Consider the following 49,604-nt stretch of genomic DNA (forward strand, 5'->3'; position numbering starts at 1 on the left):
TGAGCCCGTAGAGGACTTTCACCTCCTAGATCAACGCCATGCTCGGCGCACAAATAGAACAAGCCCGGCGATTGCCGGGCTTGTTTGTATGTGCTCTATTATTTGTAAATGCTCTATTGGGACTGAGACTGTGCAAGTCGAATGCTCACCAAACTCGCCACCATGATAGCTAAGTAAAAGCTGCCGATAATGGATTCCATAAACACAAAGAATTGAGCAATAGGCAGAGCTGGTGATATGTCGCCGTAACCAACCGTAGTCAAGGTGATAAAGCTAAAGTACATCGCATTAAACAAGTTCGTCAGCCAGACTTGCTCTTCTAACCCGTTAAAGGCATTAGGAAAGATCTCTAAAATTAACAAGTAGATGGTCGACCAAGCAAACCCTAGCAACAAGTAAATACAGATGGAGCCGATGATGTGATTGGGTGTCACCGTTTTGGCTTTCATCACCTGCTTCAACGCCGAGTAAATGTGTGAAAACAAGAACACAGCCAACGCCGATAGCGTCACTATCGACAGGTTATAGCCTTCCAAAAATGAAAACACGCCAGACACGAGCGCCGTAATCAATAAAAGCCCATACCAAGAGCGATACAAGGCTCGCTCTTTATGAATACCGGCAATTGAACTCGCCAACGTAATAATGATAAGAAATAGGATTGTTTTCTGGCCTTGCGGATAAAACTGCTGCATCACCGCGCAACCAAGAAACAACACCAACAGTGCATAGAATAAGAAATAGAAGTTGTCGTCTTTAGAGACTGGCTTCATCTATTTTCCCTCGACCTCTGCAGGTTTTTTCTCAGTTTCTTGTTGGTTTTTCTCTTCAAGTCCAAGCCACGCCATCATCAGCTCATAGCTTAAACTCAGTATCACAGCACCGACAAACAGACCGACGATGCCTGACATCGCCATTCCGCCCAGTGCACCCAATAGAATTACCAACATTGGAATGTGAGAGCCACGGCTCAGCAATACTGGCTTTAAGATAGCGTCACTGCCGCTCACCAAAATACACCACACTAAGAACAAGCTCGCCGCCAGTGTCGATTCAACGCTGAACATGTAGATGATCGCCGGTAATAGAGCGAGAATCGGTGGAAGTTGGATTATCGCAATGAGCAGCACAGCTAGCGCCCAAAACGCAGCTGCTGGAACGCCTGCAATCACCAAACCGATTGCCGACATCATGGATTGAATCACAGCCACACCAATCACACCTTGCACAACGCTTCGCACGGTCGATTTAGAGAGCTCTACCAACTCTTCACCTTTACCGCCCGTTAAACGCGCCACTAAGTGAGTCACGCCGGTTTTGCATTTATCGGCATTACTCATGAATGCACCCGCAATGATGGTAGAGATGATGAACTGAATAAAGCCGCCACCTAACGAGCCAAGAACAGAAGCCGCTTTCGTCGCAAACTGTTTAAGTTCATCCGCATACTTTATGAAAGTGCCTTCAATATTGTTGGAGGCGGCAACCAAGGTTGAATAAACCTTCTCACCTATGAATGGAATATCTTGTAAGGACTCTTTCGGTTTAGGCAATGACAATGTGCCATCTTGAAGCCCTGTCATCAGGTCAGTCGCGCTGGTGTAGATACCAGAAGAAAGCGCCGCCAAAGGAATAAATAGAAGAATCACACCAATAAAGCTCAGCAATGCACTGGCTTTACCTTTCGACATCCCGGTTTTATTTGAAATTGCGACCGCCACTGGATACAACGCAGTCGCAATGATCGCACCCCATATCACCAGAAGAATGAATGGGCGCAAAATCGAAAAACACCAATACACGAGCATGGCAATCGCTGCGATCTTGATGGCAGCGTCTATCGCCTGTTTTGAAAAATCATCGGTTAACTTCATGAGACGTCCTTGTTAGACAAAATTAAGACTGATTTTGTAGAAACTTCCAATTCCGTGTTTCTAGGAATAGAGAAGCCAAAATCATATATATGCCAATTAACACTAATTGGAATATGCGTATAAGAGTGTTGCTATCGATGTCACCGGAGCTCATCAACGTGCTACCAACCAGTACGAGCAACGTACTAAATGCAGTGGCGAAAATAGGTGCTTTTTCGGGAACCGTGTAGATCTTGGTAGCCATAAGAATGGCAATAAGTCCTATAAACAAAGAATAGAAGACAATGTTGGGTACTATAGAAAGAATTGAAAAAGCAGCAATCGCCAGCAATCCCCCGATACCGTTACTTATCACCAGAAAAGCGCTCAACTTTATCGACTTCTCTGACGTAATCATCAACGATAACAACGCAATGAACATCATTGTCAGTAAAGCTTCAGATATTTGAAAAATAAAGAAAAAACACACCACAGGATAGGAGATAATCATCGCCTTAAAGGCCGCATACCAACGCTGTTTCTTTTCGAGTGGCGCAGCAGCGAAGCCTGAGAACGCCGATTTTGGCTCAGGGAAAAACACATGCACTAACGCAAAAAGCATGACTGAAACCACACCAGAGGTCGCTAAGCCAGAGGCCAGCATGACTGAAACGCCGGGGTTATCAATCGCCATGAATGGCAACATCAAAACCGCAATCAACAGTATGGTGGCAAACAGGTTCCATTTTGGGTCGACAAACAAGTAGTAACCCCACAGCATCATTAACCCCACTAAAATCAGCAATGGGATTGGATAATGGGTAATTCCTCGCGACAGTAATAAACCTAACCCCATTGTCACCACAACGGCCAAGAGCAATTCGTAGACCGTTTCTTTATGGAGATTTGGTTTATCAATTAAGAACTTAGCTGTGAACACTGGCGCCACAAACGCAAGCGGCCAGTTTATCCACGCCGCCAAGAAAACAGCCAACGTGACCCCGACCGTAAATCGCAGGATCCGTTGCTTTGTTTGTTGGTCAGGAATCGGCTTATCGGACATAAGACAATACGCTAATCAAACGAATCCATACTTTGCCTATCGCGTTGAATACAAAGTTATCGCCGCTATAAACAATCACATCCGCTTGACCACCCACTCGGAGCATGCCTGTCACTTCTTCATTATCAAATTCAATGGTTATGGGAAGCATCTGTGTTTGGCGCAACCAACCCGTTTGTTGGCTAGCTTGAGCAAGCTTACCTGCTTGGTCATTTTGCCCCCAATCAACACCCCAATCGATACTACTTACGCGCCCTTTTACCACTTTGCCCGGTGCGAAATCTAACGCCACTTCAACTTCATCACCGACCGTTACATTACCTAGGCTGTTCTCTCGATAATAAGCTTCAATCCAAATATCTTCGGTTGAAACAAAGGTCATGATTGCTTGCCCTGCTGATGCATAGAAACCTTCAGACAGGCTAAAGTTAGAGACACCACCTTGTGTCGGCGCAGTAATCACGGTGCGTTCTAGATTCAATTGAGCTTGTTCAAGTGCCAGCAACGCCGCTTTCACTTGGCTATTTTCTTCGCCTTCTTTACCCATTTGTTTCTTAGCACGGTCAAGGTCAGCTTCTGCATTCACAACCGCCGCACTAGAGGTCGCTAATGCTGCTCGCGCTTTATCTGCATCTGATTTAGAAACGACACCTTTATCGGCCATCTCTAAAACACGCTTAGCTTGCAGTTTGGTATTTTGTCTTTCAACAATGGCTGAGGTGAGTTTCGCTTGTGCTGAAGCAATGCTCGCGGTTTGAGCGCCGACATTTTGGCCTGCAATCTCTAAATTTTGCTCGGCTTGTTGTACGGCTATTTGGTAATCAGACTCATCTAAAATGGCTAGCTTATCGCCTTGATTAACCAGTTGGTTAGGTTGAACAAGAATATCGAGCACTTTACCCGACACCTCAGGTTTGATTGGAACGATATAACCTTTGACACGAGCATTATCAGTAATAGGGATGATGCGGTCTGAAATGATACTGAAGATCAACATGAACGCTACGAACAACAATAAGTAGTTGGTGACCTTTCTTACTTTGTCTTTTCCATTTTCTTGCTGGCCAACTTCTTCCTTGGCTTCTTGCGCATTCCCGTTGACTTCTGACATGGGACTCCCTTCTAGATAACTAACATCAACAAAATTAATACTTTAAAAATAAGCCCGGTGATGGAAAACTCAAGTAAATAGGGTTAGATTTAGTAAACAAAACGTTGCAAATGATATGCACGTCTAATAGTGCGACAATATATACAGGATTGTATTCCAATGAGCTCTAGTCACTACCAAGTCCCGGTAATTCAAACGAACTACGCCAAAATTCTGGTTCAGGTTTTTTCTGACTATGGTCTCGACCTCCACCTTTTGCTCAAAGATTCTGGTTTACCGCCCGATCTCATTGAATCAGAAAGCGACTTTGTGCCATCAGAATCGATTAAACGTTTGATTTATCTGACATCCGCCCAACTTGGCGTATCTCGGTTCACCGATATTCTTGGACTCGCATTTCGACGTCGAATCATCCCAAATGTCTTGCATCAATTTACCGAATTCGAAACCATTGGCGATGCACTAAAACAGATCAATTCAATCTTTGCCTATGATTCACCAGGCAGCAAAGTCGAGTTTATCCAAGAACACGGTCAGAACTGGTTTTGCCGGACAGCCCCGGAAGACAACTCCCCTATGTTTCAATGGGGCGAAGCTTTCGCTGTTATTTATATCATCGAGTTAATAACCATTTTATCGCAATCACCATGGTTACCGACTAAAGTTCGCTTGCAAGGGCATGACATCGATGTCGTCAAAACACTGGTATCAAGTAACTGCCAACTGTTTGTTGATCATTCGTCGACTGCTGTGCAGATTCCTGATGAGATCTTACAACTCCCAATCCGTCTTACGTCTAAAGACCTCAGTACAAAACCGACACTTATTGAGTGGCATACCAGCTTTACCGATAGTATTTATGAGCTTCTAAAACCGTACATGAAAGAACAAGACCTCTCTCTTGAAGAGGCGGCAGAGCTGCTCAACTTTTCAGTGCGAACGTTCCAACGCAAACTCAAGAATGAAAACACCACTTATCGAAAGATCAAAGAGAACCTGATGTTTTCTGTAGCTTGCGAGCTGATGGAAGAAGGCCACACGCTGACCTACATTTCTAGCCAACTCGGTTACACCAACATCTCTCATTTTTCTCGTGCATTTAAGCGTGTGTCTGGCCTTACGCCGAAGATTTACCAACGCTCAATCTCGGCTTAGGCTTCGCTCGATTGATTAACCAAGCACGGCCTACATCTAACCAAGGGCAATTGGAGTAGCACAGCCTGGGCTAGAGCTACACACTCTATTTCGCCCGTTACCTTTAGCGCGGTAAAGTGCCTTATCTGCACTGCGATAGGTCGCTTCGGCTTGCGCCTGTATTTCAGACACACCACTGCTCACGGTCAGGTTCAATGTTGTCCCTTTGGTAATCACTTCTTTCAGTCGATACATCGCCTCAAACGCTTCTGCCAAATTGGTTTCAGGCATCAAGATAGCGAACTCTTCTCCGCCTACTCGCGCGACGATATCAGTGTCTCGGCTGTTGTTTCTCAACAGTTCAGCGACCTCTTTCAGCGCTGAATCACCTTGGTCATGACCGTGATTATCATTGATAGCCTTGAAGTGATCTAAATCGATCAACGCCAAACAGGAATGTGTGTAACCATAACGCTCTGCCAGGTTAGAATAATGTTTTAAGTCGTTATCAAAGCGGCGTCGATTCCAGCACCCTGTCAGTGAATCCGTTTCCACCAGCATTCTTAATCGACGCTCCAATATCTTGCGTCGGCTAATATCCGTAAAGGTCACCACGTACTTGTTATTGTGCGGCAGAATTTCAGTTAGCTTTTCCACCACAACGTTTACGGTAAACTGCTCACCAAGTCGACTGACGCCACTCAACTCACCTTTCCATCTCTGGTTTTCCTTCAGTGAGCGAGTAATGGTCGTGATTAGGCTGCTGTTATTCATAAAACAGAGATCAGAAATCGGACGAGATTCGACTTGGTCAAAGGCATAACCTGAAACCCGAGAGAATTGTTGATTCACTTGTATGACCCTCAATTGACTATCGAGGACAATAAAACCTGCGACACCATCAATGATCGCTTCCGACAAGTTATTCTTGCTTTGAGCCATTTCATGTCGATAAAGGCGTGCGGTAATAAGAGTGCTAAGTAAAAACAACGCACACACCGAAAAAAACATGGCTGGCGTAGAAGCAATACTCAGCAACCACAAGCTAAATGCCATATTGAGGACAAGTGCAGACACCACGTATAGCGGCATTTTTCGGTCATAACTTAACTTGTTCATAGTTTGCTCTGGTGATGGGCGAATGACTATGATGGCTAAGTTTTAATTAAGATATTTACCATTTTACGACACATACAAATTCAAATTATATGAGTACCATTAAGATCAACAACTTATGCTAATTATTGAGTAAGAATAGCAAGCTACCGCCACTGAGTGAGCTGCCATAATTGAAGTTAATTCCAATCCCGAAGTTGTCAAAAAAGTAAGAATCGTAAGGCACATCAAATACTAATCCGGCCCCGAATTCATAGTAATAGTGCGTATCTAAAGGAGCCGTCAAATCACCCGCAACATCGATTCTTGTTAAGTTATAGTGGATTTGAGGGTTATTAAGCGACCAAGCATCGAGCGCTACATTTTGCCTAAACTCTAGTTCATTAATGAATCGCATCCCTTCTGGGTTACCGATATCGCCATCGTTCGCTTCGCCCCAGCCTGTTCCATAAAAGTAACGAACTCTGGAAGACACATTCCAACTGCCCCACTCCTTTGGTTGCAAGTATTGAAGTTTGACTGAAGGTTCTGCAACAAGCGCCCATGCTGATGTATTCAACGCGTAGCCGTCTAGCTGAGATTGAAATGCTTGAGAGTAGCTGTTGTTGTATTCGTATTTATTGCGGTAATAGAGCAAGTGAGTGCCTAAGCCATAGGCGATAGACCAATGCTGGTTTAAATGGTTTTGTCCTCCGAAAAAGCCATACAGGCCCAATACCGAGTCTTCATTTGGGTTAACACGACGGTCAGGAGTCACATCTGATGAAATCTCAATATCCTGTTCAGAAAGCGCATAAGACCCTCGCACAGACCAAATAAGGTCAAAGTCAGGGTCATCCGTTTTAATCACGGAAGAGTAAGGGATGGAGCCCACACTCACTTGGCTTCGAGTATCGATGGTTTTATCGGATCCAAAACCACTGTCGTTTAAGTTGATAAACGAATTAGGATCAAAATCCACAAAGCCAATTGAAATGGCATCGCTGTCAGTCAGCGCAATTGACACAGAAAATATCTTCTCTAACCGGTTCTGAATCAATTCATTGGATGCATAGGCCGAGGAAGAACTGAGGCCCATTAAGAGCAGAATAATAGAACGGGGATAGTGCGATAGGGGTGAAAGCATTAAGTTGACTCCATTCAAACTTATGCTTCAAGTGTAATTGGTAACTTAACTAATTCAATCAGAGAGTTAACGGTGTGTTTGATACTGCTCTCAGTTCCAACTGCAAGAGCGTTGCTAAATCGATGGCCCCCCAAAGTTCTTCTACGTCTTGGATTCTAAAATGAATAATCATATGCGCCTCTGTCTAAATTGGAGTCTTATCTTGGATCATTCTGAAACCGGGAACTTACCATAATACGCCATACCCAGTGAATGACTGTTTACAACTCTGATAGGCGAAGTGATTGTTCATAAGAACTAATTAACGCTGGATGACACGCAGGAAAGCAAAAAGTGAGCCACCATGGGCTCACTTTTTAGGTCTAAACAAGATAATAAGTAGCGGAATTAGATAAAGACTCTCGCTCTAATACTAAACACCCAAGCGCTACTTTCATTTGAAAACGCAGGATCTTTTATATACTGGATGTCAGGCGTGACTTGGAAATGATCACCAAACTGCATGTTGTAGTAGATCTCTGCTGTCCACTGCTCTGTACTACCGCTTATAGCTTTCGCATCAGCTGCAAAAGAATCACCATTCACTTCCGCCCAGTTTAGCGCTACACCAAGGTTGTTGGTCGGTTTTCCTAATCCAAAGTACCCCATACCAACAGAAATAGACTTATCGTAAAGGGCAACATCCCCTTCAGAGAAACCACCTCGCACAAACGGCATCACTTGATCAGTCATGAACTGGCTCCATGAGAAGTTAACGCCCGAGCCACCTTCCGCAGCAAGGCTATTACTATGACGAGTATCGTCACCAAAGTCCCAGAAAGTCACATGGAAGTTATCGGTGTAGATCTGCTCTTGCGAAGCCGTCCAGCCTAACTCCAGTGTGGTGAAGTAAGAGGCATCGCTGCCAAAAGCGGTATCAAAGCCATCAAAAATGTCATCTGATTTACCCTTTGCGTCCGCGATACCACCGACCACATAAAAATTCTCACCCAACATATGACCAGCAGAAAGCGCAAGTACACCATCATCAGGTAAGCCCATCGCACCAGAGCCTGTCGAGAATGCCAAATTAGTAAAGCCAGACCATGGGCTTGCTAGAGCGTAAACATCCGCATAGTTAGTTACATCCTGCCAACCGACAACAATAGTGCCTTTGCCATCGTTAATTTTTTGCTTCCAATTTAAGTCCGTAACACGAAACCCTTGGTCACTGTATGCAGGGCCAATTGAACCGACATAGCCAAGTGGGCCGAATGAATAGTCTTTTGGCGCAGTATCACCATAGGCATGTCTATGTTCCACCTTCCAAACTAAGCTACCTGAGTTCTGTGTGTCCTTTCCGTATAGATGCCATGAACCGTATAATCGAGCCACACCCGACGATGCATCAACGCTATCGCCGCCAACCCCATCTCCTGAGGTCAGCCCCAAAGCAAAGTAATCTGCACCAAATGTAAAACCATCCTCAGCTAATGACTCCCTCCAAGATTTCTTTTGTGCTTTCTGCTCTGCAATTGTATTTTCAACAGAATCTGGGCCTTCAAAGTTAGCGCCGTAAACAACGCCGCTCATTGGGCTAGCCGCCATCACAATTGCGATACTTACTTTAGAAAATCTTGAGTTCATCATGTCACCAGTGCTTTTTAAGTTAGTTTTATTTTAGTTATTACTCACATTGAAAATTGTCATTTGATGACAACCATTAATTTTCTTTTTCATAATAGTCTTCGATCATCGAAGCTTTCATTTCATAACCCATGGTGAGGTTACTTTTACCATCGACTAGGAAGACCTCTTCAGTCACTTTGTTGGAGCTAAAGTCACCTTCTACCCACACTGGATACTGAACGTTCTGTACCTGAAAGCCTTCAGGAAAAGACACGCGCACAATCTGGTTTGCAGGAGGCGGTGGCATGTGGATGCACGCACCCGCCACTGGCACTAACAGAAACTCTGTTGCTGTCATTCCCTCTGAGAATTCCAGTGGAACGATGAAACCGGGAACTCGTACTTTCTTGCCATCAAACTCTGTCGTAATAGCTTCGGCGTTTGCTTTCATGGTTTGCATGTATTCATCACGCAGTGCGATCATTTCGTCTGCGTCCACGCCTTGCTCTTTTAGCGTTTGTTTAAATAATAAAGCCTGTTGTTGAGCTTGCTCTTCCTCTGATGCACTCATTGCTATCACACCTTGTAATAGACGCATTTGTTGATCGGTGAGATCCGGCATTTCTACTTTCATTTCGTGAGACTCTGAGTTCAGATCTTGCCACTCAAGATTCATCGCTGTTTCAGCAAAAGTAGGTAAAGCAACGGCCGTAAGTGATGCCACCGACAGGATAAGAGAAAGCATTTTTTGCATATAGAACACCTTGAAGAGGGATGACCTACCCAAATAGGTCACCCATTAAAGCTTAATTTTTAACTGAGTTGTCGAACTGAATTACAGCGTGTTTTTGTAGACTTTGCCGTCTTTCATGATGACTTTGATGGTATCGATTTCAGGGCTGCGCGGCTCTGCATCAAACCATTTTTCGTTTGCCCCAATCACTGACAAGTCTTCAAGTGGGTTGCCTTCAACAATAATGATATCGGCGTATGCGCCCGCTTCAATCACGCCTAACTTACCCTCTGGGTATGGGTCCATCACGCCAGATAACTTAACGATCTCACCGTTTACCGATGTCATCCCTTTCAAAGTGAAGAAGTTGCCTAACTCTTTACCCGCAAGGAAGATCGTATGGTCAGTTTGTTTGATACAAGAAACCACGTCACCAACACAGTCTGTGTGGAAACCCCATTTCGGTTGGTACTTGTTTACATTCGAGATGTAGTCTTTGAATGCTTTGGTTGCCGACTCCGCTTTACGCTTAGAGGCTGGGTTCGAGTTAATCGCTTCGATCTGTGTCAGGTAAGGTGAAAACGCGGTCATGTTAGTTGTGATGTAGGCGTCTTTATCTTCCATCTTGTCGGCGATATCGCCATCGAACATGAAACCGTGCTCGATCGTTTTAACACCCGCATCCAAGTTACGCATGATCGCTTTTTTGCTGTAAGCGTGAGACATCACGTAAGAGCCATACGCATCAGCAATTTCAACGGCGGCTTCAATTTCTTCCGCAGACATCGCATTCAGCTGCCAAGGGTCAAATGATGATGCCACACCACCTGATGACATGATCTTAATTTGCGTATTGCCTTGCTTGAAGTTTTGGCGAGCAGCCGCTTTGATTTCGGTAATACCGTCGGCATTAAAGCTGACGCTATTTCGCGCCATACTGGTCGATGAACCAAAGAAGTGTTGGTTAGCCGTGGTTAGGTTACTGAAATCGGCATGCGAACCCGTCGGGCCAATAAATGCGCCTGATGTGTAAAGTCGTGGGCCCGGCAACATGCCTGAATCGATAGTCTTACGTAAGCCAGTATTCAAGCCACCAGCATCACGCCACGTGGTGAAACCCGATTGAAACGCGGCGTTCGCGTTGACTGTCGCTCGCGCGGCTAACTCTTCGATCGTTCGGTTGTTTTCGTGGTCGCTTAGGTTACCGCCGTTAAGCAATAAGTGTCCGTGGCCTTCGATTAAACCTGGCATTAACGTTTTGCCTTCGCCGTCAATCACTACAGCGTCACCAGCCTCTATCGGGCTCGCAGAGATTTGTTTGATAAGATTGTCTTCGACTAATACATGATGGTCTTCGTACAATTTGTTTTCAGTACCATTGAACACATCGACGTTAGTAAATAGCGTTGATGCTGCATTTGCAGAAAGAGCAAATGAACACGAAAGAGCAACAACAGAGAGCTTTAAGCCTGCATTTTTCATTTTTACACCTTGATTCCGTTTGTTAGTGGCGTCCACTTCCCATAACGATTCCGTAACTACTAATGAGTGTCATGAGGTTTCAAAGATGTTTTTATTGGTCGCGAAACTCGCTAAAAAAAACAACTCATCCACATTCAATAACTTAGTAGTGATATTGCCAGTATTCAAGGTTGATAAATGGCCATTTGGTGACAATAAATAATTCTGCGTGCAGGCTCCTGTTTTTACTTACTGGTTTTAGCTGTGCTCTTTTCGGTACTGTCTTGGCGTCATGTTCATCTGTCGTTTGAACGCTCGGGTAAAGTGGGAAGAATCGGAATAGCCCATTTTCGCACCTACTTGCGTGATCGATAGATCTGACTGCTTAAGCAATTCTAAAACCTGCTCAAGAACCATCTCTTCAATCAAGGTTTTGTAGACCACCCCTTCACTTTCCAATCGACGCTGGATCGTTCTGACATGAATATTCAGAATCTCAGAAGCTAAGCTAATTGGCAGTTTACCCATCGTGAGATAAGGTTTAATAACAAGCTTAAAAGCGCTCAAGAATGAGCTAGGTAAAGGCTTAGTGAGATCTGGTACTTGAGCAATTTGGGGTAAAACAATCGGTGCAAGCATGATATCTTCAGGGATCTCAAAGGCAGTGACCGGCCTATGCGTATAAAACTGAGCACTGCCCATTTGTGGTAGAGATTGAAAGCATTCGAGATCGCCATTCTGAATGCCAACCTCAGACGGCTTCCAACGCCCTTGCGTTAATACTAAAAGTAGCTCGTTGATGAAAATGACAGAGAACAGCTCAGCGAACTTAAACCAAGGCGCGTTAGTAAACGGCTTCTCGCGAACCAACCACCACTTGCCTCCTGATTGCTTGGTATAGACATTCGCACCATTGGATACTAGCTTCAGCTGCTCACCAAATTGGTCTAGCGCGCTTTTCAATGAATCCTGCTGACTTAGCTTAGCCACAAACCTTGGTACATAGGTTTGCTTGCAAAAACTCCACATAAACAGCGAAAACTCTTCTCTCGACGCAGATTCCCCCATAATCTTGACCACGTTCTTAACCGTTGTCTCAGGGAGATAATCGTAATGGTCATTACTGGTGAGAATATCATTAGGGATTTGGGCACTGCGTAGTAAGGTGTAGATTTCACCATCAATATGTTTGAACAGTTCCGCGAACAGCTCGACTTCCTTCTTATCTACCACTGTCATTATCTGAGAGGTATCTGGCATCCTTTCCTCTTAATCTGTTCTTTCAAGCACTCAAATTATCACCTTATTTAAGATAGCAGAACAAACGATGGGTTACCTAGGCCTACTAACCGAATATCTCCGTCAAAATAACGAATAAACAAACGGTTAGTGGCCAAGCTCGTGTATACTGACTTGGTAGATTACTGAACGGCTAGCTCCCCTCTGCGTACCCAGAATGCTCGAACATGGTCATAAATCAGATTAAACACAAACGCGTAAATGGTAATAAAAATGGTCACGCCGATGTCCATCAAAAATGCCGGCCAAATCCCCACATCAAGTAAGTAAGCCATCACTGGGATCGTCGCCACCAGCAAGCCTGCCTCAAATAGCACAACATGAAAAACACGTAACTTGAGTGAACGCTTTGATTTTTCACCCGTGAAGTAGCGATCAAAAATGCGGTTGAAACAGTAGTTCCAAATCATCGCGATGGTCGCAACAACTATCATGGTTTCTGATAAGGCATTCACATCGTGATCAGTAAATATCGCTAAACCTATAATTGACAGTGTGACGGCCAATACTTCAAACAACACCGAGTGGAAAACTCTCTCTAACGTACTCATACATTCCTATAGCAATTTATAACATGGTGGACTTACCGAAATTATGTCACCGAAAACAATAAGAGAAAGTTAACAGCCATCACGTTTAGTGATAGCTTAAGTATAAGTACCCCATTTTGTATTGAGCGAGAGATAACATGTACAGTTTTGAGCAACTAAAAGTCTTCGTCACGGTGTGTGAAAGTGGCTCTTTCTCTGCCGCCGCTCGCAAACTGAAACGAGCTCAGTCTGGGGTAAGCCAATCGATAGCCAACCTCGAAATTGCCATTGACCAAGAGCTGTTTAACCGAGAGAAAAACATCCCCGTTTTAACCAGCAAAGGTAAAGCGTTATTGCCTGTGGCTAAGTCCATTCTTGACCAGCAAAAGTACTTCGATCAAAAAGTAGAATCGCTGACCCAAGAAGATGAGCACGAACTGATCATTGCGGTTGATGAAAGCATCATAGATAAGAACTTCATTAAGATAATCAGCTCACTCGCCGATCAATTTCCAATCACACACTTCGATATCATTACCACCTCAACCTTTGATGTTGAAGACCTAGTAAGACGAGGAAATGCACAGATTGGCATCATCTACGCGGATGGCGAACTGAAGGTCGATATGGATTTCTTTTTGCTGGGCCAAGCGCGTTTCCTAACTGTTAGCTCTGCCACTCACGAACTGAGTCGCATGTCCGTTGTACAAGACTCAGACCTAAAGCGCTATCGCCAATGTGTGCATCGCAGCTCAAAGCAGCGCGAACTGTGGTTCACCTATGGTATTAGCTCGATGCGTTGGTATGCGAACAACCACAAGAACATTGTTGATCTCGTTGAACAAAACGTGGGTTGGGCAAATGTGCCCGAGATGATGGTGATGGAAGGCATTCAAAAAGGCGATATTGTGGCGTTACCTGCCTCACACGAGCATGGTGGTTGGATTACTCCAGTAGGTTGTTTAGTTTCTCGCAGCCACATCAATGGCCCAGTTCTCACCAGCCTTATTGAGCAGCTTAAGGGGCACTCACTGCAGTACAATCAATGGCAAGCCAACTAGCCTCCCCTGTTTACAAATCATCTCTATTTTCAAAACATCGTCAATTCAGAGATTCAATATCGGCATGGAACACACCACCGCTACCTCATTTCTGCTTATCTTGCCGATAAATATCTTTGTCGTGTGGATAAAACACCCTAGTTGATGTCCCAAAGTGACATAACTACTATGCGATCCCAACGGGTTTGTCTTTTCAAACGAATATAGACAGGCCCAAATCGCTCTTTAACACCACTGACCCAACTTCAAATCTCCCAGATAAGCGCTCAGCCTTGCCGTTGCTTATATCGGTTTCAAATAGATCACTTTTTGAATATTAATTCGCACCCAATTTATGAGCGCTATTTGAGTGCTTTTTTATATCTAAATGAACCTTTTGGAAGATTTGTCGTGAACGTTTTAAGAAATATTTGCCCTGAGAAAATGGGTAAAGAGCGTAACAAACGCGAGTATGATTTACGCGTACTTAATTGTGTCAGTGAAAGCGAATATGAATCGCGTATGGCGGTTTGGAATAGCCTAGCGTTAACTGCTACTCCGTCTGCTTCGGAAACAAAGGGCTTCATCGATGAGTCTTTCAACAAGCTTCAACAAGACCTAAAAGAAGCTAGCCGTGAGTTATCGATTAACTACACGGACTTCATCGCAATGGCGCATGAAGAGATCAACTACATTAAGGTGTTTGTGGCTGATAAAACAGCACAATACGGTTGGTACGCTGCGATCGTTCTTATGGTCATCGGCACGGTTGCTCTGTGTATTCAGTAAGTTAGACCACAAATTTTACTGGCTACTGCATCGAGCGCTTTAATGCGCTCTAACTAGAAAACAAATGACGAGTCTCATTTGTTTTCTAGTCTCTACCCCTTCACTCGCCCATTAGGGACAGCAAATCCTGCGTCGCTTGTTTTGGGCTTTCAGCGTGACATATCGCTGAGACCAAGGCTAATCCATGAATACCTGTGTTAACCAACTGCGGAATGTTCGACTCGTTGATTCCACCGATACCCACAATCGGAAGCTTGGTCGTTTCTAACGCCATTTGAATACCTTCGTAACCCCAGTGTTTCTTGAGGTTTGTCTTGGTCGGTGTCGCAAACAGCGCACTAAGGCCAATGTAATCAATCGGCAAACTATCTGCTTGTTGTAGCTGCTGTTCAGTTTCAATTGATAACCCAAGAATCTTGTCTGAACCAATCAGCTTACGTGCTAACTCTGCAGGCATATCCGATTGCCCCAGATGCAAACCATCGGCATCAACGGCTAATGCCACATCGACTCGATCATTAATGATCAGCGGCACACCCGTTCCAGCTAAAACCGATTTAACGGCCTCTGCACGCTCAATGAACGCTCTTACGTCCCCATGTTTTTCTCTTACTTGAACCATAGTGACGCCACCAGCAACCGCTTGTTCAACCACGAATTTAAGCGTTTCTAGATCTTGTTGGTCGTCAGTCACCAGATAAAGTTTATAAGGGTTCATCGCGTACCTTTGAAGTCAATTTCTAAAATTGGTTTTCTGCCATTTTACCGACAAATCACATCCTATGCATGGAAGTTAGCACTTAATTCCTTATGTTAGGCGGTTGAATTCAAATACGCAACTCGTTGAAAGCATGTCGAAAAACCCGATTTTTCTAACAAAAGCGTTACTTATTACACAAACTATTCGCTTTAGCATGCCCAGAATGCTGTTTTATGAAATACTCCCCTATGAAGGAATCAGGTAAATATAGGGATAGTTATGCGTCACCTTTCTATAGCGCTCAAGATCAAGCTGGGTTATGCCATCTGCTTGCTCTTTTTCGTCATTTCAGGCCTTGTGAGTTACAAAGGTATTCAAACCTTGTCGAACGGCTTTAGCCAGTACAGTGAACTCAGCCACAAGGCGACATTGTCAGGCAACATTCAAGTGCACTTTCTTCAGATGCGTTTAGCTTCTGAACGTTACTTAGAGTCATTGGATGATCAATACGAAGCGAATTATCAATCGAGCAAACTTGCGATTGATGAACTGCTGAACAACTTAATCCAAACCACCACCAATACTGATAGCTTGTCGAGCCTGCAATTAGTGCAAGACAGCGTTGCAGCTTTTGATGCGGCTTATGGATCAATGAAACAGAGCCAACTGCTCATTGACCAGTTAGTGAACGTGGAGATGGTCACACGAGAAACTAACGCACTAAAAGCCGCGCAGAGCTTGTTGTATGAGTCTTACAACAACAACGATCCAAACGCGAGCTTATATGCGGGCATGTTGATGGAGAACTTCCTCGCCGCCAAGATCACTGTACTGAGTTACTCGAACAACAACGACCTCAAAACCTACGAAGCCGGTAAAGACATCTTTGAATATGCTCTGCCAGGTATCGAGGGCGATATTGAGTCTCTTAAATCATCTCCTTATCAAAGTGAATTGATTGAAGATTTCTCTAACCAACGGGAAGCGTACGCGAAGGGCTTTGAGCAAGTTCATCAACAGATGATTGAGAACACGCAAAGAACTGCTACCCTCGCCTCTATTGGTGACAGCTTAGCGATTTCGGTAGCTGATGCTCAGAGCATTCTAGAACAACAGAAACAAGCATTAACACCAGAACTGCAAGCCAGCGAAAAGCGCTCGATTCAAATCATCATATTGCTGACGGGTGTGGCTTTAGTTATTGGCATGACGAGCGCCGTGTTGGTGACTCGCTCTATTACTAAAGGCATCGCACAAGTTAAACAGATCACCAACGAGCTTTCTCAGGGCAACCTGAATGTGGAAGTGAACATTGAGAGCAAAAATGAGATTGGCGAACTGCTGACTAATATGGAGATCACCATTGAATCTCTGCGCGATATTGTTGGCCAAGTGAACCGTTCTAGCGTGCGTATTGGTGAGATGTCGGAGTCACTCAATCAAGTGACCAATAACAGCTCGACCAACGCAACACAATTGAATAGCGAGATGATAAATATCTCTTTTGCCGTTGATCAATTGGCTTCCAGCACATCAGAAATTGCTGCAAGTGCTAACCACGCGTCTCAAGTTGCTAACCAAGCAACCGAGAATGTGGCGATGGGACTCAAAGAAGTAGACAAAACACTGCATGAAATTGGCAGCGCCGATGAAAGCATGCAGGTCAGCAGCCAGAAAGTGACTGACCTACACAAAGAGTCGATGAACATTGGTGCCATTCTTGAAGTAATCAAAGGCGTTTCTGAGCAGACCAACCTGTTGGCATTGAATGCGGCTATTGAAGCTGCGCGCGCAGGTGAACAAGGTCGCGGATTTGCAGTAGTAGCCGATGAAGTAAGAACGCTCGCTAAACGTACCCAAGACTCTGCTAGCCAGATTGATGAGCTCATCACCTCACTACAACGTGGCGCTAAAGATGCGTTAGAGTCTATCAAAGAGAGCCACAGCACGGTTTCAGACGCTTCAACGCAGGCGCAGCAAGCTTCTCAGAATTTACATGTGATTAATCAACACATCCAAGACCTGAACCAAGCCAACAGCCAAATCGCAGTGTCAGTTGATGAGCAGGATCGTCTCACTAAATCACTCGGTGAGAACGCGCAAGGTGCAAACACCATCGCGCAAAGTAACCAAGAATCAGTCAGCAGCATTTCAGGTGCAGCCAGCGACTTAACTGAGGTTGCTCACCACCTAGAGAGCCAAGTGAATCGATTTAGAACCTAGCCAGCCAGTCTATACACAGCTGGCACAGTTCCAAAGCAATAATAAAAAGCCCCCAGCACATAAGTGTCGGGGGCTTTTCTTTATCTAAAGAGATTTAAGTTAGGCTTGTGGCTTAGAGTTCGGTTAACCCTACTGAATCTTCAAGCGTTGAATCAGAGTCTCTTCGTCTAACTGATACAACTCATCAAGCAAGTTCATCTGCAAGCTACCTGGGCCGCGAGAGTTTTCAGCCGCGATTTCACCAACCACGCCTAATACCGCTGCTGCAGCTAAACCACTATCATCACCAACAGCCGCGAAAGCACCCGTCAATGCAGTTAAAGTACACCCCATACCCGTCACATACGGCATCATTTGGTGTCCATTGTTTAACGTCACCACGCTGTCTTTGGTGACAACGTAATCTGTCTCACCAGATATCACCACATTTGCACCGTATTCAGCCACTAAGCACTGTGCAGCACCTAACGCAGCATCACTGCTATCAAGCGCATCAACGCCTTTGCTCTGCGCTTGTTCGCCCGCTAACGCGATAATCTCAGACGCGTTACCACGAATGATCAACTTATCGGCTAAGCGTGCAATTTCACGAGAAGTCTCGGTACGCAACGTACTTGCCCCACAACCCACAGGGTCAAGAACCACAACCTTGTTGTTCGCGTTCGCTTGCTCAACAGCAAAACACATTCTTGGCGTCCAAACACTGTCGAGCGTGCCGATGTTAATCACCAAAGCACCAGAGAAAGACATCATCTCTGCCAGTTCTTGTTGCGAGTGCGCCATAATAGGCGAAGCGCCAATCGCCAATAACGCGTTGGCCGTGTTGTTCATCACTACATAGTTAGTGATGTTCACAACCAGTGGTTTTTGCTCTCGTACTGCGCGTAGCGATTGAATAATTTGTTCAGTAAGCATGGGTAAATCCTTATTCGTGAAAGTCGCTTTTAAGCCGCTGTTGAATCATCAAGAGCGTTCAGCCCTTGCTGCCAAAAAGCCACTTCCATACGCGTTGCCGTTTTGAAGATATGAACGATGTTCTGACCGCGTTCGCTGTTGATATCAATTTCAGCAAGCAACTGATTGAAGTATTCCGCGCCCGTTGCTACGCCAGACTGGAACTCTTCACTGCCATACAGTTGCAGCCAGCTTGAGTATGGGTTGCCTTCCAAAACAGTATCACTGCTTTCTAACAGCGCTTTACCAATCACGGCATAACCGATTGAACACGGAGCCAGTGCCGCATATAAGTCGACAAGATCACCCGTCATACCCGCATCTAGAACGTAGCGCGTGTAGGCAACAGTGCCGAAATCTTCAGGCTCGTTTTCTAAATCAGATTCGGTTAAACCCCACTGACCACAGTAAGTCACGTGGTGAGAGATTTCAGAATCCAATAGAGCATGAACACTTGGCAATGCACGGCGCATATCAGCCAGTGTTTTTGCCTTGTAAATCGCCAACGCATAAGCACGGGCATACTGCTTCAGGAACAGAAAATCTTGCTTCAAATAATGCAGAAAACATGTTTGAGCGAGCGTGCCGTTTGCCAGCGTTTTAACAAAATAATGCTCAGTGTAGTCTTGCCAATCTTGCTGACAGGCTTGGATTAAGTCTTGGTATTTCATGAGATTCCTTAGTCAAAAGTCGGTACGTAATCAGCGGCTTTTGGTAGTGATTTGATGATGCCTTTGTCGAACATGAACTGTGCGTAATCGTCGTAACGCTTCATATCTACAGCAGAAGGGCGAAGTGCAAAGCGAGTCAATGTGTCGTTCCATGCGCGTTGGTTAAGCTCGTTATTCAACGTATCTGGTGAATACGCCACAAACTCACTCCATGACTCTTGTGGGTGGTTCACAATGTAAGTCGTTGCTTGTTCCAATGCTTTGTTGAAGGCTTTGATTGCTTCGTCGTCGTGTTTCTTTGCGTTCGCAACAAAGATAAGCTCGTCGTAAGCGGGCACACCGTGCTCTTCAGGGAAGAATGCCTTAGCTTTAAAACCTTCAAGTGCTAATTGGTTAGTTTCAAAGTTACGCAAGCCACCCCAGATGGCATCTACCTTACCCGATGCCAATGAAGATGAAAGTGCCCAACCGACATTGATGGTTTGCACATCTGTAAAAGCAACGTTTTCTTGCGCTAACATAGTACCGATAGTCGCTTCTTCGTTGCCAGCAATCGCAATACCGATTTTTTTACCTTTAAGATCCGCTAGCGAATCGTTCTTGCCGTTATCTAAAACCATGAGCGTGTTCAGTGGCGTTGCGATAAGAGTTGATGCGCGAACTAGAGGCAAGCCTGCTGCCACATCCATAGTTAGGCTTGGTTGGTAGGTTACGGCTAAATCGACCTTACCTGCTGCGACAAGTTTCGCTGGAGTGCTTGGGTCAGCTGGCTCTTGGATTTCAACCTCTAGGCCTTGGTCAGCAAAGTAACCACGCTCTTGAGCAATCACAATTGGGCCATGGTTCGGGTTCACAAACCAATCCAACATCAATGTCAGTTTCTTTTGTTCAGAACCCGCCAATGCATGACCTGAAACTAGCGAAGCAAGCAGTGCTACTGCACCTACCAATTTGGTGTTTTTCATAGTTAACCTTTCCTTTTGAATATTATTATTGTGTTTGTCGATCTAATTTTTAACGAGGTGTTGTTTAGATAAATAGCCTTGAGCGAAGCTTTATTAAACAAAGAGTTATTGAGCTAGCCATCACTGGTTCTCCCAAGGGATAGCTTTTTTGAGTAATTTATCTGTAACGAAGTAGAGCGAGATAGACAGCACCGCCAAGATGAACAAGGCAGCAAACATCTCATCGATGATCATGCGCGCGTTGGCCTGCAGCATTAAGTAACCCAGCCCCTCACTCGAACCAACCCACTCGCCGACAACCGCTCCAATTGGCGCAATCACCACAGCCACACGAATGCCAGACGCTAAGGTTGGCAGTGCGGCAGGAAGTTGGATATGACGTAGCAATTGCCACTTCGATGCACCCATCGTCTTGGCAAGATCGAGATAACCTGTCGGTGTATTGCGTAGACCGTCGTAACAACAAGTGGTTACTGGGAAGAAGATAATGATCGCCGCCATCACCACTTTTGATGCGATGCCATAACCTAGCCACAGCATCAGTACTGGCGCGATAGCAAACACAGGGATCGCTTGGCTGGCAATTAAGATAGGCAATAGCCAACGCTTTAGCGGATCAAACATCAGCATCTGCAGGGCGAAAAACAGCCCCATCGACAAACCGAGTAACAAGCCAAGTAGGATCTCTTGCGCAGTCACCCATGTGTGTTTGAGTAACACATCGTAACGTTCAATCAGCTTTAAAAAGACTTCTGCTGGCGTGGGCAGAATGAAGCTCGGCATCTCGAAGATAACCACAACTAACTGCCATAAACCGAGAATCACAGCACTGCTGATAAGCAAACGAACAACAGGATTCATCTGACGATGGCGTGTAGTGGCAGCCTGTCCGTTAGTTGAATGAGCTACAGCTCCACTTCGCGTTAGATCATGCATAATCACGCTCCAACTGATCTAAGATCGCTTGTTGTAACTCAGCACATTCACCATCTAACACTCTTGGTGTGGCAGTGAGAGGCACAGATAAAGACTGAGCGTTCGCCGGTGTGCCTTGCAACACATACAAGTTATCCGCCAGACGCACCGCTTCTTGTGGATCATGAGTGATCAACACAACGGTTTTACCCCTTAACAGTTCACACGCTAAACTTTGCAGCTTGTGTCTCGTTACCGCATCCAGCGCAGAGAAAGGCTCATCCATCAGCACGACTGGCTTGTCTTGCATTAAGGTTCGAGCCAAAGCAACACGCTGACGCATACCACCAGACAATTGATCCGGCATAGCATCCGCGTAATCAGCCAGACCAACAGAAATCAGTAGCTCTAACGCCTGATTTTTATGCTCGATATTTTTATGCTTATCTGCGGAATTTTGAAAGCGATGGCTCAAACACACGTTGTCGATAACCGATAGCCATGGCAGTAACAAATCTTGCTGCGCCATGTAAGCGATGCGATCCGTTAAAGGCAATTCATCAGACGTTGCCAATGTGCCCTGCCATTCCACCTTGTCGTCCAACAAGCCTGCCAGATAACGCAATACCGTGGTTTTTCCGCAGCCACTGCGACCAAGTAACACTGTCCACTTGCCTGCTTTTAAGCTCAATGACAGTCCAGATAAGGTCGCGTGCTCGCTATCTCGGTAACGCAGAGTCGCATTACTGAGTTGAACGCCAATCGTATTAACGGACATTACCGTGCCCAGCGAAAAAGTGATTTACTGGGCCATGACCTTGACCGACTTTCAACTCGTCAGCATGGGCAATCGCGCGTGAAATGTATTGTTTACCCAGGTCTACAGCCTCTGGGAGCGTGTTGCCTTGAGCCAAGAAAGAAGCAATAGCAGAAGAGAGCGTGCAGCCCGTGCCATGAGTGTTTTTGGTAGGAAAACGCTTCGCGCTAATCACAGCAGATGCAGTTGGTAGAATCAGTAAGTCATTGCTGTTTTCATCTTTCTCTAGATGACCACCTTTTAGCAGAACGGCTTTAGCACCTAAAGCGCGCAGATCTTCAATCATGTCCTGCATTTCGGCTTCGCTTTCAGGTACCGGCTTGCCTGTTAACGCCGCGCCTTCAGGTAAGTTAGGGGTAATAATGTCGGCGAGCGGAATCAGCTCTTGTTTTAGCGTAGTGATAGCAGAGTTTTCTAGAAGAAGGTCGCCGCTTGTCGCGACCATTACAGGGTCAATTACCAAGTGTGTTGGTTGGTATTGTTTGATTTTGTCTGCAACGACTTTGATGATTTGCGAATCCGCCAACATACCAACTTTTACCGCCACGATATTCAGATCGGTGAACAACGCATCTAACTGGCTAGCAACATGCTCAAGTGGGATTGGAAAAATGGCTGATACGCCTTGGGTATTCTGAGAGGTAATCGCAGTAATCACCGAACAAGCGAAGCTACCTGTTGCAGACATGGCTTTAATATCCGCTTGAATACCTGCGCCGCCGCCACTGTCAGAACCAGCGATCGTCAATACAATCGGAGTGTTTGTTCGAATCGAACCATCAGCAGAGTGCTGCGAAACTGAGGCTTTTAGCGTTAAATCTTTTGAATTAGAACTGTGTGTCATTGTCGCTCCTACTATCTTACAAGACGTAGGAGAACGAACACCGATCGAAGGAGAAGTCGCAATAAACACATGAAAGTTTTCATGGGTGCAGACGCAGATCGAGTGCTTATAGTTCCCTACGCCAGTGTTAACTGAATCAGGTTCAACGGGTCTCGATTAACGATCTCAGCAAACACCAAATAAGGTATATGCCCCCCGACTATTGATAGCGATAGTAACAGCACTCTCACAACTGAGATACTGATTTTATTCAATTATAAGAATTACACATGAAAAAATTTCAATTAGGCAAAACAAATACTTATAACGTTCCTTTAGATGGCTTCGACTGTATAAACAAGCACAACACAATCAGAGACATACCTAACCAGCCTGTAAAAGGAATCAGCTCACCGACAACACAGACGGCAAGCACCGCTGCAACTACTGGTTCAAACAGAGTCAGCAGATTGGCGCTACTCGCGGTCACGTGGCGTAAACCAAAACTGAACGCGATATAGCCCAAGCATTGTGGGATTAACGTCAGATAACTGATGACTAATACGTTAATCTGCGAGGAAAACAGGTTCTCCCCCGTAAACCAGAGCGTTGGCAGCAACAGCATCGCACCCAGGCCAAAAATACTGCCCATCGCCGCTTGTGACTTAATCCCTTTGTCGATCAGTGCTTTGGTCGCCCAAGAATAAATGGCGTAACACAACCCAGCGAGCAAACCTAAAGCAATACCGAACAGCTTGAGATCATCACCGGATTCATTCGTCGATGAAGATTCTGAAAACACCAACAACCCAATACCCACCACACCAATCGCAAAGCTAGTGAGCCAACGTTTGTTGATATTATTCTTTTTGCTAATAAGACACTCTAACAGAGCAGAAAAGAAAGGTGCGGTAGCAATCGAAACCACTGTACCAATCGCCACGCCAGATAATTTCATTGAAGAATAGAAAGCTAAAGGATAGATCGCTAAAGCCAAAGCGCTCACCGTCAACAGCTTCTTGTTCTGCAAAAGCTTGTCGAAAGCGAATAGGATTTTTCGATACGCCAATCCCGCTTGCATTAGGCCACCGACGCCCATAGAGAAAGCACCAATCGCTAATGGGCTTAGATCAGGCGCAAAACTTGCGGCGGTGCCTGTCGTGCCCCATAAAATAGAAGCAAACAAGATGGCTAAAGTGCCCGTTTGGAATTCGTTAACGCGATTGATGGCAAGATTCATTTCTATTACCCAATTTTCAGTTCTGAAATAGATAATAGTGAAGATTGATAAAAGTTAGTTTGCCGAAAGGACGCTATTGTTGTTTCTAAAGACTGTCTTTCATTGAGCCTAGAAACGCCCTTGGAGACATGCCAAAGTGCTGAGAGAAGCGACGACTGAAAGCAGACACATCACTATAGCCCACATTTTCAGCAATCAATTGAACCGGTAAATCGGTATGAGTTAACAAGGCTTGGGCTTTCTCCATACGATAGCGAGTGATGTATTTAAGCGCACTGATCCCCAGGCACTCTTTGAAGCGTTTTTTGAATTGAGTGGGGCTCAAACAAGCCGTTTCTGCAAGTTGCGAAATGGATAATGGTTGTGTGTAATTATCCGCTATCAGCCTTTGTACAGCGCGGATTCTTGGGTCGATGCTCTTGCTCACTTGTTGTTGCTCTAACAGCAGTGAAAACACATCCAAGATGGATGACTCAATACCGCTATCGACCTGATATTCCAGCTGCTTCTCAACAAACAACAAGAAGCTCATCAAAGGTGGCGTTATCGTGAAAACCGAGAGCTCGTGCTCTAACAAATGCTGAGGCAACACAGCCATATCCGCGACAATAAACCGCGCTGCTTCGTCCGCCTTAAACGCATGCGCTGTGGTTACCGGAATCACCACACATTCGCCCACCGCCACTTTACCGACATACCCCACCATTTCGATATTAATACTGCCTTGGATCGGCAATACCAGTTGATGATGGTCATCATGAGCATGGGTATTAAATTGCTTGGTGTAAGATCGAATGCTTAAGCTAGATTTCATGAGCAACGCCGGAGTACATTTCGCTAGGTTAAAGTAAGAGATACAAAGTTACATTATCACTTCCCTAGAGTCACACTCAATGATCATCAAATTCATGCTAACTAGGTGACATGATCAAAAACGGCCTCTAAATGAGAGGCCGTTTTTATTCGAATGCTTAATCACGTCAAAGATTTAAAACGATACTTGGTTATCCTGACCAACCACTACCTGAACACTATTTTGAACTTCATAAATGTCAAAACCATCAGCAACCGGATCAGCATTGTCTTCATCACTGTCGTGTTGCGCGGTACAGGTATAACCCAATGAGTAAGTACCTGGATCAATAAATCCCAGAGAGAACTCATAGTTAGTCTGTGCTTCATTCATTGCCACTGATGCTGAAGTAATCGGCTTCACCTCATCGGAACCGCCAATAGGCGCCATGTCAGCTTTGTCGACATTACCTTCATACAAGTACACCGACTGAACATAAGTATTATCATTTGTAGGGTTACAAGCTTCAAAAGTGGTACTCGAAACAGTACCTTCAATGTTTCCTGTCTCAACCGTATTGATAAGGCTTACAGACGTTCTTTGAATAGTGTAATCAGGGAAAGTCGAACTGTTCTTTAGGCCACGTCGAAGATCGAACTCGACAACAAAATCGTTACTCTGTTGGTTCACATTAAATGAATCATTAAAGTAAAGCACGCCAGCGTTATCTTCTTTACCAACACCTTGCGGGCACGCGCCATTACCTTTCACCGTTAACTCACGAATCGAGTCATCGTTTTCTACAACATAAGATGGATGTGTCGGGTGATCGCCATCATTCGCAAACACACATAGTTTATAGCTACCTACTGGAACTACCTCGTTTTCAATCAAAGGAAGTGCATCGCTTCCTTGGTAATCCAATAAATTGACACTTAATGGAATAGGATCTTCACCGTCTGGCAACGGGTCGCCATTTTCATCAACGTAATCACCGTTTTCGTCCGTTTTATACACGTCATACACTAGCGTTGTACCTCCCTGAATCGGAAGTAAAGCTACCTTGCTGAATGTCACCGTCACATCTTTAACATCATCGACGGGCGCATCACTCACACTCAAGGTAATGGGTGTCGTACTGCTTGATGATCCTGAGTCTCCGCCACAACCAACAAGCCCGGCCAACACAAGGCTAGCTAAAGCCGTTTCCTTTAAATATTTCATAACTCATTTCCTATAAAATCACTGCTCAATAAAGGGCTTATTTGAGTGCCCTCTTATTCTTTTTCTTGTTGTGACCCATAAATAAACAGCGCTATTGTTTGATGATCCCTACTATTCAGGGCATTCCTCATCCAAAAAACACTGTTCATCAAGGTGCACATATCAAGTCGCACATAGGTTAATTAAGTCTAGTAAGTAAATTGTCAGTAGCAACGCATGTTTGGCAAAAGTGCTGTCAATTGTGTTGAAATAGTCGTTGAGTAGAAAATGGGAAGCAGGGATTGAAAGCAACTTGATCAAAGTGAATAATCGCCACCAAGATCAAAAAAGGCCGTTAAGACAGCCTGTTGCTGAACTTAAACGACCTTTTCATTGAATTTTGATTAAGCTAATTCGATCTTAGCTCATTCAAATTCGCTTATTTTTGAAGTTGTTCTTTAGCCGCTTCAACCTTAGAGAAATCTAGGCCAAGCTCTTCAACTGCTTCTTTGATTAGCGCAGGGTTTTGCATTACCTGGCCCATCAGCATTTGAAGTTTATCTTGTGGTAAGCCAAGTTGGCTGATCGTCGCCATTGCTGCAAGAGGGTTCTCGGTCAACGTCTTGAATAGCTCGCTGATCTGCTCGTCGCTAATATTGTTCTCTTTCAACATTGCTAAAATCGGGTTCATTTTTTTGCCTTTGAAACACTAAATTAAGTAGGAGCACAGCATACCATCTAGCTGTGCTCGATTGTACTAGCAACTTATACTTTGCCTACTGTGAAGTAACCCTAAGCCTAGCGAGACTCTAATGGGTAAGAGCGGTAGCTCCACATACCATAGGTTCTAAGCGCATCTCGGTAGATACCTAGTAGCTCACCATCACTCGCCTTCTTAAGATCTGCGAGTGGCTTGTCTGGGTAAGAAACCGTATCAAAAGTAATGCCCTGAGGGCCGGTTTGCCAGCTAGCGATTTCAAACAGAGTTTGACCACGACGAACATGGCTTGCCGAGCTAATAATGGTCGCGTGCTTAATATCATGGCGAGCAAGTGCGTAGCTACTGAATAAGGCATTGCCTACCGTGCTGGTCGCGTAATTCTCTTCGATGATGCGATCTTTGCTTACCCCTTTCTCGATAAGCCAATCCGCCATTAACTTACCTTCAGTCTTGTGGTTCTTGGGCACGCCACCCGTTAACACGATCATCGCATCTGAGTTCGCCTTAGCCATCGCCAATGTTGTCTCAAGACGCTCAATCAAAATTTGATGCATAGAGCCGTCTGGATTAAGCGCATAGCCCAAAGTGACAATCGCGCCATGATGATCAAGCAAGCCTTTATCCGCAGACTCTTTCAACGGTGTTTCTAACACGCGGTCGACCGTAGCAAAAATGCGTTTGATGTCTTCTGCTTTACCTTTGTTCAGGCTTTCCAGTTTCTCCATGTGCTTATTGGATTCACTTTCATTGCCTTCAAATCGCTGCCAAACCGCAAGGTAAGCATGAAGATCAACATCGTCTGGTACAACCGTCAGCGCTTGCTCAAACAGCTCAATAGCGCGCTCTGCATTCTTGTTGTAGATCTGAGCGTTCGCTGCCGAGATAAGCAAATCAGTACGGTAAGGTTCTAGTTGGTAAGCTTCTAACAATCGGTTAGTCACAATTTCCATGTTGCTTGGCATTTTAGCCGTAAAGCCCGCGTGAGAAATTCTTGCCGGAGACTTAAACGCCTGCAACGCATCAAGAAGTAATTGGTCGACAACTTGTCGCTTAGTCACCAACTGCGCGTAATCCGCAGAAGCCTGTACTGCGCCGTCGTTAGCAGCAAAAGAATAAGGTGTTGCGCCAAAAGCCAGCATGCCACCAAGAGCGAGGGCGATAATGTTCTTTTTCATGAAAAGATCCTGTGTCGTTAAGTGTTCACATCAGATTTGCTCACCAATGTAAGTCCCTAAGATTAAAAAACCGTGAAGCACACCTTAATCTCTAACGTTTATATTCATTTGTTGCATAAGGTGTGGCAGCAGATCACGATTTTGAACTTACCAATAAGCCTGTGCATCCAGATAATTCTGGTTTGAACCAGTGCTCAACGTTTTTGTTGGAATATCTGACTACGGATTTCATACGCCCTATCCCGCCAAAAACCACCCATCACAAATCCGAACTCCGCATAAAGCAACGAATCAAAAAAACCACTTTAAGCTCATTTTTTCAACAACTTAAAATCCAACACACTGAATCGCGCGATTTTACCCCTCGCTCAAATAACGAGGTCTTCAACACATAGAGTTGGAATGCGAGTCAGAAGATCTTCAAATAATTCAAAATCAACCATTGAACGATCGTTCAAGTCGTGCTTTAATAAATGACCAATACAAGGAGTTACCCCATGCTTAAGTTCTATTTTCACCAAACACCAAACCCAATGAAGATCGCTCTGTTTTTGGAAGAGACAGGCCTAGATTTTGAACTTGTTCCTGTCGATACCTTAAAGGGTGAGCAGCATTCACCGGAATATCGTTTAATCAATCCAAATGGCAAAACGCCTGCGATTGAAGATGAAGGACAACGTGTATTCGACTCTAACGCTATCCTTCTGTATCTCTCAGAGAAAACAGGCAAGCTTGGCGGTCAGCCAGAAGACAGAGCTGAACTACTCTCTTGGATGATGTTTATCGCGAGTGGCCTTGGTCCATATTCAGGCCAATCGGTACACTTCCGCCATGCTGCACCAGCAGGCTTAGACTACGCTGTGAACCGATACCTACGTGAAGCACAACGTCACTACGAAGTGTTAGAGAAGCATATGGAAGGTCGTGAGTTTATCGTCGGAAATGAGTACACGATTGTCGATGTCGCTGCATGGGGCTGGATTGATAAAGCACCTGTCGTGCTTGGTGAAGAAGGCTTAGAACCTTACCCGAACTTGAAGCGCTGGTTTAACGCAATCAACACTCGCCCTGCTGCGCTGCGTGCTCGCGAAATCGGCAAAGGCATTGAGTTTAAAACCGAACGTGATGAAGAAGCGAAACGAGCGCTGTTTCCTTCGAATTTCCCAATCAACGAAGAATTCAGCATGAAGTAAACGATGTGGAGCGAAAGCTCATTACTGGGCGAGCTATCTAAAAATCAATAGTATTGTTTCTATTAACTGATACCACACTAGTTAAAATATCAATACTATTGATATAGCTATTGTAAGAACCCTTACCGACATCCGATGGTGTCTCTGTCGGTCGTGCCGGGGAAAAGTCCTGAATCAGTTACTCTAGATCGCAGCGAATTTGTAAAGCATATGTTAGGCATGAATTAAACTTCGACTACAAAGCATAAACTTATTTTCAAGATACCAAATGAAAAAAACAATCATGTGACAATCAACTAAAGAGACGATAAATGAGTTTTACAAAGACTAATAGCATTTGAAAGTAATATTAATTTTTGAATGCTAATTCAAATAATTAGGCGTTCTGATAGTTTTGCTTTTTTCGTTAATATTCTAGGCAACAAAATGAGATCAGGCTGCCTTAGTGCTTTACTTGTTACAATATCTGGTACGTGCTATCTGTCTATAGGTTTTTCAGGACTTGAGAATCAGTTTGGTATGGTATGGGCAGGAGCTGCGTTAATCGTCTTAATCGTGTTTAATTTGACGCTGCCACTCTCTTTAGGCGCTTACTTTTATACTACAAGTATATTAGGTTGGCACTGGTTTGAGGCATCATTATTCACGTTAGTACTAATAACCATCATAGTTCCTGCGATCATTAAATCTGTTAGTCACATTCTAAATCCAGCGTCTTCTGAAAATTAGACAGATTATTAGCGCGCAGGTTTAATGACATTGATTTTATCAATTTCACGTAAAAAAAGAGCCGCTTTAGCGGCTCTTGATTTTCAAACTATTCGAATCAGTTCAGATTACTCTTTACCGAATACGTTGTTCTCTTGCTCTTGTACACGGATGAAAGTCGTACGCTTAGTTAGCTCTTTAAGCTTTGCTGCGCCTACGTATGTACAAGTTGAACGTACACCACCAAGGATGTCAGAAATTGTGTTGTGAACTGAACCACGGAACGGAAGTAAAACAGTTTTACCTTCAGCAGCACGGTACTTAGCAACACCACCTGAGTGCTTGTCCATAGCCGACTGTGACGACATTCCATAGAACTTCATGAATTGCTTACCGTCTTGCTCTACAACTTCGCCGCCTGACTCAGAGTGACCTGCTAGCATGCCGCCTAGCATTACGAAGTCAGCACCGCCGCCGAACGCTTTAGATACGTCACCCGCACATGAACAGCCACCGTCACCGATGATCATGCCGCCAAGGCCGTGTGCTGCGTCGCCACACTCGATGATTGCAGAAAGTTGAGGGTAACCTACGCCTGTTTTAACACGTGTAGTACAAACAGAACCAGGGCCGATACCAACCTTAACGATGTCTGCGCCAGCTAGAATTAGCTCTTCAACCATGTCACCCGTTACAACGTTACCCGCAGAGATAACTTTAGTCGGGAATTCAGCACGTACTTTTTGTACGAACTCAACTAGGTGCTCTGAGTAGCCGTTAGCGATATCGATACAGATGAATACAAACTCTTCGCTAAGAGCCATGATCTTCTTAACTTTCTCGAACTCAGCTTCAGATGTACCTGTTGATACAAATACGTTGTTCAGAGTTTTCTTGTCTGCTGTTTTAGCGAACTCAGCCCACTGCTCTACTGTGTAGTGCTTGTGTACTGCAGTCATAACACCGTGCTCTGCTAGAGCAGCTGCCATTTCAAAGCTTGCTACCGAATCCATGTTCGCTGCAATTACTGGAGTACCAGACCATTGACGACCGCTATGCTTGAATGTAAAATCGCGGGTTAATTCAACTTGAGAACGGCTTTTAAGGGTAGAACGCTTCGGACGGAAGAGTACATCTTTGAAACCTAACTTAAGTTCTTGTTCGATACGCATGGTGTTTTCCTTGATTCATAAAATTATGTGTCTCTCGCGAAATGCGTAGTAAAACCGTTGGCAGACGAGTTTACTTTTCTTCGGACACAAAAAAACCGGAGCGTTGGCAGACGCTCCGGTTTTCAGCATTATAGGTCGTGATTTAGTAACAGCAAGTCTGATATTTCACTTTTTTTTATGCTATCCTCTCAAAGATTCCATATCTGGTAAAAGCTTCCCGCCCGTCATTTCCTACTAAATTCATAGTAATTAATAACTTAACAACATATTCACGCAAACGCTGTCGGTTTATTGCGCAAACGTTTCCCTTGCAAATTCGGCGAAAAAATCTTCGATAAGGCAAATTTGTGAAAAAAGTGCCCTTTAATCACATAAAAATCACACTTTTCTTGAATCAAAAAATGCGTTTTTTCTTAAATAATTTCATTTTTTTCTGACTTTTTTCGCTTCGAGTGCCGATCTCAGCCCTCTTTCATTAGCCCTGAAATTTATAAAGTACAAAGGCAAGATCGATTAGCACGTTCGAAACTTGGATGAGCGGGGTAAAGTCCACAAAATATGGCAGGTTAGATGCGCTTATTTATGAGAACCCAGCGGATACAAGCCGCTGTTGATAGAGCCTAACAACAACTCGACTAAAGTTAACGAACACGGAACGCCTTTCTTTAGTTCGAACTCATTACTACAGGATCAGATACAAAAATGGCCAAGGGGATTAACCTTGGCCATTTTTATTTGGTTTTCAGAGTGCTCTTATAAGGCGATTCAATTTTCACCTTAAGGTACGTCAAGCCTTTTTCTGAGACATCAGAGCTTCAGCAGTCGCATCTTGAATCGACAAGAACAAGGATGTCACTTGCCCAGTTGGAGAACGCATCGGGTTAAGCGTGACGTTCTGATACATGAAATCAGCTTGTTGGGTTACTGGCCTAACGTTACGACACTTAAACAGATAAGGCCTTTGTTGCCATGTAATGAAGCTACGGCAGCCTAAATCGTAGACTGGCTTGGTTTTCAGCCTAAACCACTCTTCTGGGATTTCAGGGAACAGTTCAAAGATCGACTTACCGATCGCATCGTGCGATTGCTTACCGCTATGGTGCGTCATGAAGCCATTCCAAACTTGTACCTGAAAGTCACGGTTAATAACCACCAGCCCCATATCGACGTTTTGAACCATGTCCACCATCCAGTGGAACTGTTCAAATTCAGCAGGAAGATTCAGCATATTAAAACTCCTCCATTAGGTAGGCCAATTTGTTGTCTAGAAGAGGCAGAGACTCATCAACGAACATAAACAGAAGGTCACAACGGATAGAAGTGCCATCAATGTTGTAGCTGACTTCAAAGGTCATGGTCTTTTTGAACGAGCCGCTGGTATTTTCAATCACAGAATCGATCGAGATATGTTGACCTAGCAGTACAGGAGAGCTCTGGAAGAAACGAACTTCTGATTGCTCCCCTAATCCATTCAAGAATGAGCCGACTAAGATGTTCGACACATCCATCAGTAGCTCTAACTCTTCTAGCTGCTCGCTCTCTGTTGGCACCTTCATGAGCTTCTTAAGATCGCTCACACTAGAATCACTCAATAAGACTAATGCTTCGCCTGCAATACCTTCTCCGCTAAAGCCTTGGCAAACACCCGACACTTGGTCGTTGTCGGCTAGGTCACGAAGTGCCATGTGCAATTCACTCACTTCGAAGATGTTGACGTTCGGCAGCGGTAGGTGAACAAACACATTAAAGTGACGAGCCAGTGCATCAGCGGCACGGCCTATCGCTACGTTCGCGACTTCCATATAGATATCGCGTCTGCGAAGTATTGGCAGTTCTAAAGCGGTTGGGGTAATGATTTGAGGTTGTTTTGGCGGCTCGACATGCTCACGTAAAATGGCTTTTAGCGCTTCTTTATCGATCGGCTTTTGCAAAAATGCTTTGGCGCCAAGATCCAGCACCTTCTGTTGTGCTTTTGGTTGTATGTCACCAGAAACAACGACAACTGGCGTGGTATCGCCTAAACGTTGCATCTCTTCCAATGTGCCATAGCCGTCTAATTCCGGCATGGTTAGGTCGAGGAACATCAATTTGAATTGGTTTTTAGCGAGCTCTTCAAGTGCATTAAGCCCATGAACAGCAAAAGTTATATCTGCATTTAGAGAACTAGGCAGTGACCGAGCCATCTGCTTCCTTGCTAACGCAGAATCATCACATATAAGAACTGGGAACGACATAAATGCACCACTGACAAATTAAAGCTAATTCGACCGAGTGTAACAGAACATTATGGTATCAGGTACGGGGTGAATGGATTTATGTGCAGATTATTAGTAAGAATGATGAAACAGGTGGGTAAGCTATTATTTCGCATTATTCTTCATGAAAAACAATATGCTACAAAGGTAATAGCCAATCCTTGCTGTTGAGTAATAGCACTATTATATTTAACAGCAGCCTTAACAAGCGGGTTTATTAAGGCTCGACTGACTGACTCATTCATTGAACGGCTTTATGTAGCCATGATAGAGAGCTATCCAACAAAGCTAATGCAAGAGAACTAGAACTGATATGAAGGCCATAAAATCAGTAATGCGAAACGTATGATCACAGCAAATACCAACAACGCGATCCCCAGGCGATACCATTTGTATTCGGCGATGTTCATTGGGATACGCTTGTAGAACATCGTAATCACGCCTTTCCAATCGCTACTGCGTCTTCCGTACTGCATCATGCTCGTCAAAACAAACAGTGCGCCAAGCACTAACATTCCTTTTTCAGCCCAGAACAATCCAACTTCCATTTGTGTATTCCTTGATAAAACGGTGAGCAACTCAAATCATTCTAGTCACCTTTTAGCTCGGTTTCTGTAAGACCAAGGTCTAAATTACGAAGTACGCAATTCAGGGCTTATAGGTCATTGTTGGTAATTGATAGTTCTCGGTCAGCAATACAACGTTTATCGTTCAAGGTTCCATGGTAAAGGCGAGCATCACAAGCAAATCACGTATAAGCATGATTCGACAAATCTGGAGATTGGTTGTTCTTTTGAATGACACGCATCAATTGGATAAGCAGCAGAATACCTGTCACGCCTAAGCCAACACCGATTCCGCCCCAAATCCCTGCCAATTCGAACTTAGGCATCAAATACCAAGCCGCAGGCAAGCCAAATACCCAGTAACCGATGGCAGTCATCACGGTTGGCATAGAGACAATCTTCATGCCTCTTAGCAGGTTAATCGCCAGTAGCTGCCAAGCATCAACAATAAAGCACAAAGCAACGACCCAAATCACAGAAGCCAGTAGTGAAGTCATAGCACCCGTGCCATCGTCTAACTTGAAGATAGAAGCGATCATCTCAGGCCATATAATGAACACGGCCGACAACGCCACACTCAACACCGACACCAATATGAAGCTTTGAATCGAGGTTCTTTTTATTCCTTCGTAGTTACCCGCGCCAAAATCACGGCCAACCAAAATCGCCGCAGCTTGTGAGAAACCAAAATTGAAGTTCCAAGTAAAGCTTAAACATTGCAGCAAGATTTGGTGCAAGGCTAACGAAGCAATACTGATCGTGCCCGCCATCAAGGTGCCACCGTAAATCAAGCCATGCTCAAGTAAAGCAGCCAAGCCGATAGGTAGACCCATCAACAACAATGGGCTCATCAACTTGATTGAATACTCTTCTGTATTTAGCCAAGGGGCGAACTGCTTAAACTCGTCACGCTTAAATACCCAAACCGTATATCCAACCATCACGATAAATGCCGCGATAGCCGTACCAAGCCCTAAACCTGTTAAGCCCATGTCTAATTGGAAGGTGAGAAAGTAGCTCACTGGCACATTCAGAATTACGGTGATAATCGACATCACAAGAATGGAGCGCACGTTGCCAAACGCACTGGTTAAGCCACGAAGTACCAACAAGATAAGCGAAGGCAACATTACCCACTTCAAAGCATGGACATATTCCATGGCTAAAGTGATCACTTCTGGTGGCTGTTTGGCTGCTTCTAATACCAACGGAGCAAACCAGAAGCTGGCCATTAAGGTCACGCTGAGCACGAATGCCAACATGGTTGCGCCTTTCACCGCCAATCTAATTTGAGTATTACCAAACTCAGGGCGAGCTACTCGCTGACCATAAGCGATCGCAATCAAATTCGCGACACAACCCACGGTGCTGCTCGCAATAATGAAGATGAAAAAGTAGATTGAGGCACCTAAGCCACCAGCCGCAAGGGCTGACACACTGATACGCGACATCATCCAAACATCAGTAAGGACTAAAGCCATAGAGATCAGCTGTGAAATGATCAAAGGGAATGCAAGAGTGAGTATTTTTTTCATGAGCGCCTCAGGTAATTTCGCCCAAAATACGATCGATGAGGCTAGCGTTCAATTGATAAATTTGCGACTCTAACATTCCATAAACTCATGCGAACGAATTATGACCCCATATCCTAGCTTGCCATCATCACATAATGGCTTAAAAGCCTTTGAAGCTGCTGCAAGGCTGATGAGCTTTACTCTGGCTGCCGAAGAGCTGCATGTGACACAAAGTGCGATCAGCCGACAGATCAAACAGCTTGAAGATGAGTTAAACGCATCACTGGTTATTCGTAAGCATCGAGCCATAGAATTAACGGTACAAGGTCATGATTTGTATGTGGCTTTGCGAGAAAGCTACGGTAATATCGAAGCTGTTATCGCCTCTTGGAGTGAGCCCAAGCAGAAGCGTATCGTGATCAAAGCGACTCTGAGTTTCGCGACGCGAGTATTGATCTCCAAAGTTCGGGAATTAAACGAGCGTTATCAAGATCATGAGATAGTCATTGTTCCTGTGATTGAGGAAGACGAATCGATTAATAGTAGTGAGTATGATCTACTGATCTTCCACACGCGTTTCAAAAAACGCTATGACAAGGCACCTGACATTACCTTCTTGCGTGAAGAGTTCATGGCGCCGGTTTGCTCTACTAGTTTAACCACCAAAGACACCGACCTTGATTCAATCTTAACCTTGCCAAGGCTGCATCCAACCTTAGATCATCACGACTGGAAAGTGTGGCTGGCCGATGTTGAATTCCCACCAAAGAAACCTGTCAGAAATACCAGCTTCTTGTCTTTAGATATGGCGCTCAGTGCCTGTCTATCCGGTGAAGGGGTTACGGTCACGGATCTGTTGTTAGTTCAACAAGATCTCCAACGAGGCTTCTTGTACTGCCCTAGAAATGCAAAAATCCAACACAGTGCTTGGACTTACTTCATGCACCAGCGTAGTCACACGCCTATCATCAACGACCTTATTGAATGGCTTAGAGAAGAGACAACAAAAGAGATCGAGTTGCTGAAAGTACTCGCACAGCAATATCAATGGTTTGGTGTAATAGAACAGGACAAAGACTTTGGTCGGCTCTTCTAAACTAAGTTATGATTCCTGTTCCCTCAACCGATTGATATTTTTATGTCTTCTTTCTCTTTTTCACAAATCCCTGTTGGGGTTCGATTCATGATCCTCTCCGCTTTTGGATTCGCACTGATGTCAGCTTGTGTGAAATACATCAGCAATTATGGCATTCCTGTATTCGAAATTGTTGCAGCAAGGGCTTTGGTGTCTTTGATCATCAGTTATATCGACGTTAAGCGAAAAGGCATTTCGATCTGGGGAAATAACAAACCTTTGTTGTTTGTTCGAGGCGCAGTTGGTACAGCAGCCTTGATGTGTGTTTACTACGCTGTGACCACTTTGCCATTAGCCGAAGCGACCATTCTACAATACGTTCATCCTGTATTTACCGCCCTACTTGGCGTGTTATTTCTGAAAGAACGCGTCCAAAAATCGACCATGATCTGCATTGCGTTCTGCCTAGCTGGGCTATTAGTGATGGTACAACCAAGTATGAACAGTGGCGCGAGCAGCGAGTTACCGCTATTTAGCATTATGGTGGCGTTATGTGGCGCATTTGGTAGCTCAATTGCTTATGTGATTGTGAGAAAACTTAGCCAAACGGAAGATAGCTCAGTCATCATCTTCTACTTCCCATTGGTTGCGCTACCAATCTCAACAGCTCTTATCTGGAACGACTTTGTATGGCCTAGCCTATTCCTAACCATGATGCTTATGCTCGTCGGGATTTTCACACAAATAGGACAATACGGTTTAACCAAAGCAATGCAAACCCAGGCAGCTGGTAAAGCTTCAGCTTACTCATACGTGCAGATCGTCTTCTCAGCGCTATTAGGTGTGTGGATCTTCAATGAGATTCCATCGGTTTGGACTTATCTAGGTGGTGGCCTGATTGTCACTGGTGCACTCATTAACGTGTTTGGTAAACAGCTATTGGTGCCGTTCAAGGCTAAATAAGTAACCCACTCAATATCAGCTGATAAATAGAATCTAAAAAGGGCATTGCGGATTATTCCACGATGCCCTTTTCTATAAATGCTCTCTAGCGCGCTTTCATTCAGCTAACCAACTTTAACAAAGCGGCGTATTACGTAACTAACTCGTGGCATTTCGTAACTTAGGATCATCACTCAAATACTCAACAAACTCGATTTCAAAGCCTGCAGGATCCACAAAGTAGACATTTTTTCGATAAGGTTCTTCGGCACCGGGTTTGGCAATTGGAAAGCCCGCATCAACAAGGCGTTGAGTGACACTTTCGATATTATTGGTCACATAAGCGAAGTGTGCGAGACCAACAGAATGCCCAGCCAAATATCTATTTTCACCTTCACCGTGATCACTTATTGCTATGTATTGGTACTCGTCGCCAAAATGCAGCCAGTTACGTGGCTTACCTGACCACTCCCCTTTTCCCTCATCACGGACATACCAATGAGGGAACGCCGCTTTATAGAAAGCCAGCATTTCTGGGATATCTTTTACCACTAAATTCACATGTTCAAGTTGGATCATTCTTCTCTCCTTAAAGTATTCTCGTAAGCAACGTTGCATATCCTAATACCTCAAGTTAAGTTGAGGTAAAGCACTAATTTGCATTTATTTCGAGAACGTCTTTAGAGCCCAAATTGTCGTATTTGATGCGATACAAGCTTTAAGTTTAGACGACCTAATCCAATGTGACTCAACTCAACCACAAGAGTTAGCAAACCCATGGTGTATCACTGAGATAAGACGACCCAACAACTGCACCTTGCTCAATATATACACACATTAATACCCCCTTACTGACTGATACATCAAGTTACAATTAGATTTCATATTAGCCAACAACACTGATCTGGGTTAATAAACTGGTTTCACAATAACCTTATTTTTATTGGGGTCAGATAATTAATAAAAAGGAAGTTAAAGTGAAAAAATTATTAGCACTTGGTATCGCAGCGGTAATCTCGGCTCCAGCAGTAGCCGACCACAACACAATCAATGGTATGGATTTTGGTCCACTCGCAAAGTTAGTCGGCACATGGAAATCAGTCGAAACTGGCGGCGTTGATATTTCTCCAGGCCAAGAAGGCACAGAAGTGGGTGCAGGTGGTCCCGCGGTTACACCATTCTATGAAGTAATGACGTTTGAGGTTGCGGCAGATGCAACCAATGCCAGCGATCAATATCTGGTTGCTCTGTACTACAAACAAGAAGTATTCAGAAAGGCCGACGACTCTAAGTTCCACGATCAACGTGGCTACTTCATCTACGACCAAAAAAATCAGGTCGTCTACAACTCTTACTGCGTACCACGCACCACATGTGTCACCGCAGAAGGCCCTGCTGGCGATACAATGACGTTAGTTGCGTCTAAGCGTGGCATCGCTGAGTCCGAATACATGACGGACAACGCAACCACCACGGGCTTCACGATGAACATTAGCATTTCAGACGATACGCTGACGTACTCTCAAACAACAGGCTTAGAGATCTACGACAACGCATTTGCTCATACAGATTCAAGCACTCTAATTAAAGTGAAGTAGATTCAAATACAAACGCCTTTCACAGCGAAGTGAAAGGCGTTTTTCTTTTGTACTTGTAACAACAAACAAGTTTAACTAGATTGTGTATCAACCTTGGCGTAACGGTTGGCTAGCACTGCACAGTAAAAGATCTGAATCGGGTGATAAAGCATGATTGGTAGTAATATCATCCCTAGATTAGGGTTGTGAGCAAAGATCACCTTAGCCATAGGAATACCCGCCGCTAAGGTCTTCTTAGTACCACAGAATACTGCCGCGACTTCATCTTGATGATTGAATCCAACCTTTCGGGCACTCCATTGAATGCCGTGTACCATCACCATCAATACCACTAAACAAATCACCGCTGACAGCAACAACAGCATTGGTGAAAAGTCGCTCCAAATACCGTGTTCAATAGAGTCACAGAAAGCACTGTAGACGATCAGAAGTATCACGTATTTATCTAACTTATTGACCACTGACTTGTGTTTCTGAGTCCATTCAAAAAGTAACGGGCGCATCAACTGGCCGACAATCATTGGCAATAGCAGCATTTTAGATATAGAGATCACCGATTCCATCAGGTTTAGCTCTGCACCTTCCAACCCCATAAAGAGCTGGATCAGTAGAGGCGTAATGAACACGCCTAAAATACTAGAAAGTGATGCATTGAATATCGCACCCGGTAGGTTTCCTTTTCCAATCACCGTCATCGCGACCGAAGACGAAATCGTACTCGGTAATACGAAGAGGTAACAGAAACCAAAGGCCAGAGCTGCTGGCATATAAGCGACAAAGCCTTGCCCGAATATCACCCAAAGCAGTGGGTAAACTAAGAATGTCGCGCTTTGTACAAAAACATGCAGCTTCCAATTCGAAAGCCCCTCAAGAATGGCTTTGGGAGACAAACCCAAACCGTGTAAGAAAAACACCAAAGCGATGCCGAGAACAGTCACCGTATCGAGATGAAGTACCCCACCCGATTTGCCCCAATCCGGCGTAAAAACAGCAACGACCATAGCCACCACCATCCCTACAAGAAACCATTCCTTTTTCAGTTTTTCTATCATGTTGACACGCACTTTCTGTAGATTCCATTTCAGCCAATAACAAGGCTCCGATGCTATTTATCCTATCGACTCTAATTTTAATTAACCACCATAAACGCAAATTAAGCTCGTCTTTATCTTGAGGGTTAACGTTGTTATTCGAGTTTGTTACGCACGCTTCGCTCTGGATTGAACAGATGTATGGAATGATGATGAAATATTAGAAAACAGCGGTTTATCGAGAAGGTAAGACCCTTTCAGTGATCGGGGCACAGAGGTAAGCCGTAAGGATATGAAAGAAAGACGTAGGCAATCTAAACACCAAAGATCAGCCTATTCTCAAAGATGACGCAGCGGGAGTAACACATGGACAACAGAATCACCATTATTGAATTTCTCAGAGTATTTGAGTTTATTCGCTCTTCCGGTGAGCAACGGGACAACAAATATCTAGTTGGCGAAATGACGGCTTGGCATGATTACGACGGTTACACCTGTTGGCTAAGCTATAAAGACGTCACGGTGACGCTGATGTTTCACGGTTCGCTAAAAATTGAGTACGGCAACGCTTCAAATTACTCTGAATTTATTGAGCATTGTATGGGTATGCTTGCCACTGAACCTTCTCCATAAAACGCGAACAGACTAACGGCTAACGGCTAACGGCTAACGGCTAACGGAGACAATCATGAACGAAACGGCTTCATTGCTTAAGCGAAGACACCCTTTGTGGCTAGTACTCAGCCTCTCCTTTTTATGGTCTCAAGTATCTGTAGCAGGCATAGGTATGATTGATTTTATACAACCGAACGAACACAAGAATTGGACAGCGACCAACGACGATGTAATGGGTGGCATCTCTACAGGCGAGCTCATTTATCTTGATGATATGAGTCGATTTAGGGGCGAGCTATCGTTAGAAAATAATGGTGGTTTCAGTTCTGTAAAGCGCTCCATTGAATCACCAGCCCATGAAATAGATAGCGCAGAGCTAGTTTTCGTTGGTGATGGTCGCACCTACCAACTGAGGCTCACAACATCGAAAGATGGTAATCGAGTTCAATACAAACACGATTTCGATACCATTAAGGGAGTGCGGCTTAACAAGGTGTTCCACTTCAATGATTTTCAAGCTGTGTTCAGAGGTCGGCTACTGAGCGATGCGCCGGAACTTAGGGCACGAGACATCAAACAAATCGGTTTTTTGATTGCAGACAAACAGGCATCGCCTTTTGAGCTAGACCTAATACAGCTTCACTTCAGAACATCGAAACCTATCACATCACCAGAAGCTGACTAAACTGACTAAACTGACTAAACTGAAAACAAACAAAAGCCCCTGAAACCTTTTGACTAGCAATCAGATATCAGGGGCTTCTTCTATTTAAACCGTCAACAATTCAAAACAACGGCGGATTAAAACATCAGCAATTAGTATTTGATAGCTGTTTTACCAATCGAGGCACTGCTTTCAATACGTTGGTGTGCATCTTTAAGTGTTTCCACACTAAAGCCATTTAGGGTCGTGGTTAGAGTCGTTTTAATACGGCCCGAATCAATCAGATTCGCGGCTTGGAATAGGATGTCTTGCTGCTTCTGGATATCTTCGGTGTTAAACAATGAACGCGTGAACATCAGCTCCCAAACAAAGCCTGCTGATTTTCCTTGCAGCGCTGATAAGTCAATGCCACCATCAAATTCAACAATCGAACTGATCATGCCTTGCGGTGCGATCAACTCAACCATCGCATCCCAGTGCCCTTTTGTATCAGCAACATTGAAAATGTAGTCAACATGTTGAATGCCTTGCTCTCGCACTGACTCAACAAGGTTACGGTGGTTCACCACATAGTCCGCTCCCATATCTCTTACCCACTGCTCCGTTTCAGGTCTTGAAGCTGTTGCGATAACATTTAGGTTGGTCAGTTGCTTAGCCAGTTGAATCGTAATTGAACCAACGCCGCCCGCTCCACCAATGATCAGGATAGACTTTTTCTCTTCAGGACGAACACGCAAGCGGTCAAACAACGCTTCCCATGCTGTAAGCGTCGCTAGTGGCATAACGGCTGCAGCTTCATCAGAAAGGCTCTTAGGCGCTTTAGCGGTAATACGGTAGTCCACAGCTTGGTATTCTGCGTTAGCCCCCATGCGTGTTACGTCACCCGCATAGTACACACGGTCACCGACTTCGAAGCCTTCAACGTCAGCACCTTTACCAACAACTTCACCGACTGCGTCATAGCCCAGCACTTTTGGCTGCTCAAGAGTTTTGTCTTTGGCATTACGAATACGAATTTTAGCGTCAGCAGGATTGATAGAAGTCGCGCTCACTTTTACCAGCAAGTCATTATTTTTTAGTTCTGGCAGACTCGTTTCAAACTCAAATAAACTGTCTTGCTCTGTAATCGCAAGTGATTGAGTAAATCCGATAGCTTTCATTGTTAATGGTAATGACATGATACTTCTCCTTAAATTCGATAATTGAATCTTAGAGAATTCTCGCTTTAGATAAACAGCCTAATATTTGAATTATTATCAAATGATTTTTGATAATAAGATGTATATGCGCAGGAAAAATACTAAGATTAGCAATTTGAAAATGCCTAATTTATGGGTAACCGAACAACCGATTCAAGGTTCAGAACAGGGAAACGAAATGCTTCTTGAAGACTTACAGGTCATTTTGAAAGTGGCGGAGTTTCGCAGTATCACCGCTGCAGCCACCAACCTCGATATGCGTACTGCCACAGCAAGTGCAGCGGTAAAACGTGTTGAAGCGGCACTCGGTGCAGAGTTGTTTGTAAGAACCACACGCCACCTAAGGCTCTCTTCAGCAGGCGAGCGTTATTTACCGGAATGCGAACAAGCCTTAAAGATGTTGGAGCAAGCGAAGCTCAACATGCGCGAAGAGCTTGGTATTCTTGACGGTGAAATTCGCATAGCGCTTTCATCGGATCTAGGACGCAACCTAATCACACCTTGGTTAGATGAGTTCTTGCTTGAATACCCAAAGGCGACGCTTCGCACTAGCATCAGCGATAGCAATATCGACTTCTACCGAGATTCCGTCGATATGGCGCTGCGTTACGGCTCTCCGACCGATGCCAACATGTATGGTTTCAAGATATGCGATGTGCCGAGGATATTGTGTGCGGCTCCTGAATACTTGGCTGAAATGGGCACACCAAAACACCCGAGTGACTTAGCGCAGCACAATGGTTTGCTTTACCAACTCCATGACATGTTGCAAGACGAGTGGGTGTTTAACGATGGTACTCAAGATCATAAAGTGAAACTAAAAGGAAATCGCGCTTCGAACGACGCAGACCTTGTAAGACGTTGGTGTATCGCAGGTAAAGGAGTGGCAATAAAATCTTGTCTAGACATGTCTCCTCACCTGCTTTCAGGCGAAGTGGTTAAAGTTATGCCTGAATTTAAGCCGACACCTACCGAGCTGTGGTTAGTGTGTCCAAGTCGTCAATCCATCACCCCTACTGTGCGTCTACTGAGAGATTTATTCAGAGAGAAAACCGCTGAGATCCTTTCGCAACTGAGCAAACAAGGCATTACAGAAGGCACAACATCTTAAGGTTTAATGTCGCTTATATAAGAAGCAGAGAGACAAAAAAGGCGTTAGCGAACTTCAATTCGCTAACGCCTTTCATCATTAGAACATCATAGCTGCATGATGAACCTTAATAAGAGTACTTAGTTTAATACTCTTAATACAAAAGCTTAGTTTGACTCGTCTTCAACATCGCAGTCTGCGCAGCACTGAAGAGCAATCTCATGTTCGAAGGTGATGGTGTCTTTACCTTCTTCTACTAGCTCTGCGATTTCGTCTGCCACTTCTTTTTCATCATCCGCTTCGATTCCGCTTTCTAACTCTTCTTCTGAGTAACCAAAGAAGTTAAGCAGCAAGTACTCGCGAGCTTCTTCTTTCGTACAAACCACGTCTGCTGAAAGGTCAGGAGTAACCTCGCCTTGTGCAAGTGTTGCTGTCACTTGTGCGATAGCATCGTCTTTCATCGCAGGCGTTAACCAACCAAGATCAGTACTTACTGTCGTTTTTTTACAGTCGAAGCAAGGCAGTTGGTGAAAGTAGTATTGAAAGGTAGTCATAGGTAAATTCTTCTTTAAATGTTGTATAGCGAGATTATGCGCGTTTTGTAGCAAAATACTATCTCAATCACAACCTGAAACCGCTTCGTTCTAAGTATTTTTTCAAGCTCCGCGCAAGCTGATGTGATCATCCTATAAAAGCGCTGTTTTGCGCATGCTTACTCAGCTTTACGCTTGTTTACATTTGTACGGGTAATATATGCCTCATCAAATAATAAGCGTGGTACCTCACAATTGCTTTGGCTCTTGCTTAGTTTCGTCGTTCCAGCTATCAGCTATGAGTTCACGGCTTACTTAGCTACTTAGCTACTTAGCTCGGATTTGTTTGAAATAGCTTTGTTTTCAATTAACTTACTTGCACTTGGCTTATTTTGAACCACGCTTATTTAAATCACCCATTTAGGATACCCAATCAATGATCATCAAAAAATATCAAGCCCTTGCCCTTTCATCGGTTGCTTTGCTCGCTACAGGCTGCTCACCATCATCAGATACGCCTTCGGTCAGCAACATCAGTGATTACCAAGGCTCAGCGAGTATTACTCAGGGTGTGGCGACCACCGTTGAATCGAATCTCTTTGAGTGTGCAAACGGACGTAGCCGAGTGGCGGGCGTTGGGGAAATTACGGACTCAGAAGGAAAGGTTTGGACGGTTCCAGCCAAGAACAACTTTGCGACAGGGCCAAAAGCCTTTGATCTTTATGAAGAGTGCTCAAACACCACGCCAAGTAGCCTAGCCGAAGTCGATCAAAGCTCTGTACCTGTAGCGATAGTGGATCAAGACGGTGAGGAAATAACAGGTTATATTTTTGCCGATAACTATTTCGAACTTTATATCAACGGCAAGTTAATCGCGGTAGATACCGTTCCTTTCACACCGTTTAACTCAAACATCGTCAAATTTAAGGTGAAGAAGCCTTACACGATTGCCGTGAAAGTGATTGATTGGGAAGAAAACCTAGGTCTTGGCAGCGAAGATAACCGCGGAAAGGCATACCACGCTGGTGATGGTGGCTTTATCGCGAGCTTTAGTGACGGAACCGTGACAGGACCAGACTGGCAAGCACAAACCTTTTATACCTCACCGATTTATGACCTGACTTGTTTGAGTGAAGTGGACGGGAAGCGTCTTTCTGAAAGCTGCACCACGGAAGGAACAGACCACGGTCAAGATGCCTACGCCGCTCATTGGGAAACACCAACCAACTGGATGAACCAAGAGTTCGATTCAACATCTTGGCCTCAAGCATCGGTATATTCAGAAGACGATATTGGCGTGAACAATAAAAAAGCGTACATGAACTTTATCGAAAAATTCAGTGGTGCTGGCGCAAGCTTTATCTGGTCGACAAATGTCGTTCTCGATAATGAAGTGCTACTGAGATACGAAGTTAAGTAGCTTTATTCCTTTGTAAGCAAGCCCAGCCACGAGTATGACTGGGCTTGCTACTCAAACAACTTGCTGGTGTTTCTAATTCACAGCGAACCTGATCCTAATCTTGGGTCGTTTGATTACGACGAAGTTTGCGAAGTCTTGTTTGCTCCACGTGACTTAGCTTTGTAATTGTGCAACCAGCAACAAAACAACCCGATGCACAACCCCCAAAATGCACTGCCGATCCCCAGTAGATTGGTGCCAGAAGCAGTGAATAAGAAAGTAAGCAGTGCAGGCTCTCGATAGTGGTTGTCTGCCATCGAAACAGCTAAACAATTCATCAAGGTCGGCATCACCGCTAAGCCAGCAACCGCAATGACAATCTCGGAGGGCACAGCGCTAAACAGCGACACAAATGACATACCCATCACGCCAGCTAACAAGTAAAACCCGCCCATACAGATCCCCGCCATGTAACGTGTCTTTGGATTACTATCCGCATTCGGGCCCATACAAATAGCGCCCGTAATCGCTGCAAGGTTATACGCAAAACCGCCAAATGGTGCGAAGATCAAACCTGTCACCCCAGTGGTAGTAATGATCTTCGATGAATCGACTTGGTATCCGTTCGCTTTTAGAACCGCAAATCCCGGTAAGTTCTGTGAAGCCATCGTCACTATAAACAATGGGATACCGACACTGAACAACGAAAAGAACTCAAAATCGGGCGTAATGAACACCGGGGTCGTTAATCCCATAGTTACCTGACTAACATCGAGTTTGCCAAAACCCACACACATGACCAGTGCGATGATGAAAATGCTTGGGATCAGTAAATTTCCTAACCGCGCTTTCGCCAGAATAAATACAGCAAGCATGACCGCTACGACTTGTGCCTCTTCCATTAGCGACGTGAACAAACCCAAACCGAATTGCAATAGAATCCCCGCGAGCATCGCAGAGGCAATCGATGTTGGGATCTGTTTTAGGACTTTCTCAAATATCCCCGCTAATCCAACTAACGTGATCAACATCGAACTGAACAAAAACACGGCCACAGCCTGATTCATTGTCAGCCCTTCAAGCGATGTGATTAACAACGCCGCTCCAGGCGTCGACCACGCTGTAACCACAGGCTTCTTGTAATGAAACGAGAGCAGTATTGTGGTTACGCCCATGCCAATTCCCAACGCCCAAAACCATGACGCCACTTGTTCTTCGGTTGCTCCAGCACTCATTGCCGCTTGGAAAATAATCGCCGCAGCGCTCGCATAACCAATGAAAACAGCGATAAAGCCGGTACTGACGTGAGAAAATTTTAGCTTAGTCATGTTAATCTCTTCTTGCGTGCGTTATAACGTCCATAGACCAAACCTAGCACTGTGCGCTATAACGCACAACTTATTTGTAAAAACTTTTAGAGAAAATATGCAAACAGAAATTAAAGTTGGTGTTAATTTGAAACGCCTTCGCCAACAAAAAGGCTGGAGCTTAGACAAAACAGCGAAAGCAACAGGCGTGAGTAAAGCAATGTTAGGACAAATTGAACGTGGAGAATCCAGCCCGACAGTCGCTAAGCTCTGGCAGATAGCTTCTGGATTCGAGGTGTCACTTTCGAGCTTTATCGCGGCTAGCCCAAACAGTGAACTGACGAGTTTATTCAGAGATGCAAACGAACTAAGGCATGAAGAATACAACATTGGCTTTTTCGTCAGTTTGTTGTTTCCTTTTGAGGAAGCACTAGGATTTGAAATATTCGAACTCACCCTAGCACCCGATTACCAGCATGAATCCGCCCCACATAACGCAGGCGTCACTGAGCACATCTTATGCATTTCAGGAGAGATGGCCGTGATGTTTGATGATGAGTGGCATACATTACGCGCAGGACAAGCCGTTCGCTTTAATGCTAACCAGACCCATGCCTACAAAAATATCGGTGAAGGAAACGCCGTATTTCATAATGTGATTCACTACCCTAATAACAAGCAATAGTGCCGGATTTGGTGCTAACGGATGTTTAGCTCTAACCGGATGTTCAGCGCTAACGAAAGAGCTGGCAGACCACTGGCTGTTACTAACTTAAAGCGACTATACGTTGACGACCATGCTGCCATCTTCGGCTTGATAACGAGCCCATAGTTGAGAGAGGTTTTCTTTATTAAGCTGTATCTCTTTTTCTTTCAGAAACGTTTCGTTGTGCAGCTTCGAATACGAGCGCTCAGCAAGGTCACAGCTAAATGTAACGATGGTTTTCCCTTTCCCCATTCTAGCCGCAGCGTATAGCGCACCTGCTACGTTCAACGACGAACTGCTTCCTAGAAGAATACCGTCATGTTCCGCAACAAGGCGGGATATCGTCACCAAATCCTGATCGGGAAGCGTGATGGCACGATTGATTTTTGCCTGCCTGAAATTTTCAACCGTTCGCATGATCCCTATGCCTTCCGTGAACGAACTTCCCGTTGATTGATAGTGTCCATTACGTAGAAACGAATAAATGCCGGACCCATTTGGGTCAACTAACCAAGTTTCGAGATTGGGTTGCTGCTCAGATAGATAGTGTGAGTTTCCGGCAATGGTTCCACCCGTCCCCACCACTGAAACTAGAGCATCAATATTCCCCTGTGTTTGCTGCCAGATCTCAGGTCCAGTATTTAAATAGTGCGCTCGATAATTACTGAGATTTTCAAACTGATCTGCCCACCAATAACTCTCATTTTCGACACCAATCCGCTTAGCCGTGTGGTAAAAATGTTCAGGGTTTGCAAAAGGACAAGGGTCGACCAATAACAGTTCAGCATTATAAAGCGAGATCATGCGCTCTTTCTCTTGTGCCTGCCCTTTTGGCATCACCACCAACATTTTGTAACCAAGGGATTTAGCGACCAGAGCAAGTCCTATTCCCGTATTACCAGCAGTACCTTCAACGATTGTCATTCCCGGCTTAAGCTTACCGGCTTCTATTGCATCCATAACCAACTGAAGTGCCGCTCTATCTTTAATCGAACCACCCGGGTTCTGGTGTTCGCACTTAATAAGAATCTCACAACCTGATATCTCTGAAAGACTGTTGATTCTAACAAGATCGGTATCGCCAATCAGTTCACTGAGATTGTTTGCAATATGGGCAGATGACATCGCGACTCCATTTATTTGTTGAGGATAAGTTTGTTCATCGATTGGGTTGTCGATGATCATAAGCGTAGCTCTGGGGTCTGCTTAGTCAAGAAGTGCCGGAATTGAAAAGACTCTCATTTTCCAAATAGCAATTATAATTTGGGGTGACCGATTAGATTGAGGGCAAAAAAATGTTTCTAAAAGAGAAAAAACCGGTGACCTCGTTGATGTAACTGAAATGACCAAATTAACCAACTTATTTCAAGACAGTATCGAAGGTCGGTTTCAAGCAGGCGAAGAACAGCAAGACCCTGAGATGTTTAAAAAGTCCGAACTGATGTTTATGTCAGGGGAAGAGTTACCTCGATGCTGGACAGATCCAAACTACCGCTCAGGGACTAAATAACCTTAGCGCTTCCAGATCACCCGATGAGTCGCAATTTAAGCTCTGTTCTAAAACTGTTTCACGATCGCCTTGTAGGCTATCCCCCTGTTAAAACATTCAGACGCATCTTTACTAGACACAAAAAGCGAGCCACTTGGGCTCGCTTTTGATTGTCTTTTTCTTGCTTAGACTTCAGTTCAGATTACAGAAGTTCTACCGACTGTTGAGCAATCACGAATTCTTCGTTGGTTGGCAAGCTATTATAATCGCACCTATTAACACGGGTTTGGACATAAATGAGTTTCGAAGAACCAAGTATTAGCAAATCACGAATTAGCATAAGTATGGAAAGTCACTAAGCTCACTGTCCAGTATTGATGGTGCACATCACTGCCTTGTTTTTACACAAATCTGACATTGATGAATGCCATAAGCTATCGATATAAACATCAATATATTGTATTATTATATCCGTATTTATACTT

Annotated in this window: 47 protein-coding genes, 1 pseudogene and 1 riboswitch; of the genes and pseudogenes, 14 read left to right on the forward strand and 34 right to left on the reverse strand. The window is 44.5% G+C overall.

Annotated features, from left to right (window positions below; translation table 11 throughout):
* Positions 1 to 113: 113 nt before the first annotated feature.
* The 4 genes from AB6D58_RS18365 to AB6D58_RS18380 are packed head-to-tail and all read right to left on the reverse strand — an operon-like array spanning position 114 to position 4,027.
* A complete protein-coding gene (locus AB6D58_RS18365) occupies positions 114 to 773 on the reverse strand; it encodes a potassium channel family protein (RefSeq protein ID WP_017061900.1) in 660 nt (219 codons plus the stop codon).
* Positions 774 to 1,874 (reverse strand): AI-2E family transporter, encoded by a 1,101-nt coding sequence (locus AB6D58_RS18370; protein ID WP_017068458.1) that lies wholly within the window; start codon positions 1,872 to 1,874, stop codon positions 774 to 776.
* A 22-nt stretch (positions 1,875 to 1,896) separates the two neighbouring features.
* On the reverse strand, positions 1,897 to 2,916 hold the full coding sequence (locus AB6D58_RS18375; RefSeq protein ID WP_372157982.1) for a DUF2955 domain-containing protein: 1,020 nt from the start codon (positions 2,914 to 2,916) through the stop codon (positions 1,897 to 1,899).
* The gene (locus tag AB6D58_RS18380) at positions 2,906 to 4,027 is read right to left on the reverse strand and encodes an HlyD family secretion protein (protein WP_017072266.1); all 1,122 of its coding nucleotides are present in this window, start codon (positions 4,025 to 4,027) and stop codon (positions 2,906 to 2,908) included. Before AB6D58_RS18380 ends, AB6D58_RS18375 begins: the two co-directional genes overlap by 11 nt.
* A gap of 159 nt (positions 4,028 to 4,186) precedes the next feature.
* Here AB6D58_RS18380 and AB6D58_RS18385 point away from each other — a divergent pair, with 159 nt between their 5' ends.
* A complete protein-coding gene (locus AB6D58_RS18385) occupies positions 4,187 to 5,182 on the forward strand; it encodes an AraC family transcriptional regulator (RefSeq protein ID WP_017072267.1) in 996 nt (331 codons plus the stop codon).
* Between the two features lie 36 nt (positions 5,183 to 5,218).
* On the opposite strand, the gene AB6D58_RS18390 is transcribed toward AB6D58_RS18385, so the two are convergent.
* The 7 genes from AB6D58_RS18390 to AB6D58_RS18420 all read right to left on the reverse strand — a co-directional run bounded on the left by AB6D58_RS18390 (position 5,219) and on the right by AB6D58_RS18420 (position 13,055).
* Entirely contained in the window at positions 5,219 to 6,280 is a 1,062-nt protein-coding gene (locus AB6D58_RS18390) for a sensor domain-containing diguanylate cyclase (protein ID WP_017061905.1), read from the reverse strand.
* A gap of 118 nt (positions 6,281 to 6,398) precedes the next feature.
* Positions 6,399 to 7,403 carry a Solitary outer membrane autotransporter beta-barrel domain gene (locus AB6D58_RS18395; protein ID WP_054545669.1) on the reverse strand — a complete coding sequence of 335 codons (1,005 nt, stop codon included), beginning with the start codon at positions 7,401 to 7,403 and terminating at the stop codon, positions 6,399 to 6,401.
* Between the two features lie 387 nt (positions 7,404 to 7,790).
* Positions 7,791 to 8,990, reverse strand: coding sequence for a carbohydrate porin (locus tag AB6D58_RS18400; RefSeq protein ID WP_372113179.1), 1,200 nt, complete (start codon positions 8,988 to 8,990; stop codon positions 7,791 to 7,793).
* A 115-nt stretch (positions 8,991 to 9,105) separates the two neighbouring features.
* Entirely contained in the window at positions 9,106 to 9,765 is a 660-nt protein-coding gene (locus AB6D58_RS18405) for a DUF3299 domain-containing protein (protein WP_102393604.1), read from the reverse strand.
* An 81-nt stretch (positions 9,766 to 9,846) separates the two neighbouring features.
* On the reverse strand, positions 9,847 to 11,226 hold the full coding sequence (locus tag AB6D58_RS18410; protein WP_050619673.1) for an amidohydrolase family protein: 1,380 nt from the start codon (positions 11,224 to 11,226) through the stop codon (positions 9,847 to 9,849).
* A gap of 237 nt (positions 11,227 to 11,463) precedes the next feature.
* Positions 11,464 to 12,444, reverse strand: a complete 981-nt coding sequence (locus tag AB6D58_RS18415) for an AraC family transcriptional regulator (RefSeq protein ID WP_102393622.1) — start codon at positions 12,442 to 12,444, stop codon at positions 11,464 to 11,466.
* A gap of 182 nt (positions 12,445 to 12,626) precedes the next feature.
* Positions 12,627 to 13,055, reverse strand: coding sequence for a PACE efflux transporter (locus tag AB6D58_RS18420; RefSeq protein WP_102393603.1), 429 nt, complete (start codon positions 13,053 to 13,055; stop codon positions 12,627 to 12,629).
* Positions 13,056 to 13,192: 137 nt separating this feature from the next.
* On the opposite strand from AB6D58_RS18420, the gene AB6D58_RS18425 reads away from it, so the two are divergent.
* The gene (locus AB6D58_RS18425; protein WP_372157988.1) at positions 13,193 to 14,095 is read left to right on the forward strand and encodes a LysR family transcriptional regulator; all 903 of its coding nucleotides are present in this window, start codon (positions 13,193 to 13,195) and stop codon (positions 14,093 to 14,095) included.
* A gap of 423 nt (positions 14,096 to 14,518) precedes the next feature.
* Entirely contained in the window at positions 14,519 to 14,863 is a 345-nt protein-coding gene (locus tag AB6D58_RS18430; RefSeq protein WP_017064409.1) for a hypothetical protein, read from the forward strand.
* A gap of 100 nt (positions 14,864 to 14,963) precedes the next feature.
* Here the strand turns inward: AB6D58_RS18430 and thiE are convergent, their stop codons facing one another.
* Positions 14,964 to 15,581, reverse strand: coding sequence for a thiamine phosphate synthase (thiE, locus tag AB6D58_RS18435; protein WP_102393601.1), 618 nt, complete (start codon positions 15,579 to 15,581; stop codon positions 14,964 to 14,966).
* Between the two features lie 261 nt (positions 15,582 to 15,842).
* Between thiE and AB6D58_RS18440 the strand changes: the two genes are divergently transcribed.
* Positions 15,843 to 17,786, forward strand: coding sequence for a methyl-accepting chemotaxis protein (locus AB6D58_RS18440; protein WP_102393600.1), 1,944 nt, complete (start codon positions 15,843 to 15,845; stop codon positions 17,784 to 17,786).
* A 129-nt stretch (positions 17,787 to 17,915) separates the two neighbouring features.
* On the opposite strand, the gene thiM is transcribed toward AB6D58_RS18440, so the two are convergent.
* From thiM to AB6D58_RS18495, 11 genes and pseudogenes are all read right to left on the reverse strand, one after another.
* Entirely contained in the window at positions 17,916 to 18,701 is a 786-nt protein-coding gene (gene thiM, locus AB6D58_RS18445; RefSeq protein ID WP_102394453.1) for a hydroxyethylthiazole kinase, read from the reverse strand.
* Between the two features lie 29 nt (positions 18,702 to 18,730).
* Positions 18,731 to 19,411, reverse strand: coding sequence for a thiaminase II (tenA, locus tag AB6D58_RS18450; RefSeq protein ID WP_102394454.1), 681 nt, complete (start codon positions 19,409 to 19,411; stop codon positions 18,731 to 18,733).
* Positions 19,412 to 19,419: 8 nt separating this feature from the next.
* Positions 19,420 to 20,376 (reverse strand): ABC transporter substrate-binding protein, encoded by a 957-nt coding sequence (locus AB6D58_RS18455; RefSeq protein WP_102394455.1) that lies wholly within the window; start codon positions 20,374 to 20,376, stop codon positions 19,420 to 19,422.
* A 120-nt stretch (positions 20,377 to 20,496) separates the two neighbouring features.
* A pseudogene (locus AB6D58_RS18460) lies at positions 20,497 to 21,231 on the reverse strand (ABC transporter permease); the annotation flags it as partial.
* A gap of 73 nt (positions 21,232 to 21,304) precedes the next feature.
* Positions 21,305 to 22,069 (reverse strand): ABC transporter ATP-binding protein, encoded by a 765-nt coding sequence (locus tag AB6D58_RS18465; protein WP_102394457.1) that lies wholly within the window; start codon positions 22,067 to 22,069, stop codon positions 21,305 to 21,307.
* Complete coding sequence (gene thiD, locus AB6D58_RS18470) at positions 22,059 to 22,952, reverse strand: bifunctional hydroxymethylpyrimidine kinase/phosphomethylpyrimidine kinase (RefSeq protein WP_372157994.1); 894 nt, start codon at positions 22,950 to 22,952, stop codon at positions 22,059 to 22,061. The genes AB6D58_RS18465 and thiD overlap by 11 nt, the downstream gene beginning before the upstream one ends.
* Positions 22,953 to 23,048: 96 nt before the next feature.
* Positions 23,049 to 23,160, reverse strand: a riboswitch (TPP riboswitch).
* 93 nt (positions 23,161 to 23,253) lie between these two features.
* Positions 23,254 to 24,171 carry a DMT family transporter gene (locus AB6D58_RS18475; protein WP_102394458.1) on the reverse strand — a complete coding sequence of 306 codons (918 nt, stop codon included), beginning with the start codon at positions 24,169 to 24,171 and terminating at the stop codon, positions 23,254 to 23,256.
* 85 nt (positions 24,172 to 24,256) lie between these two features.
* Entirely contained in the window at positions 24,257 to 24,985 is a 729-nt protein-coding gene (locus tag AB6D58_RS18480) for an AraC family transcriptional regulator (RefSeq protein WP_016793022.1), read from the reverse strand.
* 174 nt (positions 24,986 to 25,159) lie between these two features.
* Entirely contained in the window at positions 25,160 to 26,188 is a 1,029-nt protein-coding gene (locus AB6D58_RS18485) for a DUF4382 domain-containing protein (protein ID WP_136974469.1), read from the reverse strand.
* Between the two features lie 418 nt (positions 26,189 to 26,606).
* Positions 26,607 to 26,858, reverse strand: a complete 252-nt coding sequence (locus AB6D58_RS18490; RefSeq protein WP_004731647.1) for a DUF2999 family protein — start codon at positions 26,856 to 26,858, stop codon at positions 26,607 to 26,609.
* Positions 26,859 to 26,965: 107 nt separating this feature from the next.
* The gene (locus AB6D58_RS18495) at positions 26,966 to 28,063 is read right to left on the reverse strand and encodes an ElyC/SanA/YdcF family protein (protein ID WP_372157997.1); all 1,098 of its coding nucleotides are present in this window, start codon (positions 28,061 to 28,063) and stop codon (positions 26,966 to 26,968) included.
* Between the two features lie 497 nt (positions 28,064 to 28,560).
* On the opposite strand from AB6D58_RS18495, the gene AB6D58_RS18500 reads away from it, so the two are divergent.
* Positions 28,561 to 29,256 carry a glutathione S-transferase family protein gene (locus AB6D58_RS18500; RefSeq protein WP_065585070.1) on the forward strand — a complete coding sequence of 232 codons (696 nt, stop codon included), beginning with the start codon at positions 28,561 to 28,563 and terminating at the stop codon, positions 29,254 to 29,256.
* 836 nt (positions 29,257 to 30,092) lie between these two features.
* Here AB6D58_RS18500 and AB6D58_RS18505 read toward each other — a convergent pair.
* The 5 genes from AB6D58_RS18505 to AB6D58_RS18525 all read right to left on the reverse strand — a co-directional run bounded on the left by AB6D58_RS18505 (position 30,093) and on the right by AB6D58_RS18525 (position 35,492).
* Positions 30,093 to 31,136 (reverse strand): GMP reductase, encoded by a 1,044-nt coding sequence (locus tag AB6D58_RS18505; protein WP_102488897.1) that lies wholly within the window; start codon positions 31,134 to 31,136, stop codon positions 30,093 to 30,095.
* 787 nt (positions 31,137 to 31,923) lie between these two features.
* On the reverse strand, positions 31,924 to 32,364 hold the full coding sequence (locus tag AB6D58_RS18510) for a PAS domain-containing protein (RefSeq protein ID WP_017062430.1): 441 nt from the start codon (positions 32,362 to 32,364) through the stop codon (positions 31,924 to 31,926).
* 1 nt (position 32,365) lies between these two features.
* Positions 32,366 to 33,370, reverse strand: coding sequence for a response regulator (locus tag AB6D58_RS18515; protein ID WP_029236531.1), 1,005 nt, complete (start codon positions 33,368 to 33,370; stop codon positions 32,366 to 32,368).
* Positions 33,371 to 33,693: 323 nt separating this feature from the next.
* Positions 33,694 to 33,939, reverse strand: a complete 246-nt coding sequence (locus AB6D58_RS18520) for a hypothetical protein (RefSeq protein WP_010430578.1) — start codon at positions 33,937 to 33,939, stop codon at positions 33,694 to 33,696.
* Positions 33,940 to 34,139: 200 nt separating this feature from the next.
* Positions 34,140 to 35,492, reverse strand: a complete 1,353-nt coding sequence (locus AB6D58_RS18525; RefSeq protein WP_017062432.1) for an MATE family efflux transporter — start codon at positions 35,490 to 35,492, stop codon at positions 34,140 to 34,142.
* A gap of 100 nt (positions 35,493 to 35,592) precedes the next feature.
* Between AB6D58_RS18525 and AB6D58_RS18530 the strand changes: the two genes are divergently transcribed.
* Together AB6D58_RS18530 and AB6D58_RS18535 are read left to right on the forward strand one after the other, a co-directional pair.
* Positions 35,593 to 36,567, forward strand: coding sequence for a LysR family transcriptional regulator (locus tag AB6D58_RS18530; RefSeq protein WP_017068435.1), 975 nt, complete (start codon positions 35,593 to 35,595; stop codon positions 36,565 to 36,567).
* A gap of 42 nt (positions 36,568 to 36,609) precedes the next feature.
* Positions 36,610 to 37,509: a DMT family transporter gene (locus tag AB6D58_RS18535; RefSeq protein WP_372158001.1), complete on the forward strand. Its 900-nt coding sequence runs from the start codon at positions 36,610 to 36,612 to the stop codon at positions 37,507 to 37,509.
* Positions 37,510 to 37,647: 138 nt separating this feature from the next.
* Here the strand turns inward: AB6D58_RS18535 and AB6D58_RS18540 are convergent, their stop codons facing one another.
* Entirely contained in the window at positions 37,648 to 38,067 is a 420-nt protein-coding gene (locus AB6D58_RS18540; RefSeq protein ID WP_372158004.1) for a VOC family protein, read from the reverse strand.
* Between the two features lie 398 nt (positions 38,068 to 38,465).
* Here AB6D58_RS18540 and AB6D58_RS18545 point away from each other — a divergent pair, with 398 nt between their 5' ends.
* Positions 38,466 to 39,086: a heme-binding beta-barrel domain-containing protein gene (locus AB6D58_RS18545; RefSeq protein ID WP_017062436.1), complete on the forward strand. Its 621-nt coding sequence runs from the start codon at positions 38,466 to 38,468 to the stop codon at positions 39,084 to 39,086.
* 71 nt (positions 39,087 to 39,157) lie between these two features.
* Here the strand turns inward: AB6D58_RS18545 and AB6D58_RS18550 are convergent, their stop codons facing one another.
* Positions 39,158 to 40,138 (reverse strand): bile acid:sodium symporter family protein, encoded by a 981-nt coding sequence (locus AB6D58_RS18550; RefSeq protein ID WP_032545880.1) that lies wholly within the window; start codon positions 40,136 to 40,138, stop codon positions 39,158 to 39,160.
* 345 nt (positions 40,139 to 40,483) lie between these two features.
* On the opposite strand from AB6D58_RS18550, the gene AB6D58_RS18555 reads away from it, so the two are divergent.
* A complete protein-coding gene (locus AB6D58_RS18555; protein WP_372074263.1) occupies positions 40,484 to 40,750 on the forward strand; it encodes a DUF3081 domain-containing protein in 267 nt (88 codons plus the stop codon).
* A gap of 55 nt (positions 40,751 to 40,805) precedes the next feature.
* Positions 40,806 to 41,417, forward strand: a complete 612-nt coding sequence (locus tag AB6D58_RS18560) for a CIA30 family protein (protein ID WP_372158007.1) — start codon at positions 40,806 to 40,808, stop codon at positions 41,415 to 41,417.
* Between the two features lie 131 nt (positions 41,418 to 41,548).
* Here AB6D58_RS18560 and AB6D58_RS18565 read toward each other — a convergent pair whose 3' ends face one another.
* Positions 41,549 to 42,574 carry a zinc-binding alcohol dehydrogenase family protein gene (locus AB6D58_RS18565; protein WP_372158010.1) on the reverse strand — a complete coding sequence of 342 codons (1,026 nt, stop codon included), beginning with the start codon at positions 42,572 to 42,574 and terminating at the stop codon, positions 41,549 to 41,551.
* Between the two features lie 199 nt (positions 42,575 to 42,773).
* On the opposite strand from AB6D58_RS18565, the gene AB6D58_RS18570 reads away from it, so the two are divergent.
* On the forward strand, positions 42,774 to 43,706 hold the full coding sequence (locus tag AB6D58_RS18570) for a LysR family transcriptional regulator (RefSeq protein WP_137002266.1): 933 nt from the start codon (positions 42,774 to 42,776) through the stop codon (positions 43,704 to 43,706).
* Between the two features lie 146 nt (positions 43,707 to 43,852).
* Here AB6D58_RS18570 and AB6D58_RS18575 read toward each other — a convergent pair whose 3' ends face one another.
* Complete coding sequence (locus AB6D58_RS18575; RefSeq protein ID WP_048606034.1) at positions 43,853 to 44,239, reverse strand: hypothetical protein; 387 nt, start codon at positions 44,237 to 44,239, stop codon at positions 43,853 to 43,855.
* A gap of 415 nt (positions 44,240 to 44,654) precedes the next feature.
* Between AB6D58_RS18575 and AB6D58_RS18580 the strand changes: the two genes are divergently transcribed.
* The gene (locus AB6D58_RS18580; protein ID WP_136982649.1) at positions 44,655 to 45,638 is read left to right on the forward strand and encodes a hypothetical protein; all 984 of its coding nucleotides are present in this window, start codon (positions 44,655 to 44,657) and stop codon (positions 45,636 to 45,638) included.
* A 113-nt stretch (positions 45,639 to 45,751) separates the two neighbouring features.
* On the opposite strand, the gene AB6D58_RS18585 is transcribed toward AB6D58_RS18580, so the two are convergent.
* On the reverse strand, positions 45,752 to 46,945 hold the full coding sequence (locus AB6D58_RS18585) for a benzoate/H(+) symporter BenE family transporter (protein WP_372158013.1): 1,194 nt from the start codon (positions 46,943 to 46,945) through the stop codon (positions 45,752 to 45,754).
* Between the two features lie 97 nt (positions 46,946 to 47,042).
* Here AB6D58_RS18585 and AB6D58_RS18590 point away from each other — a divergent pair, with 97 nt between their 5' ends.
* Positions 47,043 to 47,609 (forward strand): helix-turn-helix domain-containing protein, encoded by a 567-nt coding sequence (locus tag AB6D58_RS18590; protein WP_065584742.1) that lies wholly within the window; start codon positions 47,043 to 47,045, stop codon positions 47,607 to 47,609.
* A 96-nt stretch (positions 47,610 to 47,705) separates the two neighbouring features.
* Here AB6D58_RS18590 and AB6D58_RS18595 read toward each other — a convergent pair whose 3' ends face one another.
* Positions 47,706 to 48,755, reverse strand: a complete 1,050-nt coding sequence (locus AB6D58_RS18595; protein WP_102320367.1) for a cysteine synthase A — start codon at positions 48,753 to 48,755, stop codon at positions 47,706 to 47,708.
* 217 nt (positions 48,756 to 48,972) lie between these two features.
* On the opposite strand from AB6D58_RS18595, the gene AB6D58_RS18600 reads away from it, so the two are divergent.
* Positions 48,973 to 49,140: a hypothetical protein gene (locus AB6D58_RS18600; protein ID WP_017062447.1), complete on the forward strand. Its 168-nt coding sequence runs from the start codon at positions 48,973 to 48,975 to the stop codon at positions 49,138 to 49,140.
* Positions 49,141 to 49,604 lie beyond the last annotated feature (464 nt).

Origin of the sequence: Vibrio sp. 10N.239.312.D08 (genome assembly GCF_041466145.1) — a bacterium.
Taxonomy (GTDB): domain Bacteria; phylum Pseudomonadota; class Gammaproteobacteria; order Enterobacterales; family Vibrionaceae; genus Vibrio; species Vibrio crassostreae_C.

Bases quoted from the DNA above. Each gene is read 5' to 3' on its own strand.
- AB6D58_RS18365 (WP_017061900.1), bottom strand. From the start codon at position 773: ATGAAGCCAGTCTCTAAAGACGACAACTTCTATTTCTTATTCTATGCA.
- AB6D58_RS18370 (WP_017068458.1), bottom strand. From the start codon at position 1,874: ATGAAGTTAACCGATGATTTTTCAAAACAGGCGATAGACGCTGCCATC.
- AB6D58_RS18375 (WP_372157982.1), bottom strand. From the start codon at position 2,916: ATGTCCGATAAGCCGATTCCTGACCAACAAACAAAGCAACGGATCCTG.
- AB6D58_RS18380 (WP_017072266.1), bottom strand. From the start codon at position 4,027: ATGTCAGAAGTCAACGGGAATGCGCAAGAAGCCAAGGAAGAAGTTGGC.
- AB6D58_RS18385 (WP_017072267.1), top strand. From the start codon at position 4,187: ATGAGCTCTAGTCACTACCAAGTCCCGGTAATTCAAACGAACTACGCC.
- AB6D58_RS18390 (WP_017061905.1), bottom strand. From the start codon at position 6,280: ATGAACAAGTTAAGTTATGACCGAAAAATGCCGCTATACGTGGTGTCT.
- AB6D58_RS18395 (WP_054545669.1), bottom strand. From the start codon at position 7,403: ATGCTTTCACCCCTATCGCACTATCCCCGTTCTATTATTCTGCTCTTA.
- AB6D58_RS18400 (WP_372113179.1), bottom strand. From the start codon at position 8,990: ATGGCGGCTAGCCCAATGAGCGGCGTTGTTTACGGCGCTAACTTTGAA.
- AB6D58_RS18405 (WP_102393604.1), bottom strand. From the start codon at position 9,765: ATGCAAAAAATGCTTTCTCTTATCCTGTCGGTGGCATCACTTACGGCC.
- AB6D58_RS18410 (WP_050619673.1), bottom strand. From the start codon at position 11,226: ATGAAAAATGCAGGCTTAAAGCTCTCTGTTGTTGCTCTTTCGTGTTCA.
- AB6D58_RS18415 (WP_102393622.1), bottom strand. From the start codon at position 12,444: ATGACAGTGGTAGATAAGAAGGAAGTCGAGCTGTTCGCGGAACTGTTC.
- AB6D58_RS18420 (WP_102393603.1), bottom strand. From the start codon at position 13,055: ATGAGTACGTTAGAGAGAGTTTTCCACTCGGTGTTGTTTGAAGTATTG.
- AB6D58_RS18425 (WP_372157988.1), top strand. From the start codon at position 13,193: ATGTACAGTTTTGAGCAACTAAAAGTCTTCGTCACGGTGTGTGAAAGT.
- AB6D58_RS18430 (WP_017064409.1), top strand. From the start codon at position 14,519: ATGGGTAAAGAGCGTAACAAACGCGAGTATGATTTACGCGTACTTAAT.
- thiE (WP_102393601.1), bottom strand. From the start codon at position 15,581: ATGAACCCTTATAAACTTTATCTGGTGACTGACGACCAACAAGATCTA.
- AB6D58_RS18440 (WP_102393600.1), top strand. From the start codon at position 15,843: ATGCGTCACCTTTCTATAGCGCTCAAGATCAAGCTGGGTTATGCCATC.
- thiM (WP_102394453.1), bottom strand. From the start codon at position 18,701: ATGCTTACTGAACAAATTATTCAATCGCTACGCGCAGTACGAGAGCAA.
- tenA (WP_102394454.1), bottom strand. From the start codon at position 19,411: ATGAAATACCAAGACTTAATCCAAGCCTGTCAGCAAGATTGGCAAGAC.
- AB6D58_RS18455 (WP_102394455.1), bottom strand. From the start codon at position 20,376: ATGAAAAACACCAAATTGGTAGGTGCAGTAGCACTGCTTGCTTCGCTA.
- AB6D58_RS18465 (WP_102394457.1), bottom strand. From the start codon at position 22,069: ATGTCCGTTAATACGATTGGCGTTCAACTCAGTAATGCGACTCTGCGT.
- thiD (WP_372157994.1), bottom strand. From the start codon at position 22,952: ATGACACACAGTTCTAATTCAAAAGATTTAACGCTAAAAGCCTCAGTT.
- AB6D58_RS18475 (WP_102394458.1), bottom strand. From the start codon at position 24,171: ATGAATCTTGCCATCAATCGCGTTAACGAATTCCAAACGGGCACTTTA.
- AB6D58_RS18480 (WP_016793022.1), bottom strand. From the start codon at position 24,985: ATGAAATCTAGCTTAAGCATTCGATCTTACACCAAGCAATTTAATACC.
- AB6D58_RS18485 (WP_136974469.1), bottom strand. From the start codon at position 26,188: ATGAAATATTTAAAGGAAACGGCTTTAGCTAGCCTTGTGTTGGCCGGG.
- AB6D58_RS18490 (WP_004731647.1), bottom strand. From the start codon at position 26,858: ATGAACCCGATTTTAGCAATGTTGAAAGAGAACAATATTAGCGACGAG.
- AB6D58_RS18495 (WP_372157997.1), bottom strand. From the start codon at position 28,063: ATGAAAAAGAACATTATCGCCCTCGCTCTTGGTGGCATGCTGGCTTTT.
- AB6D58_RS18500 (WP_065585070.1), top strand. From the start codon at position 28,561: ATGCTTAAGTTCTATTTTCACCAAACACCAAACCCAATGAAGATCGCT.
- AB6D58_RS18505 (WP_102488897.1), bottom strand. From the start codon at position 31,136: ATGCGTATCGAACAAGAACTTAAGTTAGGTTTCAAAGATGTACTCTTC.
- AB6D58_RS18510 (WP_017062430.1), bottom strand. From the start codon at position 32,364: ATGCTGAATCTTCCTGCTGAATTTGAACAGTTCCACTGGATGGTGGAC.
- AB6D58_RS18515 (WP_029236531.1), bottom strand. From the start codon at position 33,370: ATGTCGTTCCCAGTTCTTATATGTGATGATTCTGCGTTAGCAAGGAAG.
- AB6D58_RS18520 (WP_010430578.1), bottom strand. From the start codon at position 33,939: ATGGAAGTTGGATTGTTCTGGGCTGAAAAAGGAATGTTAGTGCTTGGC.
- AB6D58_RS18525 (WP_017062432.1), bottom strand. From the start codon at position 35,492: ATGAAAAAAATACTCACTCTTGCATTCCCTTTGATCATTTCACAGCTG.
- AB6D58_RS18530 (WP_017068435.1), top strand. From the start codon at position 35,593: ATGACCCCATATCCTAGCTTGCCATCATCACATAATGGCTTAAAAGCC.
- AB6D58_RS18535 (WP_372158001.1), top strand. From the start codon at position 36,610: ATGTCTTCTTTCTCTTTTTCACAAATCCCTGTTGGGGTTCGATTCATG.
- AB6D58_RS18540 (WP_372158004.1), bottom strand. From the start codon at position 38,067: ATGATCCAACTTGAACATGTGAATTTAGTGGTAAAAGATATCCCAGAA.
- AB6D58_RS18550 (WP_032545880.1), bottom strand. From the start codon at position 40,138: ATGATAGAAAAACTGAAAAAGGAATGGTTTCTTGTAGGGATGGTGGTG.
- AB6D58_RS18555 (WP_372074263.1), top strand. From the start codon at position 40,484: ATGGACAACAGAATCACCATTATTGAATTTCTCAGAGTATTTGAGTTT.
- AB6D58_RS18560 (WP_372158007.1), top strand. From the start codon at position 40,806: ATGAACGAAACGGCTTCATTGCTTAAGCGAAGACACCCTTTGTGGCTA.
- AB6D58_RS18565 (WP_372158010.1), bottom strand. From the start codon at position 42,574: ATGTCATTACCATTAACAATGAAAGCTATCGGATTTACTCAATCACTT.
- AB6D58_RS18570 (WP_137002266.1), top strand. From the start codon at position 42,774: ATGCTTCTTGAAGACTTACAGGTCATTTTGAAAGTGGCGGAGTTTCGC.
- AB6D58_RS18575 (WP_048606034.1), bottom strand. From the start codon at position 44,239: ATGACTACCTTTCAATACTACTTTCACCAACTGCCTTGCTTCGACTGT.
- AB6D58_RS18580 (WP_136982649.1), top strand. From the start codon at position 44,655: ATGATCATCAAAAAATATCAAGCCCTTGCCCTTTCATCGGTTGCTTTG.
- AB6D58_RS18585 (WP_372158013.1), bottom strand. From the start codon at position 46,945: ATGACTAAGCTAAAATTTTCTCACGTCAGTACCGGCTTTATCGCTGTT.
- AB6D58_RS18590 (WP_065584742.1), top strand. From the start codon at position 47,043: ATGCAAACAGAAATTAAAGTTGGTGTTAATTTGAAACGCCTTCGCCAA.
- AB6D58_RS18595 (WP_102320367.1), bottom strand. From the start codon at position 48,755: ATGTCATCTGCCCATATTGCAAACAATCTCAGTGAACTGATTGGCGAT.
- AB6D58_RS18600 (WP_017062447.1), top strand. From the start codon at position 48,973: ATGACCAAATTAACCAACTTATTTCAAGACAGTATCGAAGGTCGGTTT.